56 protein-coding genes (1 of these 56 running past the window's edge) are annotated in these 57671 nt (G+C 47.9%); 39 read left to right on the plus strand and 17 right to left on the minus strand.

The window, feature by feature from the left end; translation table 11 throughout:
* From DW091_RS15965 to DW091_RS15980, 4 genes are all read right to left on the minus strand, one after another.
* A partial coding sequence (locus tag DW091_RS15965; protein WP_147365300.1) for a peptidoglycan-binding protein occupies positions 1-809 on the minus strand: 809 nt, incomplete at its 3' end.
* Between the two features lie 179 nt (positions 810-988).
* On the minus strand, positions 989-1723 hold the full coding sequence (locus DW091_RS15970) for a peptidoglycan-binding protein (protein ID WP_118518653.1): 735 nt from the start codon (positions 1721-1723) through the stop codon (positions 989-991).
* Positions 1686-1973 (minus strand): phage holin, encoded by a 288-nt coding sequence (locus tag DW091_RS15975; protein WP_118518654.1) that lies wholly within the window; start codon positions 1971-1973, stop codon positions 1686-1688. The genes DW091_RS15970 and DW091_RS15975 overlap by 38 nt, the downstream gene beginning before the upstream one ends.
* 180 nt (positions 1974-2153) lie before the next feature.
* Positions 2154-2561, minus strand: a complete 408-nt coding sequence (locus DW091_RS15980; RefSeq protein WP_118518655.1) for a hypothetical protein — start codon at positions 2559-2561, stop codon at positions 2154-2156.
* 440 nt (positions 2562-3001) lie between these two features.
* Between DW091_RS15980 and DW091_RS15985 the strand changes: the two genes are divergently transcribed.
* Entirely contained in the window at positions 3002-4432 is a 1431-nt protein-coding gene (locus DW091_RS15985) for a trimethylamine methyltransferase family protein (RefSeq protein ID WP_118518656.1), read from the plus strand.
* A gap of 10 nt (positions 4433-4442) precedes the next feature.
* Positions 4443-5672, plus strand: a complete 1230-nt coding sequence (locus DW091_RS15990) for an MFS transporter (protein WP_074616353.1) — start codon at positions 4443-4445, stop codon at positions 5670-5672.
* Here the strand turns inward: DW091_RS15990 and DW091_RS15995 are convergent.
* Positions 5669-7120: a sigma 54-interacting transcriptional regulator gene (locus tag DW091_RS15995; RefSeq protein WP_158577918.1), complete on the minus strand. Its 1452-nt coding sequence runs from the start codon at positions 7118-7120 to the stop codon at positions 5669-5671. The two genes, DW091_RS15990 and DW091_RS15995, sit on opposite strands and share 4 nt — an antisense overlap.
* 2 nt (positions 7121-7122) lie before the next feature.
* Positions 7123-8514 carry a sigma 54-interacting transcriptional regulator gene (locus tag DW091_RS16000; protein ID WP_083337014.1) on the minus strand — a complete coding sequence of 464 codons (1392 nt, stop codon included), beginning with the start codon at positions 8512-8514 and terminating at the stop codon, positions 7123-7125.
* A 116-nt stretch (positions 8515-8630) separates the two neighbouring features.
* Between DW091_RS16000 and DW091_RS20735 the strand changes: the two genes are divergently transcribed.
* The 6 genes from DW091_RS20735 to DW091_RS16025 all read left to right on the plus strand — a co-directional run bounded on the left by DW091_RS20735 (position 8631) and on the right by DW091_RS16025 (position 15709).
* Positions 8631-8765, plus strand: a complete 135-nt coding sequence (locus tag DW091_RS20735; RefSeq protein ID WP_263422118.1) for a hypothetical protein — start codon at positions 8631-8633, stop codon at positions 8763-8765.
* A 47-nt stretch (positions 8766-8812) separates the two neighbouring features.
* Entirely contained in the window at positions 8813-10276 is a 1464-nt protein-coding gene (locus DW091_RS16005; protein WP_118518658.1) for a trimethylamine methyltransferase family protein, read from the plus strand.
* Positions 10277-10305: 29 nt separating this feature from the next.
* Entirely contained in the window at positions 10306-11220 is a 915-nt protein-coding gene (locus tag DW091_RS16010) for a TIM barrel protein (RefSeq protein ID WP_118518659.1), read from the plus strand.
* A gap of 20 nt (positions 11221-11240) precedes the next feature.
* Positions 11241-12578, plus strand: coding sequence for an MFS transporter (locus DW091_RS16015; RefSeq protein ID WP_074616349.1), 1338 nt, complete (start codon positions 11241-11243; stop codon positions 12576-12578).
* A 14-nt stretch (positions 12579-12592) separates the two neighbouring features.
* Positions 12593-13996 carry a trimethylamine methyltransferase family protein gene (locus tag DW091_RS16020; protein ID WP_058693009.1) on the plus strand — a complete coding sequence of 468 codons (1404 nt, stop codon included), beginning with the start codon at positions 12593-12595 and terminating at the stop codon, positions 13994-13996.
* A 105-nt stretch (positions 13997-14101) separates the two neighbouring features.
* Complete coding sequence (locus DW091_RS16025) at positions 14102-15709, plus strand: BCCT family transporter (RefSeq protein WP_158577919.1); 1608 nt, start codon at positions 14102-14104, stop codon at positions 15707-15709.
* A gap of 66 nt (positions 15710-15775) precedes the next feature.
* On the opposite strand, the gene DW091_RS16030 is transcribed toward DW091_RS16025, so the two are convergent.
* Positions 15776-16414 (minus strand): TetR/AcrR family transcriptional regulator, encoded by a 639-nt coding sequence (locus DW091_RS16030; RefSeq protein WP_058693011.1) that lies wholly within the window; start codon positions 16412-16414, stop codon positions 15776-15778.
* Between the two features lie 255 nt (positions 16415-16669).
* On the opposite strand from DW091_RS16030, the gene DW091_RS16035 reads away from it, so the two are divergent.
* The 3 genes from DW091_RS16035 to DW091_RS16045 are packed head-to-tail and all read left to right on the plus strand — an operon-like array spanning position 16670 to position 20761.
* Positions 16670-18109 (plus strand): trimethylamine methyltransferase family protein, encoded by a 1440-nt coding sequence (locus DW091_RS16035; protein ID WP_158577920.1) that lies wholly within the window; start codon positions 16670-16672, stop codon positions 18107-18109.
* 12 nt (positions 18110-18121) lie between these two features.
* The gene (locus DW091_RS16040; protein ID WP_118518662.1) at positions 18122-19390 is read left to right on the plus strand and encodes an MFS transporter; all 1269 of its coding nucleotides are present in this window, start codon (positions 18122-18124) and stop codon (positions 19388-19390) included.
* A 39-nt stretch (positions 19391-19429) separates the two neighbouring features.
* The gene (locus DW091_RS16045; RefSeq protein WP_118518663.1) at positions 19430-20761 is read left to right on the plus strand and encodes a sodium/glutamate symporter; all 1332 of its coding nucleotides are present in this window, start codon (positions 19430-19432) and stop codon (positions 20759-20761) included.
* 284 nt (positions 20762-21045) lie between these two features.
* On the opposite strand, the gene DW091_RS16050 is transcribed toward DW091_RS16045, so the two are convergent.
* Positions 21046-22512, minus strand: a complete 1467-nt coding sequence (locus tag DW091_RS16050; RefSeq protein WP_317985605.1) for an L-serine ammonia-lyase, iron-sulfur-dependent, subunit alpha — start codon at positions 22510-22512, stop codon at positions 21046-21048.
* Between the two features lie 302 nt (positions 22513-22814).
* On the opposite strand from DW091_RS16050, the gene DW091_RS16055 reads away from it, so the two are divergent.
* From DW091_RS16055 to DW091_RS16085, 7 genes are all read left to right on the plus strand, one after another.
* Positions 22815-23378: an XRE family transcriptional regulator gene (locus tag DW091_RS16055; RefSeq protein ID WP_118518665.1), complete on the plus strand. Its 564-nt coding sequence runs from the start codon at positions 22815-22817 to the stop codon at positions 23376-23378.
* 322 nt (positions 23379-23700) lie between these two features.
* Entirely contained in the window at positions 23701-25161 is a 1461-nt protein-coding gene (locus DW091_RS16060; protein WP_118518666.1) for a trimethylamine methyltransferase family protein, read from the plus strand.
* Positions 25162-25260: 99 nt separating this feature from the next.
* A complete protein-coding gene (locus DW091_RS16065; RefSeq protein WP_074616337.1) occupies positions 25261-26538 on the plus strand; it encodes an MFS transporter in 1278 nt (425 codons plus the stop codon).
* A 137-nt stretch (positions 26539-26675) separates the two neighbouring features.
* The gene (locus DW091_RS16070) at positions 26676-27986 is read left to right on the plus strand and encodes a sigma 54-interacting transcriptional regulator (protein WP_118518667.1); all 1311 of its coding nucleotides are present in this window, start codon (positions 26676-26678) and stop codon (positions 27984-27986) included.
* On the plus strand, positions 27983-29353 hold the full coding sequence (locus DW091_RS16075) for a sigma 54-interacting transcriptional regulator (protein ID WP_118518668.1): 1371 nt from the start codon (positions 27983-27985) through the stop codon (positions 29351-29353). Before DW091_RS16070 ends, DW091_RS16075 begins: the two co-directional genes overlap by 4 nt.
* 302 nt (positions 29354-29655) lie before the next feature.
* Positions 29656-31092 carry a trimethylamine methyltransferase family protein gene (locus DW091_RS16080; RefSeq protein WP_074616334.1) on the plus strand — a complete coding sequence of 479 codons (1437 nt, stop codon included), beginning with the start codon at positions 29656-29658 and terminating at the stop codon, positions 31090-31092.
* A 27-nt stretch (positions 31093-31119) separates the two neighbouring features.
* Complete coding sequence (locus DW091_RS16085) at positions 31120-31497, plus strand: Rid family detoxifying hydrolase (RefSeq protein WP_058693022.1); 378 nt, start codon at positions 31120-31122, stop codon at positions 31495-31497.
* A gap of 61 nt (positions 31498-31558) precedes the next feature.
* On the opposite strand, the gene DW091_RS16090 is transcribed toward DW091_RS16085, so the two are convergent.
* Positions 31559-32944 carry a sigma 54-interacting transcriptional regulator gene (locus DW091_RS16090; protein WP_118518669.1) on the minus strand — a complete coding sequence of 462 codons (1386 nt, stop codon included), beginning with the start codon at positions 32942-32944 and terminating at the stop codon, positions 31559-31561.
* Between the two features lie 201 nt (positions 32945-33145).
* On the opposite strand from DW091_RS16090, the gene DW091_RS16095 reads away from it, so the two are divergent.
* The 8 genes from DW091_RS16095 to DW091_RS16130 are packed head-to-tail and all read left to right on the plus strand — an operon-like array spanning position 33146 to position 39861.
* The gene (locus DW091_RS16095) at positions 33146-34429 is read left to right on the plus strand and encodes an aconitase X catalytic domain-containing protein (protein ID WP_074616332.1); all 1284 of its coding nucleotides are present in this window, start codon (positions 33146-33148) and stop codon (positions 34427-34429) included.
* A complete protein-coding gene (locus DW091_RS16100) occupies positions 34430-34864 on the plus strand; it encodes a DUF126 domain-containing protein (protein ID WP_058693025.1) in 435 nt (144 codons plus the stop codon).
* Complete coding sequence (locus DW091_RS16105) at positions 34852-35178, plus strand: DUF1904 family protein (RefSeq protein WP_118518670.1); 327 nt, start codon at positions 34852-34854, stop codon at positions 35176-35178. Before DW091_RS16100 ends, DW091_RS16105 begins: the two co-directional genes overlap by 13 nt.
* A gap of 33 nt (positions 35179-35211) precedes the next feature.
* Complete coding sequence (locus tag DW091_RS16110) at positions 35212-36855, plus strand: BCCT family transporter (RefSeq protein ID WP_058693027.1); 1644 nt, start codon at positions 35212-35214, stop codon at positions 36853-36855.
* Positions 36856-36862: 7 nt separating this feature from the next.
* Entirely contained in the window at positions 36863-37435 is a 573-nt protein-coding gene (locus tag DW091_RS16115; RefSeq protein WP_096918850.1) for a 2-oxoacid:acceptor oxidoreductase family protein, read from the plus strand.
* Complete coding sequence (locus DW091_RS16120) at positions 37436-37738, plus strand: 4Fe-4S binding protein (RefSeq protein ID WP_096918851.1); 303 nt, start codon at positions 37436-37438, stop codon at positions 37736-37738. It abuts the gene before it with no gap.
* Between the two features lie 3 nt (positions 37739-37741).
* A complete protein-coding gene (gene porA / locus DW091_RS16125; protein ID WP_118518671.1) occupies positions 37742-38917 on the plus strand; it encodes a pyruvate ferredoxin oxidoreductase in 1176 nt (391 codons plus the stop codon).
* A gap of 11 nt (positions 38918-38928) precedes the next feature.
* Positions 38929-39861, plus strand: coding sequence for a thiamine pyrophosphate-dependent enzyme (locus tag DW091_RS16130; RefSeq protein WP_118518672.1), 933 nt, complete (start codon positions 38929-38931; stop codon positions 39859-39861).
* A gap of 277 nt (positions 39862-40138) precedes the next feature.
* Here the strand turns inward: DW091_RS16130 and DW091_RS16135 are convergent, their stop codons facing one another.
* Positions 40139-40840 (minus strand): TetR/AcrR family transcriptional regulator, encoded by a 702-nt coding sequence (locus DW091_RS16135; protein ID WP_118518673.1) that lies wholly within the window; start codon positions 40838-40840, stop codon positions 40139-40141.
* 149 nt (positions 40841-40989) lie between these two features.
* Here DW091_RS16135 and DW091_RS16140 point away from each other — a divergent pair, with 149 nt between their 5' ends.
* The 3 genes from DW091_RS16140 to DW091_RS16145 are packed head-to-tail and all read left to right on the plus strand — an operon-like array spanning position 40990 to position 42894.
* A complete protein-coding gene (locus DW091_RS16140) occupies positions 40990-42147 on the plus strand; it encodes a uroporphyrinogen decarboxylase family protein (protein WP_224168827.1) in 1158 nt (385 codons plus the stop codon).
* A gap of 9 nt (positions 42148-42156) precedes the next feature.
* Complete coding sequence (locus DW091_RS20740) at positions 42157-42291, plus strand: hypothetical protein (protein ID WP_263422119.1); 135 nt, start codon at positions 42157-42159, stop codon at positions 42289-42291.
* Between the two features lie 12 nt (positions 42292-42303).
* A complete protein-coding gene (locus tag DW091_RS16145) occupies positions 42304-42894 on the plus strand; it encodes a hypothetical protein (protein ID WP_118518674.1) in 591 nt (196 codons plus the stop codon).
* Between the two features lie 42 nt (positions 42895-42936).
* Here DW091_RS16145 and DW091_RS16150 read toward each other — a convergent pair whose 3' ends face one another.
* Positions 42937-43293 (minus strand): helix-turn-helix transcriptional regulator, encoded by a 357-nt coding sequence (locus DW091_RS16150; protein WP_096918856.1) that lies wholly within the window; start codon positions 43291-43293, stop codon positions 42937-42939.
* 228 nt (positions 43294-43521) lie between these two features.
* On the opposite strand from DW091_RS16150, the gene DW091_RS16155 reads away from it, so the two are divergent.
* From DW091_RS16155 to DW091_RS16165, 3 genes are read left to right on the plus strand one after another with little or no spacing between them, the layout of a single operon-like run.
* Entirely contained in the window at positions 43522-43755 is a 234-nt protein-coding gene (locus DW091_RS16155; RefSeq protein WP_118518675.1) for a DUF739 family protein, read from the plus strand.
* Entirely contained in the window at positions 43752-43988 is a 237-nt protein-coding gene (locus DW091_RS16160; RefSeq protein WP_058693039.1) for a hypothetical protein, read from the plus strand. Before DW091_RS16155 ends, DW091_RS16160 begins: the two co-directional genes overlap by 4 nt.
* Before the next feature lie 3 nt (positions 43989-43991).
* On the plus strand, positions 43992-44705 hold the full coding sequence (locus tag DW091_RS16165) for a hypothetical protein (protein ID WP_118518676.1): 714 nt from the start codon (positions 43992-43994) through the stop codon (positions 44703-44705).
* A 69-nt stretch (positions 44706-44774) separates the two neighbouring features.
* Here DW091_RS16165 and DW091_RS16170 read toward each other — a convergent pair whose 3' ends face one another.
* From DW091_RS16170 to DW091_RS16180, 3 genes are read right to left on the minus strand one after another with little or no spacing between them, the layout of a single operon-like run.
* Positions 44775-45296 (minus strand): cyclophilin-like fold protein, encoded by a 522-nt coding sequence (locus DW091_RS16170; protein ID WP_224168828.1) that lies wholly within the window; start codon positions 45294-45296, stop codon positions 44775-44777.
* 24 nt (positions 45297-45320) lie between these two features.
* Positions 45321-45899, minus strand: a complete 579-nt coding sequence (locus tag DW091_RS16175) for a flavodoxin family protein (protein WP_347561024.1) — start codon at positions 45897-45899, stop codon at positions 45321-45323.
* Positions 45896-46465, minus strand: coding sequence for a sugar O-acetyltransferase (locus tag DW091_RS16180; protein WP_118518678.1), 570 nt, complete (start codon positions 46463-46465; stop codon positions 45896-45898). Before DW091_RS16180 ends, DW091_RS16175 begins: the two co-directional genes overlap by 4 nt.
* Positions 46466-46612: 147 nt before the next feature.
* Between DW091_RS16180 and DW091_RS16185 the strand changes: the two genes are divergently transcribed.
* The 3 genes from DW091_RS16185 to DW091_RS16195 all read left to right on the plus strand — a co-directional run bounded on the left by DW091_RS16185 (position 46613) and on the right by DW091_RS16195 (position 48471).
* Positions 46613-47497, plus strand: a complete 885-nt coding sequence (locus tag DW091_RS16185; protein WP_074616316.1) for a LysR family transcriptional regulator — start codon at positions 46613-46615, stop codon at positions 47495-47497.
* Positions 47498-47664: 167 nt separating this feature from the next.
* Positions 47665-48144 (plus strand): flavodoxin, encoded by a 480-nt coding sequence (locus tag DW091_RS16190; RefSeq protein ID WP_118518679.1) that lies wholly within the window; start codon positions 47665-47667, stop codon positions 48142-48144.
* A 57-nt stretch (positions 48145-48201) separates the two neighbouring features.
* Positions 48202-48471 carry a hypothetical protein gene (locus tag DW091_RS16195; RefSeq protein WP_147365301.1) on the plus strand — a complete coding sequence of 90 codons (270 nt, stop codon included), beginning with the start codon at positions 48202-48204 and terminating at the stop codon, positions 48469-48471.
* Here DW091_RS16195 and DW091_RS16200 read toward each other — a convergent pair.
* A complete protein-coding gene (locus DW091_RS16200) occupies positions 48463-49233 on the minus strand; it encodes a sulfite exporter TauE/SafE family protein (RefSeq protein ID WP_118518681.1) in 771 nt (256 codons plus the stop codon). The two genes, DW091_RS16195 and DW091_RS16200, sit on opposite strands and share 9 nt — an antisense overlap.
* Before the next feature lie 182 nt (positions 49234-49415).
* Here DW091_RS16200 and DW091_RS16205 point away from each other — a divergent pair, with 182 nt between their 5' ends.
* The 4 genes from DW091_RS16205 to DW091_RS20610 are packed head-to-tail and all read left to right on the plus strand — an operon-like array spanning position 49416 to position 50815.
* Complete coding sequence (locus DW091_RS16205) at positions 49416-49640, plus strand: DUF1659 domain-containing protein (RefSeq protein WP_058693047.1); 225 nt, start codon at positions 49416-49418, stop codon at positions 49638-49640.
* 20 nt (positions 49641-49660) lie between these two features.
* A complete protein-coding gene (locus tag DW091_RS16210) occupies positions 49661-49891 on the plus strand; it encodes a DUF2922 domain-containing protein (protein ID WP_058693048.1) in 231 nt (76 codons plus the stop codon).
* A gap of 10 nt (positions 49892-49901) precedes the next feature.
* Positions 49902-50297 carry a phage holin family protein gene (locus DW091_RS16215; RefSeq protein WP_118518682.1) on the plus strand — a complete coding sequence of 132 codons (396 nt, stop codon included), beginning with the start codon at positions 49902-49904 and terminating at the stop codon, positions 50295-50297.
* Positions 50294-50815: a D-Ala-D-Ala carboxypeptidase family metallohydrolase gene (locus DW091_RS20610; RefSeq protein WP_118518683.1), complete on the plus strand. Its 522-nt coding sequence runs from the start codon at positions 50294-50296 to the stop codon at positions 50813-50815. The genes DW091_RS16215 and DW091_RS20610 overlap by 4 nt, the downstream gene beginning before the upstream one ends.
* Positions 50816-50876: 61 nt before the next feature.
* Here DW091_RS20610 and DW091_RS16225 read toward each other — a convergent pair whose 3' ends face one another.
* Both DW091_RS16225 and DW091_RS16230 read right to left on the minus strand, forming a co-directional pair.
* Positions 50877-52499, minus strand: a complete 1623-nt coding sequence (locus DW091_RS16225) for a hypothetical protein (RefSeq protein WP_118518684.1) — start codon at positions 52497-52499, stop codon at positions 50877-50879.
* Between the two features lie 13 nt (positions 52500-52512).
* Positions 52513-57671, minus strand: the 3' portion of a protein-coding gene (locus tag DW091_RS16230) for an Ig-like domain-containing protein (RefSeq protein WP_118518685.1). Its footprint extends 2005 nt past the window's final position; the window shows 5159 of its 7164 coding nt (coding positions 2006-7164); its start codon lies off the right edge, out of view; its stop codon occupies positions 52513-52515.

A 57671-nucleotide genomic window follows, 5' to 3' on the forward strand; every position in this document is an offset into this window, starting at 1 on the left:
GCCCAAGTCGACAAGCCAACCCATCCATCGGCCTCCAATGCCATCAGGCTCTGGAAATTGATCACAGCTTTTTCAACGCCGGTATCAAAGATACCATTAAAAGAGCCTGGATTAAATCCATTGACATAGAGCATATACTGAAGCAGGTAAACTAAAGCGGTCTGTTTGCTGTTTAACGCAACATTATGATCATTCGCTCCCTGTGCTGTGCCAGGGCCGAATACACCATTTGGCTCATCAATGCCAACTTCCTTTTGAAAGGCATAAAGCAGCGCGTTACAGGTGTTTCTGCCATAGACCCCGTCACAGGGACAGATATTCAAGTCCATCCAGAAGTAATCACTGTATTTATTGTTAAGTGCCTGCTGAATGGCCCGAATGCGGCTGTCACCGCCTGAAATTAAAACGACAGCATCTGTGGATAATAATCCTTTCATTGTTTTTGCATCCACTTTCCCGTCAGCGGTAAGTCCAGCTGCCATTTTAAATTGGTTTACACCGGAAACGGTTGTATTGTCAAAATCCTGAGTCAGATCCTGGGAAGAGAACCCCTTACACCATAACCCTCCCTGAATAATATTGACAATATGACCTTTCGCGCCACTTTGGACAGTTGGACAAAGCTCTGCGGTCATTGGGCCAAACTCACCAGTTGGTGTGGAAACACCAATTTCAATTTGCAGCGCTGAAATTAAAGATGCCACCGTACCATTCCCGGTTTGGCCGTCTTCTGTACATGAGATATAACCATTAAAATTTTTATAGGTTGCATTTAACCATTTCTGTGTCATTAATACTTTCTGATCCATAATATAAATCCTTCTTTCTTTTTTTATTTATTTTTTTTAGTAAACCGGCAATGTGCACTTGCCGGTTTAAGAAGGACCGGTCCTCTGCTTTAGTTTTTGGCCTTATGCAGTGTCGGGCGCTTTTATAATTCTATTTTAGCTGGGTTTCTCTTCTTTGTCTGTGTGCAGTTTGTGTGTTTTTAAGCATTCCACTGAAAATGCACAAAGCTTTTGTCATAATAGCGGATGGTCTTCAGGCCATACCGCTCACCCGCGTCTGCCACCGCATCGACGGTGTAGCCATTGGCGGCGTAGACGGCAATATCAGCCGCCCGTCCCAGTTTATGGTAGGAATCCGGTACACCGCCGACTTCTGCGTTGAGGATTTCACACCTTACGCCAGAGGTCACAACCAGGGGAATCCCCAGGTCTTTCCGAACCTGCTCCAGCTTTTCGATGAGCGTCCGGTTCATCGGAACCGGAAACCCATCGCAGTATTTGCCGCCGCACTCACATTTAAACTCCTGCATATTAAAATGCTCGGTTACCTGTTCCTGCGGATCAAAAACCGGCACCGGATCGGCTGCGGCATAGCCAAACAGGGCGGCTTCAGTGTTATAGCCGACGATGCCGTCAGCGACGAGTCCAAAATCGGCTTGCAGTGCTTTGACGGCTACATCGGTTAAGGGGCCTGGAAGGCCATCCACCGGGCAGCCGCAGCCTTTTGCGTTTAACTGCGCCTGTATGCCGCATACCTGCCCGGACAGGTGGTCTTTTGTCACCGGACCGGCAATGCCGTCAATCTCAATGCCATAGCCTTCCTGGGCCCGCCTCACCGCCGCCTGGGTTTCGGGACCGTCGAAGCCATCGACCGTCCCCGGCGCGTAGTTGCAGAGCTTAAGGGCTTCCTGAACCTGTGTTAAGGTCATCTCCATTATTTTCACCTCTTTCCTTTTTGTCTTTCTTTTTTAATACCTGTTCGGAATCGCTGATGCTGGGGGTTGTCGGATCGACAATCACGCCCATTGCAACGGCACAGATGACCGCTGCGTTCAAAATCTTTTCGATTAAAGGCACGTTAAAATCTGTTGAGATAAATCCCTGGGCGTACTGCAGGATCAAAACGATCAGGCCGATACAGGCAATCCAGAAGGTTTTGTTCTTTAATCGAATCTTTAAGTTCATTCCGATTATCACCTACTTTCTATCGAAGGCTGATGATGTTGTGGTATCGCGATAACAGCTATGCTTTCGATAAACACATTATAGCACCGCATTCGTGGACCGGCTGTGTTCACTTTGTGCTGTGTTTGCTTAAAAAGAAAAGAGCCTTTCGGCTCTTTGGAGGCAAGTGGGAGAATTTGATTACTTAATCTGATGTTTCATCGCTTGATTTGCTTTTGAGGCGACATGGAGGATATAATCATAGTCATACTCGAGCTCCTCGGCAATCTGTACCAGCGATTTTCCAGTATAGCGCTGCATGTAAAATACTTTTTTCTGAATGTTTTTAAGTTTTGGAATTGCCTCAAGAATAACCTTAAGGCTTTTTTCAAGCAAGTGCTCCTGACGCCGCTGCTCACCCAGCGCCTTTCGGATAAGCGTTAGCTGCTTTAGAATTTGCTTTTTTCTTTCGACCTTTGTGTAGGGTGTTTTTTCAGATAAAAGCATCCATTTTTCTTCAAGCTGAGTAAGATAGATAATCTCCTCCTGGATAATGGCCAGCTCAGCTTTCAGACTGATGACAGAGTCGTCCTTTTCCAATAATTTCATATACTCCCACCTTTCGAATGAATTTTCTTTTTAAAACATATGTTCTTTTTAAATAATCATACGCTCATCAAGAGAAAATGTCAATGAAATCCATTGGAGTGGACAAATATTTACTCTAATTTAAGCAAGTATTTTTTTGATTTTAAAGATGAATATTATTCTTTGTAGCTGTTTTTAAAATAAAGTTTTTTAAAAGTGTCATTATTTTGGACAGATTTTGTTCGCTATACTTGGATTTTCGTTAAAAACAGGCTTTTTAGGTTTGTTGCTTTTTATGACAGTGTCATTATTTTGAACGAAGGAGAGACAAAAACTAAGTAAAAAAACAAAATTACGGTGTTTTAGAACAATAAATGGCTTTATTCGCGGTTTGTTTTTGGCATAAAAATTGCATTTACTAAAGATTAAGATTTAATGCTGCTGCATTTGGGAGGAATAAGATGAAAAAATATGAACAGTTTATTGCAAAAGAAGACATTGAATTAATTCATGAGAATACCATTCGTATTCTGGAAAACGTCGGGGTCAAGTTTGAGCATGGGGAAGCTCTGGAGATTTTCAGGAAGCATGGCATACGGGTCGAGGGCGATGTCGTCTATATGGGTGAAAAGGACGTGCGCACCGCCCTGTCGACGGTTCCGGAGACCTTCACGCTGTACTCGGGCAGAGGAACGGTGGAGGTTGGAGACGGCAGTATGGTCAAGCTGCCGGTGGGCTGTCCAGCCTTTATCGAGGATCATGGCAATATCCGCAAAATTTTGAATAAGGACATTATTGATCTGTTTAAGCTTATTGATACCAGTCCATTGCTCGACTGTAACCATGTTAACTTTTTTACCGAATCGGAAGGCTTTTCCGATGATGTAAAGCGCTATTCCTATCTGGCGCTGCTTATGAAATACTCCAATAAGCCTTTCCCCTTTGCCATTCCCGATACCTCGGCAGAAAAGGGCAGTCTGCGGGAAGCCATGGCCGGCGGTATCCGCCTGATGAAGCGGTTTGAGGGCGTTGAGGATAAATGCCTGGCTTCGGTGGGGATCAATCCCCTTTCACCGCTCTGCTATGACCATGCCCCCATCGAGCGGATCATCGGAACCTGCAGCGAAAACCAGGGTATCTGGCTGGCCTCCTGTGTGATGCCGGTTTTAACGGCTCCGCCGTCTGTCGCTTCGATTCTGACCATGGTGAATGCAGAGATTCTGGCAGGTTTTGTTTTTACACAGCTCTTAAAACCCGGAACACCGATGATTTACGCCAATGTATCCGGCTCGACAGATTTGAGGACCATTCAGCTGAGCATGGGGAATCCAGAGGCTGCGCTGATGATTTACGGAACAGCAGCTCTGGCCGATTATTACCGCGTGCCCTTCCGGGCCGGCGGCGCCATCAGCGACGCCAAGGATCTTGATTTCCAGGCAGGTATGGAATCCATGATGATGGCTGAAGCGACCGTAGAGGCAAAACCAGACATGATCCTCCACAGCACAGGCTGTCTGGGGACATATAATATCGTCAGCTTTGAAAAAATGCTGATGGACGAGGAAATCTTTGCCTATGCCGAACGGATTCACCGGGGTATTGATGTAACGGAGAAGAAAATCTGTTTTAAGGATATTGAAAAGACCGGGCCAAGGGGCAATTTCCTGTCTGGCAGAACGCCGAAGATGTACCGTGAAGAATTTTATCTCACCCAGTACCTGAACAAGGCCGACGCCAACGACTGGCAGAATAAAGGCCGGGTTGGGCTCAAGGAAAATGCCGGACAAAAAGTGCAGGAGAGAATTGAGGCTTACCAGGCGCCGGAAATTACAAAAGAGCAGGAAGAATTGTTAAAGCCGTATTTGCCGGAAGCTTACCGGGACCAGATTTAGGAGGCCTGTCATGAGTAAGGGAAAACGTAATTTTCTTTTGGTGTTGATCAGTGTGATGGTGGGGATTATCTATTTTATCCCCTACCTCCGCTTTTTCTTTTATGACCAGATGCTGGACGGATTTCATCTGACCAATTTGCAGCTGGGCACGCTTGGGTCAATTTATGGCCTGGTTGCCCTGTTCTGTTACCCGGTCAGCGGTTATCTGGCCGACCGTTTCAGCGCGCGCATTCTGCTGACCATCTCTTTTTTAGCCATGGCAGGGCTCACTTTCTGGCAGTCCACTTTTCCAGGCTATAATACACTGGTGGTTATCTATGTCCTGTACGGCTTCTTTACGACCGCCACGCTCTGGTCGCCTTATATCTGTTTTGTGCGCCATCTGGGAACAGAGGAGGAGCAGGGAAAGCTTTTTGGTGTCAGCGAGGCCATGCGCGGTGTGGTCAGCGCGGTAACCGGCTTTGTTTTTCTCTGGATGCTGGGCCTTTTTGTGGACAGCGTGGGAGGAATGCAGGTGCTCCTGTGGATTTCGGTTGGGTTATATGTGCTCTTCGCGGCTTTGAGCATCGTCTTTTTACCCAAAACAGAGACTAAAGCTTCAAAACAGAATAATCCACAGGAAAAAGGGATGAAAAATATTATAAAAGCGCTCAGGCTCCCTGGCACATGGCTGGTTGCATTTTTTCTGTTCAGCTGTTTTTGTGTGATCAATACCGGGACAAACTACCTCGGCACTTATACGACGCAGGTGCTGGGCGTATCGGCCTCTGTCTCCAGCGGACTGGCGATTTTCAGAAGCTATGTCATCGTGATCGCGGCAGGTGTGCTGGGCGGTATCCTGGCGGACAAGGCAAAATCCAGAGCCATTTTTATCAGCGGTCTTCTGGGCGGCATTATCGTGTGCGCGGCGCTTTTAATTTTTAGCAGCAGTCTGGTGACAGTGGCCATTGTCATTACCATGGTTATGTCTTTTCTGTACTTTACGGTTAAATCTGTTTATTATTCCGTCATGGGCGAAGGCGGGATTCCCCTTGAGCTGACCGCGGCCGCCACAGGCATTATTTCCTTTATCGCCTATGCGCCGGAGGCCTTTATGACAACCATCATGGGCTCATGGATTGACGCAGACCCGGTGATGGGCTTTAATAAGATATTTATCTGGATGATCAGTTTTTCGGTGATCAGTATCATACTGGCTGTGATAATTTACAGACGGCACAAAAAAGCTGAGGGCATTTAGCCCTCAGCTTTTTCCATGTTGTACTTCTTGATTTTATTGTGCAGATTTGTCCGGGAAATCTGGAGCTGCTTTGCAGCTCTGCTGACATTATGCCCGGTTTTTTCAAGGGTATCCTGGATAATCTTTGCTTCATAAGCGTTCATCAGCTGGCTGAGCCCTTCTTCCCCGCTGGTTCCGGGCAGGCCGGAGGGCGGCGCAGCTTCGGGAGCTGTATTTGTCCTAAGCAGGTACTCAGGCAGGTGGTGGGGCTTAATAAAGGCTTCATCCTTTCCCGCAAAATAGATGGCCTGAGTGATGATATGCCGCAGCTCCCGGACATTGCCGGGCCAGCTGTGGGATTCAAAAATCTGTTTTACCGCGCTGGATAACCGGGTGACCTTTTTTCCGAGCACTGGCGCCATACTGCCAATAAAATACTCAGCCGTCTCAGCGATATCCTCCCTGCGGCTGGCCAGCGGGGGCAGCTCAATGGAGAAAACGGCCAGGCGGTAATAGAGGTCTGCCCGTAAATGGCTGTTTTCAATGGCGATGAAGGGCTCCTCATTGATGGCGCTGATGATGCGGCATTTGCAGGGTTTTTCCTCCTGACCGCCCACCGCGCGGAAGCGCCCGGTCTCCAGAACGCGCAGCAGCTTTGACTGGAGCCCGACAGCCATGGAGTTGAGCTCATCCAAAAACAGAGTGCCGTTCTCAGCCTCTTCAAACAGTCCCCTGCGGTTGACCGCGCCGGTATATGAGCCTTTACAGGTGCCAAACAGCGTGCTTTCAAGCAGGGCTTCTGGGATAGCGCTGCAATTTACAGCCACGAAGGGATAGGGAGAAAAGGCACTGTAGTTGTGAATGCTCTGGGCAAAAACTTCCTTGCCAGTGCCGGTCTCGCCCCAGATGAGCACAGGGGCATCTGTTTTAGCCGCGATTTTCCCCCGGTAAATTGCCTTTTGCAGCATCGGGCTGCTGCCGATCACATTGTCAAAGGTGTGCTGTGTACCATTTTGCTGGTAATGGGAGGGGATCTGGCGGTCACTCTGTTTTTTATTACCCTCGGCGATCATTTCCAGATAATCCGAGACCTCGCGGTAAATGCACAGGGCATAATCGATTTTACCATTTTTTCCGTATATAGGATAAGTGCTGCACAGAATATTCGCCTCATTGCCGCCGACGGTGGTGTAATAGTCCAGCGTTTCCTGATAGATTTTTCCGGTTTTCAGTGTATCGAGCACCATTGAGCGCTTTGGGCGGATAATGTTTGGAAACTGTTGTGGGTTATAGAGCTCCTCAGGGCTTTTTCCAATAACCTCGTTACGCCGCAGGGCTTCAATCTTTTCACAGCCCTTTGAGTAACAGATAATATGCCCTTCGGCGTCAAGAATCATCACTGCCATGTCTGTGATGCGCTCCAGATCGCCGATACTCAGCGGGCGCAGCGCCTTTAAGTCCTTTTCCATGCTCATTCCTCCTTAGCACAGTATTTTCGTATGAGCCGGCTGGCCTTTGACTGAGTGATGCCCAGCTCCTCGGCCACGCCGACAGATGTTTTTTTCCGGCTGTAGCAGTCCTGGATAATGTAGCTTTTGACCTGATCCAGAAGCTGGTCGTAGGAATGGTAAAACTTATCATCGGTCTGGGGAACGTGCATGCGGATCTCCTCAGGCACCTTGCTTTCGTAGATAATGGAGCCGCTGGTTAAGACGTACATGCGCTCAATGACATTTTTGAGCTCCCGGATATTGCCCGGCCAGTCGTAGTGGACCAGGGCGAGCAGGGTCAGGGAATAAAAAACCTTGTTGGTGCCGTACTTTAAATTTTGTTTTTTCAGATAGTGGAGTGAGAGGGGAATAATGTCTTCCTTGCGTTCTCTGAGAGGCGGGATATAGCTGATAAAGGAGCCGATGCGCCAGTAGAGGTCCTCCCTGAAGGTTTTTTCTGCGATGGCTGTCTTTAAATCCTTGTTGGTGGCGGAAATGATACGCACATCTACATGGACAGGCGTGGTGCCGCCCACGGGCAGGAAGGATTTGCTCTCGATGGCGTGCAGGAGCTTTACCTGGAGGTTTAAGGGAAGATCCCCGATCTCATCGAGGAATACAGTCCCCTTGTCGGCAGATTCCAGCAGGCCCTTTTTTCCGCGGGTATTGGCGCCGGTAAAGGAGCCGGAGGCATAGCCGAAAAGCTCGCTTTCCAGCAGATTGTCGGGGATAGCGCCGCAGTTGATGGACATAAAAGGGCCAAAGCCGCGGTCACTGCACTGATGGATATACTCGGCGATCAGGGTTTTGCCAGTGCCGCTTTCCCCCAGAAGCAGGATGGACATGTCCGACTTCGCGATACGCTCCAGCTCCACAATACGTTTCAGAAAAGCATGGCTTTCCCCTACAATATTGCGCCTCTGGCGCTTTTTTACTTTCTCGGGCTTTTCCATGAGCTTAGCGTCTGCGTCAAAGTCCACATCCGAAAAATTTTCCTGAATCACATAGACCGTAAAGTCGATGTCGTCAGGCGTATCCTCTTTCATGACCGGAGTGTCGATGATTTCCATATAATTGCGCGACAGCATATTTTTCTGTCTGTAGATCAGCGGCCTTTTCATGGCCAGCATATTTTTATAGGCGGGCGGGTAGACAACGCCCTCCCATTTCCCCCAGTCGCTGTCACCCACTAGATCTTCGGGCAGTTTGCCGTAATGCCTTGAGATGGCCGGGTTCACGTAGATGGTTTTTCCGTTCTGGTCGCTGACAAAAACGCCCAGAAAAAGATTTTCAAGAATTTTAATATAGAGCTCCTTTGGAAGAGACATCAGATAGTCCAGGTATTCTTCGCTGTGCTGAAATGGATTGTTCACAAAATCACCGCCTTTCTTCTAGTATACCGGGGTTCTTTATAAAAAACAAGCGATTTCCGAAAAAATAGTCATTTTTGCATAAATTAATAAATATTAAAAAGTATAGGTAGTTAAAAATGATTAACAGGTTGTTCTTTTTGGGGGAGAAATGGCGCAGCTGGGGCTTTTTTAAGATTGGCACGGGTCTTGCGTTATTAAACGGCATGAATCGGAAAGCCGATACTTCCAGAATCTGCAGAATGATGGAATAAAATGGAATTAATGAAAAATGACTGATATGAAAAATTGGAGGAAAAACATGTACCCAAACCGTAATTTATTTGAGAAATATATCACAAAAGACGAAATTGAGCTGATCCACGAATATACTCTGAAAATTTTATCCGAGGTTGGTGTGATCATCGAGAGTGATGCTGCCGCCGAGGTCTTTAAAAAGAACGGCGCCCGCGTCGAAGGCCATAAGATCTTTATTGACGAAGCCCTCTTAAAAAAAGGCCTGTCCACTGTGCCAAAGGAATTTGATATTTACAGCCCGTCCGGCAAGCTGACCCTCGGCGAGAGCGCCCCCACGATCTGCGCGGGTCCGGTGGCGCCCACCACTATCCAGGATTTTGAAAACAATACCTACCGCCCGGCCAATTTAAAGGATGTTGAGCAGTATTACATTCTTCAGGAAACCAGCAAGGTCATCAGCATGCCCACCCATTCCTGCCAGAATACCGACGATTTGGATAAATCCGGCGATGATTTCCACACACCGCAGGCAGCCATGGGCCTGAAATACTGCCAGAAGCCCATTTACCAGGGCAACACCATCACGCCCATCAACTATAAAAAAGGCTCGCTGATCGAAGCCAACCGCAGACTGGTCAAGCTGCACCGCGAATTTTATGACATCTGGGACAAGCCGGTAACCATGTCCAACTGCTGTGTGCTGTCGCCGCTGGCCATTGGCGCAGAAGTAGCAGACACCATCATCGGCGCGGTTCAGGAAAACCAGCCTGTGATCATTATCTCCTGCTCTATGACGAACCTGACCTGTCCTCCGACACTGGCCAGCGCCATTGTTCAGGATAATGCCAATATTCTGGCTGGTATAGTGCTGACACAGCTCATCAGCCCAGGGGTGGGCGCGGTTTACGGCTCAGTGACCTCCCCCACCGACATGCGCACCGTGCAGCTGGCCACCGGCGCCCCGGAAGCTGTTCTCATGCAGATGGGACTGGTCGCCATGGGGCGTTACTATAACCTGCCAGTGCGCTCCGGTGTATCTGCCACCACCGCCGTTGACCTGGATTTCCAGTGCGGCGCGGAATCCATGATGACCCTCATGACCGGCATGCTCGGCAAAACCGACTTTATCCTGAACGCCGCAGGCGCTTACGGCGGTTATAACCTGGGCTCCCTTGAAAACTTTGTGCTGGATGAAGAAAACATCGCTTACCTCAAACGCGTGAACCAGGGCCTTGACATCACCGAGGACAAGCTGTATTTTGATCTCATCGCGAAAACCGGCCCGCGCGGCAATTTCTTAAAAGGCCGCACGCCAAAGGATTACCGGAAGGAAAACTACTTCCCGAGTATTTTCGTAAGAGAAGGCGGCTCGCCGGCGGACGTGATTGAAAAGAACGGCAATCTGGTTGCCCGCGCCCGCAGGATTATAAATGAACGTCTCGAAAGCTACGAGCTGCCCGAGGTCACTGCCACCCAGAAAAAGCTTTTAAACGCGTATCTGCCAGAAGGCTACAAGTACGATTTATAAAATAGAAACAGTAAAAGGAGAAGATGATCATGAAACAAAACGACAGACAGATAAAACTCGGAATGCACACCTATACCCTGCACCTCAGCGGACTTGGCGAAAGCTGGGGCTTTGATTCCGAACATGCCTTTGAAAAGTCCATCAACCTCATGCAGCTCATGGATCTGGCTGTGGAATGGGGACTGGACGGACTCCACATCACCAACGTGGATCTGGAAACCCTTGACACCGCCCATCTGGCAGAGGTGAAGGCCGCGGCTGAGGATCACGGGCTCTATCTGGAATACAACGTATCCTTTGACGCCCCCTGCGACCCGCGTGTCAACTCAAACGTGCACGACGCCCTGGTGAACGCCAAGGCTATGGGCGCGGATCTGGTCAAATTCAGCCTGGACATCGAGCGGCCAAAGCCGCTGTACGGCACCTGCTTTCATCCGGATGTCATGGCACAGCTAGCAGCGCGCTACCATGAATTCAAAGAGAATATTCCGCTCATGGAAGCGCTGGGGCTTCAGGTTTCCATCGAGAACCACTGCGATACCTACGCCGATGAGGTTATCTGGCTGGTAAAACAGCTGAACCATCCGAGTATCGGGGCATGTCTGGACACCATCAATTCTCTGTGCGTACTGGAAGGCCCGGAAGCCTGCGCAGAGAAGATGGCGCCTTACGCAAACTGCTGCCACTTCTGCGACAACAAGCTGGTCATCGACCCGGACGGCACCCACTCCATCGGTGTGGCCATTGGCGATGGCGACATTGACTGTGCGAAAATTTTAAAAATGCTGAAAGAGCAGGCGCCGCTGGACCGCATCACCTTTGAGGTTGAATACGAAATCGGCGGCGACACGCTGGAGGTTGCCAGAGAAAAAGAAATCGAGGCCTGCAAAAAGAGCATCGATTACCTGCGCAACGTGCTGAAGGTTGGCGTTCGCGGCCGTTAAAGAATAAGGAGAGTAATATTATGAAAGTAACCGGGAAAAAAAGATGGGTCGTGCTGGCGCTGGTTTCTCTGCTGGGCGGCATCATGGTCTATGTTCCGTTTTTACGCTACAACTATTATGATCAGATGATCATTGTCTTTACACAGTTTAAGCCCATTGTGTCCGCGTCCTACGCCCATGAGTTTATTGGCGATATTGGGCTGTGGTTTGGAATTTTCTCTGTTTTGATCTACCCGATCGGAGGGATACTGGCCGATAAATTCAGTGAGCGGAATTTGCTGGTTATCGGCGCTGTGATGATGGGGCTGGCCTCATTTTGGTATGGCATTGTCCCTGGAAGCATTGAAATTATGATCATTCATATTTTATACGGCATCGGCACCAGTATTTTCATCTGGTCAGCTTATCTGAAGGTTGTCCGTAAAATGGGGACAGATGCTGAACAGGGAAGAATGTACTCCACGTCTGAATTTGTAAGGGCCATTGTGGGAACACTGATCGGTTTTTTCGGCGCAAGCCTTTTAAACAAAGCGGTTTTTCCGGGAACCGGGATTGACCCGCAGGTGCTGGGGCAGCAGTGGCAGATGATGTTGTTCTTCAACGGCGCCCTGTTCATTATTTTGGCAGTCCTGATCTTTATTCTGGTGCCGGGCAGAATCATCGGCGCAGAGGAGGGCAATGAGGTGGTCCAGGAAGGCTTCAGCATGAAGAATATCGTCACGGTTTTAAAAATGCCGGGTACCTGGCTGCTGGCGCTGCTGATTTTCTTCTGCTTTTCCTTTACCTCAGCAGGCGCGGGCTATCTGGGCACTTACACCACCAACGTTCTGGGCATTTCGGAAACACAGGCCAGCAATTTTGCGGTAATCCGTAATTATATCATCGCGGGCCTCTCCACCCTGGCCATCGGGTTTATTGCGGATAAGATCGGCTCAAAGGTTAAAACGCTGGGAATTTACCTGGTGCTGGCCACCATTATGACTGTGGTGATGATCCTGACCAGGGATGCCACCATGATGTGTATTGTCGTCACCTTTGTCTTTGCCACCGTTTATACCGGGATGCGCGGCATCTACTTTGCAACTCTGGGTGAAGTCGGCATTCCCCTTTCGCTCACTGGCGTATCTACCGGAATCATCTCGCTGATCTGCTATACCCCGGATATCTACTTTGCCAAGCTTGCCGGCTCATGGCTGGACGCCTACGGCAACGCAGGCTATGATTTTATCTGGTACTGGGCCATCGGCTGCGGTATTTTAGGGATTATCACCGCGGGGATTACCATGGCTTACTCAAAAAAATTACAGGCTAAAAACAAACAGGAACCGTCCGCCGATCAGGCGGCGGAAGTCAAATAAACAGGAGATAAAATATGAAACAGACCTATAACTTTGCTCCGCAGGAAGAGCTGGAGCTGATCCATTCACATTCACTGAGACTTTTAAAGGAGACCGGCGTTGTCTTTTACTGTGACGAGGCGCTGGAAATTTTCAAAAAACACGGCGCCCGGGTGGACGGAGAAACCGTATTTATCGAAGAAAAAATGCTGGACGACGCGCTGAAAACCATTCCGAAAACCTACGAGTGGTACGGCAGAAAAGGCTCCCTCACGCTGGGGGACGGAAAGCCTGTTTACGCCTCTAGCTATGGTCCCATGTACGTTTATGAGGACGACGACTACCATTTCCCCACCCCCCTTGATTTCGCTAATTTCGCAAAGCTCGACCAGAGCAGCAAGGTGGTGACTATCGGTAATCCCAACAACATGGATATGCCGAAGATCAAGCCCGAGGACCGGAGCAACTACGCCATGGCGGCCACGCTCATGTATCTGGACAAGCCGCTCATGGGCATGGTTGACGGCAGAAGAAGCGCCGCCGAATGTATCGATATGGTGCGCCGCTTTTATGGCATAGACGATTCGGACAAGCGCTGCGTAGTTTCTGGACTCATCAACGTCGCCTCCCCCTTCCATTATTCACAGGCCATGTGTGAAGGCCTGATCAAGTACGCGTCAGAGGGACAGGCAACCTTTGTCACCTCGGCGGGCATGAGCGGTCTGACCGTTCCGGATACACTGGCCTCACATATTCTGGTAGCCAATACAGAAATTCTGGCCGGCGTTGTGCTGACACAGCTTATTAACCCAGGCGTCCCGGTGGTATACGGCCTCCAGGGGCTTGGCTCAGATCTGCGCTATACTGTAGGCACAATGGGCAGTCCGGAGCAGTCGCTGATCTTCCAGACCGCCAAATCACTGGCAAACTTTTACGGCATGCCAGTTCGCACCGGAGGCTTGATGAATGACGCCAAGGATATGGATATCCAATCCGGCGTCGAATCCTTCAACAGCGGCTACGCGGCCATTATGTCCGGCGTGGACGTCATGCTGCTGTCCTGCGGTATGCTGGACTCTGTCAACACCATCAGCTATGATAAGTATATCTATGATGAAGAGATGATCCAGTCCATCGAACGTTTTGTCCGCGGCTATGAGGTCACAGAGGAAACCCTGCTGTTTGACAAAATTCAGAAGGCCGGCCCTGGCGGAGATTTTCTGGGAAGAACCACCCGCCTTTACCGAAACGACTACTTTATGCCAGATATCTGTAACCGCCTTTCCCACGGCAACTGGGTTGCGGCGGGAAAACCAACCATCAAGAGCAAAACCAGAGCCGCTTACCAGAAGCGTCTGGAGGAATACGTCATGCCCGAAATGGACAGCGGCCAGAAAGCACTGATCGAAAAATATATTCCAAAAGAATTCTGGTATTAAAAGGCTGAGAATAAAAATATATTTCAGGCTGGGCAGAGGTTCCTTTACAGGCGGAACCTCCCCAGTCCTGTCTGTTTGGAGAACATGTATAAAAAGGAGGGTAACATGTCTGGTAAAAAGGAAAAGAAGAACGGAAGTATGTGGAAGGCAGTTGATAAGAGCGTGCTGATTCCAGGAGGAGTCTGTCTGCTCCTGGTAGTGGTCGCTGGCGCAGCTTTCCCCGAACAGTTCGAGTCAATGCTCGGCGCCTGCGTTGATTTTATTATGGCACACTTTAAATGGCTTTACATCATCTGTGTCTGTGCCATTACTATTGTCTGCTTCTGGCTGATCTTTGGCAGGTACGGCAGTATAAGGCTTGGCGGAAAAAAAGCTAAGCCGAGCTTCAGCCTTTTTACCTGGTGCACCCTGTCGCTTACGGGCACCATCGCTGTCGGCATCTGCTTTTACGGTGTGTCCGGCCCGGTCAACGCTTTTATGAACCCTCCGGAATTTATGCACGTGGCGGCCGGAAGCCCTGAGGCGGTCATTCCCAGTCTGAAATATTGTTTTCTGCACTACGGTATTCCCCCGTATTTTTTGATGGTCTTTTTCGCCATGATTCTGGCCCTGGTCTATTACAATGGAAAGCGGGACCTGCGGGGGAGCTCCACGCTATTTCCGCTGATTGGTGAAAAATCCAAAACCTGGATCGGGAATATCGCGAATATCCTCATGGTAGTCTGCCTGATTGTCTGCGGAACCAACATGGGACTCGCCGTTATCCAGCTGAACGCGGGCATTGGTACGGTGGCCGGAATGGACCAGACACCCAGCTTTGAAGTAGTTTTAATCATCATCTATACAGTGGCGACCGTCATTTTTGCCACCTCCGGCGCCCATAAGCTCATGGGATATCTCAGCAATGTCAATGCAGTGTGCTACGCTGTGATTCTGGTTTTTGTCATACTGGCCACGAGCGCTAATGAAACTTTTACCCTGCTTTTTACGGCTCTTGGCGAATTTGTGAGGGATTTTATTCCCATGATCTCCTTTGGTGATCCGGTCTATCAGACCGGCTGGCAGAGCAGCAACTCCATGTTCTACTATGCCTGGAATCTGGTGCCGGCCCTCATGCAGGCCCTGTTTTACGTCAGTATCGCCTATGGACGTACGCTGCGCCAGTTTCTTTTAGTCAACTGCCTGCTGCCCTGTACGGTTGTGTTTACCTGGTACGCCGCCTTTGGCGGTAACGCCATGATGGGTATTTTAAACGGCAGCGATCTCTTTGCCCAGATGCAGCAGTTCGGCGACGGTATCGCAACCTTCGCGTTTTTAGACACCCTCCCCCTGGGTACCGTCATGAAATGGGTCTTTATCATTGTTGCCATGATGACCTTTATCACCTTCTCGGATTCTGTAGCCTACTCTTTCCCCATGCTTTTGATGAAAAAAACGTCGACGGACGTCTCCCTGACCAAAATTCCCAAAAGCCTGAACGCAGCAGTCGCGATTTTTATGGGTGTGCTGACAATGGTACTCCTTTTTGTGGGCGGTTACGACGCCCTCAATCAGGTAATCGTCGCTCTGGGTTTCCCGGCAGTTATTTTTACGCTCCTCGTGCTCATTGCCGGCGTGAAATTTATTCTGCACCGCGATCGGTATGACGCGACTTATATTGAGGAAATGGAGGAAGAAAGGCAGCGGGAGCAGATGGAGAAAGAAAAGGCATAAACTTAAGAATGCCCAGATCTCTTTATTGTAAGAGATCTGGGCATTTTCATTTTTCACCAAAAAACTTTATAGAATCGTATAATGCATAACCGGGATCTGGGCAAGCTGTTTTTCTGCGAGATCAATATATTCCCGTGCTTCCTGATAGGAAAGCCCCATCATCAGCATTCGGGCGGTGTCTGTTTCGTCACGTATTTCTTCGTAGGAAATCTCGATGGTACCGGAGATCTTTGCCTTGTTCAGGGCAGTCCAGATGCCGTTAGACTTAATGCCAAGCTTTTCTGAAAACTGATAATCTTCTGTTCGGTTCATGTCCTGAAAGGCATTATATGTAAATAAAAACAAGGGTGGTGATATATAGTCTGCGTCCATCCAGGTTTCGATATAAAAATCTAAATCATTTTTACTGTCGAGCAATTCGCGCAGAATATAGCGGTAAAAAACAAGTGAGTAGAGCAAGGGGTCCTGATCATCCAGATAATCGTGCATTGTTTTAGCGCATTTCCTCGAAAAATCATCGCACATCATTTTTGCGATGGTATATTTTCCGTCTGGAAAATAATAGTAGGTTAAAGATACATTAACACCTGCAGCCGCAGCGATATCACGCATTGAGGTTCCGTCATAGCCATTTTGCTTAAACAGATTTTTGGTTTCACTTAAGAGTTTATTATAAATTTCATTTTTATCTCTTTTTTTTGCCATTTTTATGCCTCTGTTATCCTGTTTATGTATTTTCATTAATTATACACTTTGAAAAAAACAAAGTCAACAGATTCAATATTTGTTTTAAATTATTTTGAACTGTTTAAAATAATTTAAAACAAATATTGACAAATTTAAAATATATTTATATAATGGGGTCAATAAAGGAGTGAAGTCCTTTACCAAACTGCTGAGTAATACACTGCTATTCTAGACATGCCGGTGTTTACTTGTTTCCGCATAGGGGGGAAAACATTGAAAGCATATGAAAGATTTATTTCAAAAAATGATATTCTGAAAATCCATGAAAATAGTTTGGATATTTTGCAAACAGTGGGGATGGAATTTGATCACAATGAAGCCTGTGAGGTGTTTAAAAAGCATGGGGCGAAGGTTGATGGACATAAGGTTTATATTCCGAGAAAGATGGTTGAGGATGCGCTGAAGCTCGCAAAGCCCAGCTTTGAGTATACGAGCCATAAGTGTACGAAAACAGTCGGTAAGGGGTCAAAGCTTTTTGTTCCGCTGGCCGGATATATTTATAATAATGACCATGGTAAAATTCGTAAATGTACGAACCGGGATTATGTTAATCAGTTTATTCTATCTGAAACAAGCGATGTTATCAATGTGTCTAACTGTAATTTTATGATTGAAACCGACCATTTGACCGATGCTCAGAGGCGTTTTGGCTCCATTGCCATCATGCTCAGATATTCAAAAAAGATGACTTTATTTATCAGGCCAAATCCACTTAAGGATCCGGCTGAAAAAATGCGGGCGATCTGCAGAGAGCTGTTTCAGTTTACGCGCCGCTTCGAAGGAGTGTCAAAAGATAAAATTTGCGGCCTTGGCCTGACAACAACGTTGACACCGCTGAGCATGCACTTTGCTCCGGTTGAGATGATTTTTACCTGTTGCGAAGAAAACCAGGCGCTTCTGATAACCAGCGTGCCAATGCCCAAGATGACAGTGCCGGGTTCCATGGCGGGAGAGCTTGCGGTCAGCAACGCAGAAGTTTTAGGCGGCTATGTGCTGGCAAAGCTTCTGAACCCGGAGGTTGCTGTTGTCTATGGGAATACACCCGCTTCCGCTAATCTGCACACGCTGCAGCTGTCAATCGGTTCTGCCGAGACAGCCCTTGGTGTCTATGCGACCGCTGGGTTGGCCGATCTTTATAATCTGCCTTTCAGGACAGGCGGCAGTCTGGCCGATTCTAAAACATGCGATTTTCAGGCAGGATGTGAAACCACTCTGATTACTCAGGCGACAGTGGATGCAGACACCGATGTGATTCTTCATGGAGCTGGTTGCTTAGGACAGTTTAATGTGGGCAGTGCAGAAAAATTTGTTTTGGATGAAGATGTTATTCGCTATGCGCTTCGGATAAGAGAAGGAATAAACTGCGAGGATAAACGGTTTTGCCGAGATGAAATTGAAAAGATCGGCCCGAAAGGGAGCTTTCTGATGGGAAGAACCCCTAAAATGTTCCGCGAGGAGTTTGTCGTGCCGCACCTGTTCAATAAAGAAGATCCGTTGAGCTGGCAAAACAACGGCAATAAAGACATCCTGGAAGCTGCAAGAGAGCATATTAAGAAACGTATTGAAGCATTTACGCCACCGGATATCACAAAAGAACAGCAGAAGATATTAGAGCCTTATTTGCCATCGGAATTCAAAGAACGCATTAATTAAGGAGACAGTAACATGAACGAGAGGACTAAAAAAAGGACGCTTGCGATTTTTATTCTTGTCAGTTTTGTATGCGCATTTGCCTATTATATGCCATCCTTGCGGTATACATTTTATGATCAGATGAAATCAGCGTTTATGCTGACAGATACGCAGATGGGTCTGGTGGCTTCGGCTAAAGCCCTGGCTAATACAGTATGTTATCCCATTTCCGGGTATTTTGCATCCAAGTTTTCAACCAAGAAGCTTTTTATCGTTTCTTTAATCGGATTTTTGGTGTTGACCGCCTGGTATTGGCTGGCACACACATATGTTGAGGTCATGATTATTTTTGCCCTGCATTCATTCTTTGCCATCGCGACTTTTTGGTCAGCTTATTTAAATGCTGTCCGCGCTCTTGGAACAGAAGAAAATCAGGGAAAAATGTTTGGGAGCAGTGAAGCGACGCGCGGGATTGCGCAGACCATCGCCGGATTCATTTGCCTGTGGATTGTGGGACTGGTTGGAAATTCACTTTTTACAGGATTCCGCGGCGCTCTTTTCTTCTGCATGATTGCCTATGTTTTACTTCTGGTTGCGACGATTTTTATTATGCCAGACGAAGACCCGGTTAAGGCCGAGGCAAAGAAAGAAAAGTCTGGACTCAAGGGATTCATGGAGGCTGTGAAAGATCCGGCGATCTGGGTAGTTACTTTTGTGGTTATGTGCGCATATGTATCGTGGACGGTTGGAAACGGCTATATGACGACCTACACAGTGCGGGTGCTCAATATTTCACAGCAGACGGCCAGCACAATTGGCATTGTCAGAAGCTATATAATTGTTTTGGTAGCTGGATTTTTAGGTGGATATGTTGTCGATAAATTTTCATATAAAGGACAGGCTTTTATTGTGCTTTTTACCTTAGTTGCAGGTTTAACAGCCGGGGTGATATTCACGTCCTTTAACGTCACTTTGTGTGTGATCATCACTCTGGTTTTAGCGCTTATTGTTAACATTATGAAATCAACCTACTGGTCAACAATGGGACAGGCAGGTATTTCGATTGAAAAAACAGCTATGGCAACAGGTGTTATATCCTTTATTGCTTTTATTCCAGACTTCTTTGTAGGGCCGATCTGTGGTTCCTGGCTCGATGCGGCAGAAGCGGCTGGCAATGTTGCGATTGGATTTAATAAAATATTTGTTTTTCTCATTGTGTTTTCAGTTTTGGGAATTGTCTCAGCGGTTATTTTGCTCAAAAGGACCAAGAGCGCAGAAAAAAGCGTCAAAGATACGATTTAAAATGTTCTGCATAAGAAAAGAACAGAATGGAGGGGGAACATGGAGTTTTCGTTTAATACCTTGCTGATTGACTTTGCTCTGGCATCTTTGCTGATGGTATTTGCGCAGTTTTTGCGCTCAAAGGTAAAAATTGTTCAGAGACTTCTGTTGCCCGCTCCATTGATTGCAGGTGTTATTGGCTTAGTCGGTGGACGCTGCTTTTTGAATGTTCTGCCATTCAGTAAAGAAATTATCAATTATCCGGTTTTTCTCATTGTGGTTCTTTTCGGAGGTTTGTTTATTGGAAATAAAGGGACGGGCCTGATGAAAGCCATTAAAAAGACGCAAGACACTTTCTATCTCAATCTTGCCGCTGAGCTGGGACAGTATGGTTTTTCACTGTTGGCAGGCTTCATCTTTATTCCCCTTCTTTTTCCAGCAGTCAATACTTCTATCGCGCTGCTGTTGCCGTCCGGATTTGTCGGTGGACATGGATATGCCGTTGCCATTGGGAGCACGCTTCAGGAGATAACAGGCTGGGAACATGCTGTCGCTATTGGCCAGACGTTTGCCACCATCGGTTTAATCGTAGCTCTTTTAATTGGGATTATCTTAATAAAGTATGGCATATCAAAAGGATACCCTACATATATTAAAAGCATGCAGAAGCTGCCGGAGTCGATGCGAACAGGATTTTATTCACCAAATGAGCAGGATGCCTACGGAAGAAAAACGACATCGGCAATTTCTGTTGAGACTTATACATGGCATATTGGTTTAGTGTTAACCGCGACGGGCGGCGCCTATCTGATTGATTTCTACTATCAAAAACTGGGTCTTCCTTTTGCCCTTCCGCTGGTCTGTCTTGCCCTTTTCTGTGGTATTATGATCAATGCCTTTTTAAAAGCGGTTAAGCTTAATCAATATGTGGACAAAGAGATTATCACTCACATCGGCAGCTCCATTACCGATTATCTTCTGTTCTTCGGTGTGGCGTCACTGGATATTAAAATTGTGTTCGCTTATTGGAAGCCGATACTCTTTCTTTGCCTGTTTGGTATTTTGTACTGTATTATGTTTGTTTTTTTCATTGGAAAGCGTTATTTTGTATCGAACTGGTTTGAGCGTGGCATTTTTATTTTTGGCTGGAACACAGGAATCGCAGCGATGGGGATCATCCTCCTTAGGATTCTTGACCCTGAATTCAAAACAACGGTTTTGACGGACTATTCCCTGGCCTATTCTGTCATCGCTTTGGTGGAGATTTTGATTGTAACGTTTTTGCCGGTTTTTGTGGGATACGGATACGGCTTTGTTTGTTCAGTTGTTTTGATTTTATGCTTTGTTTTATTAGTTTTACGCGCCAGGTTTTATAAGAAATCGACAGAGTAAAAGGGCAAAACAGCCAGAGGAATTGAGATCCTCTGGCTGTTTTTTTCTTGATGGTCGGGCTTCTGTCGGTAATCCAGTTTCCGTGTGATACGCGAATTGGGATGTTTGGCAAATAATAATCATTTTTGTAGGCTTTTGATGTCCGTCTGATAAAGTTTCCGTCTGGACCTGCTTTGACAATTTTATCGTACATCAAAGTTTTTTCTGTAAATTTATAGCCTCTCAGCTACCTTTTAACTGTGACAGTAAGTTATTTGTTAAATTCATTTGCTCTCTCCTATTTTTTATCGCTGTTGGTTTCTCAAATCCTGTTCCTTTGCCAGCTGCTGGCCACAGGGTGTTGTGCATAAACCGCCCTTACAGGTACAGCGCAGCTCGCTTGGCAGCTGCATGCCGACTCTGAACATCGTCTCCGCGGCCTGATCAAGAGGAATCAGCGGATCATACCCCCCCATTACCATGTTTGCGCTGACAAGGGAATTGGCCACAGACATGGCGTTTCGGCTGATACAGGGCAGCTGGACCAATCCGGCTACCGGGTCACAGATTGTACCGAGGATATTCTGAACGGCACAGGAGGCTGCCATCAGGGACTGTCTGGGCGTTCCCCCCATTAAAAACACAAGAGCACCTGCCGCCATGGCCGACGCAGCGCCTGGCTCCACCTGGCATCCGTACAGCTCTGCGGAGTAGTTATGATCTTTGGACATGGCGATGCCGATGACAGCGGTTGTGAGCATGAGTTTTATTTTTTCATCCATGTCCAGCTTTAATTGATTTGCCGCTGCCAGAACAGCGCCGGGAAAAACACCGGCCGAGCCGCCCGTCGGCGCGCAGAGCACCACACCCATGGCGCTGCTGTATTCCATCGTCGCCATAGACCAGGGGACCATGGCGTTTAATAGTCCCATATCCAGAGCGCGCCGGTCATGTTCGATGAAGTTTCCGATTTTTCCGGCGGTTGGTTTTAGCACGCCGTTCATTTCGATATCGCCCTTGAGGGCTTCCCGGACACCAGCTTCCATCGTCTCGATGACAAAACGCATGTAGTTTTTTATGGCCTTATTATTCCAGCCGCTCCGCGCCTTTTCATAGTCAATGGCCAATTCCCAGAGCTCTTTATGGTTTTCTTCCGCCAAACGCTGCAGTTCCTCCGCACTGTGAAAGGGGAGCACCGCATTTTTATTGGAAGTGACCACCAGAATCGGGGTGATAAGGTGAACACTCTCAACGCTTTCAAGCTGCTTAATCCGGTTGATGATTTCTTCAGGGATTTCCGTTCGGCTTTTAATATTAATAAGACAGCCCTTATCTCCGACTGAAAGCGAGGAGCCCTCGTTTTCGGAAAACAGCGAGAGACAAGCCTGCATCAGTTCTTCGGCTGAGTTTCCGCTTGCTTCGCTCTGCAGCACCAGCTCAAAGCAGTCGCCTGTGATGGACACATCAAACCCGTTTATTTTTAACAACCGGACAGTTCCTCCGCCTGTCGAGTCGGTATAGATTTCGGCAGTCTCTCCGCAGTCGTCCCAGAGTGTCATGCGGGATAAATTTGGCTTTATGGGCACAAAGTCACTGATTTCAAACGTGACCTCCACGCCGGCCTCTTTTGCCAGAGTAAAGGCGTCGCGCAGACGCGGATCTTCTGGCCTGTGGCCCAAAAGCCCGTTAATAAATCCCATATCCGAGCGCTGTCCCTGATACATTTCGGTATAAGCGCCATCTCTGGCAAATTCAATTCGGACTTTTTTCAAGTTTCCCCCCACGAGCTGCCTGCACAGATAGCCGATTCTTGAAGGTGCGCATGTGTGTGAACTTGAAGGACCAACCATAATAGGACCTACAATATCATTAAATATACTTGGACTTTGACGTTGCATGATAAACCTCCTGCTCTCCAGTAATCTTTAGCGGTATTATATAGCAGCCTACGGCAAAAAGCAATAAAAATTTCATATATATGAAATTTTGCTATGCGTTTGTGAAAATAACATTGTGTTTTTTTACAAATACAGTATAATAATGATAGAAATTTCTGATTCAGAAAGGATTTGCTATGAAAAACAACGAGCGGCCTTCACCTGTAAAAGTGGGGGAAAAACTCCGAAACCTAAGAAAGAAAAAAGGGCTGACGTTAAAAAAGCTTTCCGAAAAGGCAGAGCTGTCCATTGGATATTTGAGTAACCTGGAGCGTGACGCCTGCAGTCCTACCCTTGAGAATATCCAGAAAATATGCGGTATTCTGGATGTTTCCCTGAGTGAGCTGCTGGAGGAAAATATCGAAAGCCGCACAGTTATAAAAAAAAATGAACGTACGGTTATTTTTGAAAAAGAAGGGGCTGTCTGTTACGAATCCATTGTGTTTGGCGAGGATGAGATGGAGGGACTGTGTATCACACTGGAGCCTCATACAAAATATGACGCCTCGAACTGGGTGCATAACTATGATGAAATAGGCCTGATTATCGAGGGGAGCATGGAAATACGGATCGAGAAGGACTACCATCACCTGAACAAGGGAGACGCATTTTATATCAAGGCTAAAACGAATCACAGTCTGAGCAATGATACGGATGCCCGCTGTATCAGCTACTGGGTAAAAAGCCCACAGTCAGAGTAGGTTTGAAATTTCAAATATATGAAAAATTTATAGGGCTTGCTTTGTTTCTTTCAACTGGAATATACGGCCATGTTTAAATAAAAATTTCATAATATTGCTCTTTAAAGAACTCTTTCCAGGAAAGGGTTCTTATTTTTTTCAAAATTATTGTCGTGTTTGTTTTAAAAACGGTATTATTTTAATAAAATTGAAAAATAATTTTAATTGCTTTATTAAAAAATGTCTGTTTAAAGGGGTTTTGTGCAGATTAGGGTTTTGGCACAAAGCTTGCATTAGATAATTCACAACAAATGCGCATTGTAAATTTACGGAGGTATGGGTTATGTATCAAAACAGAAAATTATATGAGAAATATATCACGCAGGAACAGGTTGAGCTGATTCACGAGTATTCATTGAAAATTTTGGAAGAGGTTGGCATCGCCATTGAAAACGACTATGCGCTGGAAGTGTTTAAGAAGCACGGCGCATCGGTAGAGGGGCAGGTTGTCCGAATTCCAAGAAATGTGGTTATGGAGGCTATTGCCAACGTACCTGGTGAATTCACCGTTCATGGGCTGGAAAAATCTGTCACCATTGGTGAAAAGTATGATCCGGTCAATACAGGGCCGAGCGTTCCGACCATGATCCAGGATTTTAAAAATGGTGGAAGCTACAGGGACTCGATGCTTCCAGATGTGGTTAATTACTATAAGCTGCAGGAGACCAGTCCGGTGGTCAATATCGCCATGAATTCCTGTACAGACACGCCGGATTTGGACAAGTCGGCAGATGATTATTTCACACCACAGCTGGCGCTGTCACTCAAATCAGTTACAAAACCGATTTACCAGGTGCACTGCGTCAATACGGAAAACTATAAAAAGACAGACCTGATTCAGGCAAACCGCAACGTCTTAAATTTTCAGAAGCAGTTTTACGATGAATGGGATAAATATGTGAGTTTGACAAACTGCTGCGTTTTGTCGCCGCTGGCCATCGGGGCAGATGTCGCGGCAGCCTTGATCGGATGTGCCCTGGAGAACCAGCCGGTGATTCCGATCTCCTGCTCCATGACAAATTTAACATCCCCGCCTTCTCTGGCAGGCACCATCACCCACGACAACGCCACACTGTTAAGTGCAATCACTTTGGTACAGTTAATTCAGCCGGGCCTTGGCTGTGTCTATGGAACCGTCACCACGCCGACCGACATGCGCACCATTCAGCTGGCCATTGGTTCGCCGGAATCCTACCTGATGATGATGGGCTCAATTGCCATGGCAAGATTTTATGGTTTCCCGGTACGCTCTGGCGTTGGAGGAAGCAACAGCTTCGATTTGGACTACCAGGCAGGGGTTGACGCGTTTATGATGCTGGAGCCGGGCTTCATGGGCAAAACGGATTTTATGCTTAACTCGGTGGGAAGTTATGGCACCTATAATCTCGGAAGCCCTGAAAAGGTGGTCCTGGACGAGCAGACGATTCTTTATCAGAAACGCATCAACGAAGGGCTGAACGTGACGGCTGAAACCATTATGTTTGATAACATTAAGGAGATTGGGCCAAGAGGTAGCTATCTCCAGGGAAGAACGCCTAAAATTTACCGAAAAGAGCATTTCCTGCCGCTTCTGTTTAACCGCGACGGGGGCAAACCGGGCGCTTTGATGGAAAGCAAAGGAACGCTTATTGAAAGAGCGAGCAAAGAGGTCGAAAAGAGATACGAGGCCTATAAAGCGCCAGATTTGACGAACAGACAAAAAGAACTGCTGAACACGTATCTGCCGGAGGGCTACAAATTTTAATATGCTGAGAATTCCTTATTCAGAAAAGCATAGCTTTCTGAATAAGGATTAACCTTTAAAGGGGTGTAACAAAGGGGATTATTTAAAGAGGAGATTCTCATGAAAAAATTTAATTTTCAGACATTTATGGTGTTTTTTATTCTGAGTGCCACAGTTGCTCTGGCGTATCAGATTCCGTATTTAAGATATACTTTTTATGATCAGTTTGCAGCGGCGTATCAGTTTTCAAACACGCAGATCGGCCTTTTGGCCTCGGCCTTGACCTTTACAAACACAATCTGCTACCCGATTGGCGGCTTTGTCGCGGATAAGTTTTCAACCAAGACCCTGATCTGTATTACGCTTGCGGCCTTTGCCGTTCTTACCGCCATTTTCGCTCTTACAACAAACTTTATTGTTTTAATCATCGTTCATATTTTATACGGATTTTTTGGAATTGCCACCCTGTGGTCGGCTTATCTCAATGGTATCCGCAACCTGGCGGACAAGGATAACCAGAGTAAAATCTTCGGCAGCAGTGAAGCGACCCGCGGGATTATTCAGACCATTATGGGCTTCGCCTTTTTGGGAATTCTGGGGGTGATGGCCAGTGACGCAGCCGGGATTAAAGCAGTGTTACTCTTTGGGAGCGGGGCCTGCGCTGTATTCTTTGTTCTGGCGCTTATCTTTCTGCCAAAAACGGAGATCAAAGCAGAAACACTGGACAGCGCGGAGGACAGTGGCAAAAAATATTCGTTGATGGAGGTTTTGAAAAACAAGGGTGTCTGGGTCACCATTTTTGTCATCATGTTTGCCTACATTTCCTGGACGGTGAGCAACGGCTACCTGACCACCTACACGGTTCAGGTTTTAAACATTTCCCCGGCAACAGCCAGCGCCCTCGGTATTGTCAGAAGCTACATCATCGTGCTGCTGGCAGGTTTTATCGGCGGCTTTGTGCTGGACAAGTTTACGTATAAGGGAAAGGGCTTTCTGGTATTCTTTATTGCCATTATCGCTGCGATCATCGGCGTTATGTTTACCTCCACGGCTGTGCCGCTGTGTATCGCCCTGACACTGGTCATCGCGTTTTTAGCCAATATTATGAAATCCACCTACTGGTCCATCATGGATCAGGCGGGCGTTCCGCTGGGCATGACGGCGATCGCGACAGGCATTATCTCCTTTATCGCCTTTATTCCTGACTTTTTAGTCGGACCTGTCTGTGGTAAATGGCTGGACGACGCGGCAGCAGCAGGAAACGTGGCCGCTGGCTTTGACAAAATTTTCATTCTGCTGATTATCTCCTCCGCCATCGGTATTGTATCCGCTATCTTATTGACGAAAAGAACCAAAAAACTGGAATCCCAGCAGAAAAAATCAGAAGCGGCTGATTAACAGGACAGCCTGTCTCAAGCTCCGTTATCCTATTGCCGGATAATGGAGTTTGTTTTTTAAGAAATGCAGACGGCTGAGACTTTTTTGCCAAAATCCTTTATAATTAAAAAAACGAAAACAGAAGGGAGGGCGCTTTTATGAGCCCATGTGCGCTGGATAAAAAAATGATGCTGGAAATATTAAACAACCTCTTTCCTGGTATTTTTATCACAGACAAAAGAGGAAAGGTGCTCTATGTCAACCCCGCCATTATCAGGCAGTATGGCAACAAGCCGGAAGATCTGGTGAATGTGATCGACTGGGGAAAATGGGAGGGCATTGTTTTTCCAATACTTTACAGGCATCAGCTCAGAGAGCAGAGACTGCTGTTTTACAAACAGTACTTTCGGTTATCGAATGCCTATCACACCTCAGCAACTGTGCCTGTTTTTCATGGGAGGGGCCCGTATGACTATACCGTCCATGTGATTCAGGAAGACAGTCTGAGGCCAGATGCGCCAGAGTCGGAGCACCCCTTCCCCACCTTCTCCCAAAATGCGGCCATGCAGTCTAAGCTTGAACAGCTGATGACCATGGCAGGATCAGATTTGCCCATACTGCTCCAGGGTGAAAGCGGAACAGGAAAAACCTACTATGCCCGTCTGATTCACGCGAACAGCCCGAGAAGGGACGCGCCCTTCATTATGCTTAACTGCGGTGCGATTCCGGAATCCCTTATCGAAAGTGAGCTCTTTGGGTATGCCGGAGGTGCGTTTACCGGGGCAGAAAAAAATGGCAGGAAAGGCTTTTTTGAAATGGCCGATCAAGGGACGCTTTTCCTCGATGAAATTGGAGATATGCCCCTGCATTTACAGGCAAAGCTGCTGCATGTTCTCGAAAGCCAGACCATACGCCCTGTTGGCTCAACGGAATCCATTCCCATTGATGTGCGTATTATTACCGCGACAAACAGAGACATTCACAGTCTCATTTCAGACAAAAAGTTTCGTCAGGATCTCTATTGGAGGATCAGCGCTTATACCAGCATTATTACCCCGCTGCGGGAACACAGGGAAGATATTATCCCTTTAGCCCTTGAGTTTTTAGAGGATTTGAACCATGAATACCAGACTCATAAGCATTTCTACCCATTAATTTTTATCTACCTGCTCTCCTATCCGTGGCCCGGGAATATCCGGGAGCTTAAAAATGCTGTCGAGCGGGCCTTTATCTTGACGAGCAGCAACGAAATTAATGAGGAACGCCTGCCCAGGGATATTCTGGGTGTTTTTAAAGACCGGATGTACAAATACAGTCATGATTACAACGGTATTATCCGCCAGGCCGAGGCAGTGCTTTTGAATATTGCCATCACAGCCCAGGGGTCAGATTCAACTCAAAAAATTGCCGAATTTTTAAACATTACCTATACTCAGGCTCTATACCTAAAGGAAAAGCACCAGCCATGAACAAGCATAAAAATCATTTAAATTTTTCAGAGGATTACTGGGAATACTTATACGCCATGCCAGACCAGATATTTTCAGACGCCTTAGATAAGCTGTATCTGGGAATAATTGTATGGGATGCCTGCGGAACAGTCCTGTTCGCAAACCCGGCTGTAAGAAAATGCTATCAAACCGAGCCAGCGTGGCTGAAAGCGTACTATGAGAATAAACCAGCGCAGGCTGAAAAGCCGCCTTTTTCCCCGGAAATCCGGGAGCCTCTTGTCCTTAAGCCCTCTGAGGATATGACATCAGCCGTTCAGGTAAGAATCGTAAGGCCGGTGTTTTCGGATGAGGAAAAAACACAGCTTAAGTTTGTCATTGAGCTGTTTCAGGAAAATCTGCCCTATCTGGATGTGGATGGCTCAAAGGAAAATCTGCGCACAGACAAAGACGGAGAAATGCAGCGTATTGTTGGACGAAGCCTGGCTTTTTTGCGTCCTCTGATCGAATTGAAAAAAATTGCCGACTCCAATATGCCCATTCTGCTTTTGGGTGAAAGCGGTGTCGGAAAAACACTGATCGCACAGTATGTGCATGATTGCAGTCCCAGAAAGGACCGGCGTTTTTTCGCAGTAAACTGCGGAGCGATCCCCGGCAATCTGCTGGAGGCCGAGCTTTTTGGCTATGCGCCGGGCGCCTTTACCGATGCCAGTAAAGCTGGACGGCAGGGGATTTTTGAGATTGCAGACCGCGGCACGGTCTTTTTGGATGAAATCGGTGATATGCCCCTGCCCCTTCAGGTCAAAATTCTCCATGTTATTGAAAACAAAAGCCTGGTGCCTGTTGGTGGCCGGGAAGCCATCCATGTAGATGTCCGGATCATCACCGCTACAAATAAGAATCTGAAAGAAATGATCAGGAAAAACCTGTTCCGCTCAGATCTGTACTGGAGGATCAGCACCTTTTACCAGACCATTCCGCCTCTTCGGGAGCGAAAAGAGGATATTATTCCCCTGGCTCATTTTTACCTAAACCAGCTGAATGAAAAGTATGGTACCCATAAGGTTTTTGATTACGCCACCCTGTACACCCTGCTGGATTATGACTGGCCTGGAAACGTCCGGGAGTTCCAGCACGTTGTGGAGAGAATGTATTTTTTGAGCAGAAAGTCCATTATCTATTTCCCGGATTTTGAGATGGTTCAGAAACTGGAGGAGGAAGAAGAAAAAGCACCGGAGTATGATTTCGAATTTATTCTTGACGCCATCAGGAAGCATTTAGTCCGGAAGTCCTACGCTGAAAATAAAACCTCACACCGGGTGGCAGAAGATTTAAGCATTTCACCGTCCAAAGCTTATCGGCTGATTAGAAAGTACTGTAAAGATTAAGAGAGCTTTAAAGCTCTGCCGAATGCTGGATAAGCTTTATCAGCCCTGGAGGCGGTAAGACATTATCTGCAGTATGTATTTCAAAAGAACAGATAAATAAACAACAAACAGAAAAAAGTATAAAAGACAGATGAGATTATCTATTTTTAAAACCCAAAAAGAAAATTTATCTAAAAATAAATATTATTCTCTAAAATAATGGTCATTTATGGGGAAAATTGAGTGAATCGGGTATGGCACGCTTCTTGCATTATATTAAAATCATAAAAACTATCCGAATGATATAATAAGGAGCCAGGAAAATGAAAAAATATGAGCAGTATGTCTCAAAAGAAGATGTCTTAAAGATTCACGCGTATTCGGTCAGAATTTTGGAAGAAGTCGGTGTGCGGTTCGAGCACGAAAAGGCTTTGGAGGTATTTAAAAAGCACGGCGCCCGGGTGGAGGGCGAGACGGTTTTTATTCCGGAAAAGATGATTGACGAAGTGCTTAAATATGCGAAAAAAGAATTTACCATCCGGTCCTGCAAAGGAGATATTACCATCGGCGCTGGCGAGCAGCACAGTATCGGTATTTATGGGAACATCTACAGACACCATCACAATGGCAGAATCGAGAAGATGACCAACCAGGACGTTCTGGACCAGTTTAAGCTTGCGGATACCAGCAAGATCGTTACCGCGGCGTCCATGAACTTTTTTCTGAATTATGACAACAGCTTTACAGAAGATCAGAAAATATTCGGCAATATTGCCATGATTCTGAAATATGGACACAAGCCCATGATCATGGCAAGCCCCAACACCTTTGGCATGGATGATGAGAAGGTTTCGGTCGCTTTCAGAAGAAATATTGAGCTCATTAACCAGTTTGAGGGGAATGACGATGTCCACAACGCTTATGTGGTCAATACGCTGTCTCCCCTTACCCTGGATCACGACCCCATTGAACGGACCTTTATTCTGGCGGAAACCAAGCAGGCCATCATCGTGACGCCATGCGCCATGCCGCTCATGACAGCGCCGCCGTCAATGGCGTCTATGCTGGCCATGACAAACGCCGAGGTGCTGGCGGGTTACACGCTGGCCAAGCTTCTCAATCCTGAGGTGCCTGTGGTTTACGGCAATACCTCAGCCGCGACAGATATGCGTACCGTACAGCTCTCCATTGGTTCGCCGGAGTCCGTGCTCGTGAGCTACGCGACTGCCGGGCTGGCAGATTACTATGGCCTTCCCTACCGCACTGGCGGCGGCCTGAGCGACGCCAAGCAGCCGGATATACAGGCAGGGGTTGAGACCATGATGAACATCGAGGCTACCAGAAACTGTGAGGCGGATATCGTCCTGCACACCTGCGGATGCATGGGGTCCTTTAATGTGACGGACTTCGGGAAATTCCTGATCGATGAAGAAATGCACAACATGGCGCTTCATATTAACCGGGGCATTAACTGCGAGGATGATCGTTTCTGCTTTGATACCCTTAAAAAGGTTGGGCCAAGGGGTGTCTTCCTAAAAGGGAGAACGCCAAAAATGTACCGGGAAGAGGTTTATCTGCCAAAATACTTTAATAAGGATGATCCAAACCAGTGGCAGAACAAGGGCAGCGTGACTGTCATGGATGTTGCGGAGGAGGACGTCAGAAAACGGCTGGACAGCTTTATCCCCAGTGAGATCACAAAGGAACAGAACGAGCTGCTTCTGCCCTACATTCACGAAAACTACCGTGAAAGCATCTAAAGAACCGGGCAGGATCTGAGGTGAGTCATGGAAAAGGTGATCATTAACACAAAAGCGGCTCCTGAAGCGACGGGCCACTATTCACAGGCGATTATGGCCGGTGATTTTATCTTTACCTCCGGCCAGCTGGGACTGGTGCCTGAAACAGGTGAAATGCTTATGGGCATCGAGGAACAGACCAGACAGGCCCTGGTCAACACTGAAAATGTCTTAAAGGCGGCGGGAATGGACCGGCGTAATATTGTCAAAGTCAACATTTTTGTCGAAGACCTCGATGCGTTTCCGGTTGTCGACGCATTGTACGCGGATTTTTTTGGAAAGCACCGGCCAGCCCGCTGCAGCGTGCAGGCGGCAAAGCTGTACCCCGGCAGCCTGATCGAAATCGAGGTGGTCGGCGCGCGGTAAAAAAGAATTCCATAATTAACACACTCTAACTTAAAAAGCGGCACTGCACGTGCCGCTTTTTTTATGGCTCTAAATCGGCACAGTATTTTTTCACGAGGCGGTAGGCCTTATTCTGGGAGAGTCCCAGCTTTTTCTGCACTTTTGTGATATTCTTCTCTTTTTTGTAGCAGTCTCTTATAATATCCCGTTCATAGGCTGTCATCATCTCGTCGAAGGTGCCCTGGGGCTCATAGGGAGTATCCACGTTAAGCTCCTTGATTTTTCGAGGGAATTTATCGGGCGAGATGTTGTAGCCTGGCGAAAGAATGTAGCACCGCTCAATAATGTTTTTGAGCTCGCGCACGTTTCCGGGCCAGTCATACTGCATCAGATAGCTGATAAAGAGCGGGTCCATCTTTTTGTTCGTGCCGTTCTCGAGGTTGTTTTGCTTTAAAAAATGAAAGGCCATAGGTACAATATCGTCCTTGCGCTCTCTGAGCGGCGGAATGATTGAGGTGATGGCATTGATACGCCAGTAAAGGTCATCCCTGAATTTTTTCTCCTCAATCAGCTTTTCCAGGTCCTGGTTGGTAGCGCTGATGACGCGGACGTCGACTTCAATATACTTTTCAGAGCCGATGGGTAAAAATTTTCCAGTCTCCAGAACAAACAGAATTTTCGCCTGAAGGGACAGCGGCAGATCCCCGATCTCGTCGAGGAACAGGGTGCCGTGGTCTGCCAGTTGAAACAGGCCCTTCTTCCCTTTTGGGTTTGCCCCGGTGAAGGCGTGGGGCACATAGCCGAAAAGCTCGGATTCCAGTAAATTTTCCGGAATAGCGGCGCAGTTTATCTCCAGAAAGGGCTGGTCCTTCCGCTTGCTGCAGTTATGGACATAATGCGCGGCCAGGGATTTACCGGTTCCCGATTCTCCCAGAATCAGGATGGAGGTTTTTGATTTGGCGGCGCGGCGCAGTGTCAGAAGCTCTTGCAGATAGACCTTGCTCTCACCAATGATATCTTTAAAGCTGCTCTTGGCATCATCGGTTTTCTGGTAGTAAATTTCATCATAGCTGCGGTCAAATTTCACGATGTTATCCTGGGTGACACCGATGAGAAGGTCGATATCCTGGTGCTTATCCAGAACGGGAATCGCGATGGTGGTGAGAATTTCCTTGGAAAAAAAGTGCATCTGCCGGTAAAAAAGCGTCCGTTTTTTTTCAAAGACTTCCTTGTAAGCCGGCGGCGACACAATGCCCTGCCAGATGCCCCAGTTTGAATAGGTCACAAGCTCCTCCGGCCGTTTTCCGTAGTGGCGCGTAATGGCGGGGTTTGCATAGACGGTGTTGCCATCGCGGTCGCTGACATAAACGCCAAGGTAAAGGTGTTCCAGAATTCTTAAAAAAAATTCCTTTGGCAGACTGTTTAAATATTCAAGATACTCAGCGCTGTGGTTAAAAGGGTTTTCCATGAAATGATCGGCCTCCTGCTGTCTAAAAATAAATAGTATCTGTGTTGCTTTTTTATTTTTAGATAAATTTTCCATGATTATATCACAAATTTGGGCAAAAATGTGGGAATTTTACCATTCTTAAATTGGCACGATACTTGCATTTAATAAATAGCATAAGAAAGCTTACCGGTAAGGACAATTACGAACAAGGAGAGAGAAATGGTAAAACTAACGGAATATGAACAGCGTATGCGTGACGGGGAGTTTGGGGAATTCAAGCAGGTTGCAATTCAGAAGATCATTGAGTATGCTGAATCACTGGGCGCGGAGGAGCTCTGCGAGGTGTCCAAGGCAACCCTCTATTTCGGCGCACACCCTTATCTGGAATCCTTAGGTTCAGAGGATTACAATGAGATTTTTTCAAAAATGTACCTGTGCGCGGACAAAACCATCCCCATGGGTGAGATGGAAAAGGGCTGCTTCTGCCAGACCTGTGTGGCGCCCTGCGACCAGTATGTTTACGAGCCTCTGCATCTGGACAGAGAGCTCTTTGAAAAAAACAGAGAATATCTGGAAATCACTAAAAAAGCCGGCGTCTCGATTACGGGCAGCTGTACCCCTTATCTGATCGGATGGATTCCCTTAAAGGGAGAACACTTTGTCACCACCGAGTCCAGCAATGTGGTCATGTGCAACTCCGTCTTTGGCGCCTGCGGCAACTCCGACGGTATCGAGGCAGCTGCATGGAGCGCTGTCTGCGGGAGAACCCCGCTTTGGGGAAATCACACCAGGGAGGCAAGGCTCGGCACGGTCGTTTTTGAAATTGAATGTCCGTCGGAGACGGAGATCGACTGGGATATTATCGGCTATACGGTTGGTCGAAAGCTGCCGCCGCACGGCGTTCCCGTCATTGACGGCGCGTTTAAAAAACCGAATCTCATCAAGCTGAAGCAGTGCTTTGCGGCCATGGCGACCACCAGCGGCGCGGAAATGTGCCACATTGTCGACTTTACGCCCGAAGCGCCAACCCGTGAGGCGGCCCTTGGCGGTAAAAAGGACGCGCAGGTCATTAAAATTACCCAGAAGGATTACGATGAATCGCTGGCAATGCTGTGTGATAAGGGTGAAAACACTGTGGACTTTATTGCGCTGGGGTGTCCCCACTATACCCTTGAAGAAATTCGGGACGCGGCGCTTTACATTGAAGGAAAAAAATTCGCGGAAAACGTGGAGTTTGCCATCTGGACCGATTACGCTACCAGAGAGATGGCTGTGCAGAACGGCTACTGCAAGATGGTTGAGGATGCCGGCGGCTATATTTTAACCAGCGGCTGTCCGCTGGTCATTGGCAGTAAGTATTTTGGCCACGCCAAGGGGATGGCCACAGACGGTGCCAAGCAGGCGCATTATATCCGTTCTGAATTTACCAATCCTGTCTATTACGGAGATAAATACGCGTGTATTGATGCGGCAGTTGCCGGAAAATGGTTGGAGGGAAAATAAATGGAAATTTTAACAATGTACGGACGCGGCGCTTTTCAGGGAGTTGCCGAGGGTGAAGCACTGGTGTGCAGGGAAAGTATTCAGGGCTGGGCCGGCGTCAGTGATACTACCGGCGAAATTATTGAGAAGGGGCACGCCGAGGAAGGCCAGAATATCCATGGAAGAATCCTGGTGCTCCCGTGCAGCAAGGGTTCAAACGGCTGGTCCTGCCATTTTCATTCAGCCATGATCTCAGGTTTCAAGCCAGCCGGCTGGATTTTCAGCAAGATGGATTCCCGCGCCGGGGTGGCCACTGTTGTCATCGGATCACCGGCGGTAACAGATATTGTTTCAGCCGACCCCTGCGAGGTGATCGAGACTGGCGATTGGGTTAAGATTAACGGCTACGAGGGAATCATTGAAGTCTACAAAAAGGAGAAGCCATGCCAAGGGTAACCATACACGGGATACCCCGTGAGGCAGCGGCAGCGGTTGCGGATTCTGTTAAAAGAATTATTGTGGAGGTCGCTGAGACCAGTCCGGAACATATCCATATTTTGTACCAGCAGTCCATCCATCTGGACCAGCCAGGAAAAGAGGAGGAAATGCCCATTGCCGATATCTTATGGCTGGGGCGGTCCCGGGAAATCCAGGATAAGACCGCCAAAGCGCTGACCGCGTTGTTTGAGGATAACGGATTCGGGGAGTCGCAGGTGACCTTTACCGATATACCGGCCAGCTGTTTTTATGATAATGGGGAGCATTATTAAGTCTCGGTAAAAATCGAGCAGAAGGGGGAAGTTATGAATAGTAAAGCGCGTAAGTACGATTATATTGTTATTGGAATATCAGCAGTCATTTTCGCCATCATTTTTGTGCTGAGCCAGATTGATCAGGAGGGCTTTGTCGCTGCGCTCAATGGGGTCGTCAACTTTTTGTGCGGCAATCTGGGATGGTTTTTGAATCTCGCGACACTGATGTGTATTGTTTTCGCACTCTATTTTATGTTTTCAAAATACGGGAAGATCAAGCTGGGGGGCAAGGACGCCAAGCCGGAATTTAAAACCTTTACCTGGTGGGCCATGTCTCTGTGCGCCGGCATGGGGATGGGGATTGTTTTCTTCCCACCCGCGGAGGTCATTGAGTATACCTTCAGGCCGGCCGTGGGTATTGGCCTCGAGGCAGGCAGCTACGGCGCCCTGAGCTGGGCCATGGAAAACACCATGATGCACTGGTCGCTGACCCTGTACGGGGTATATGTTATCGCCGGGCTCATCGCGGGCTATGTCTACCATAACATGAAGCAGCCCTTCAGTGTGTCGGCCACCCTGTATCCGCTGTTTGGGGATAAGGTATACCGCTACAGAAGCTGGATCGACGGTATTGTAACCTTTGCCATTGTCGGCGGGGTCGCCGGCTCCTTCGGCTATGGGATTCTGCAGGTCGCCAACGGTCTCAGCCAGGTGTTTGGCATCGGCGCAAATTATCTTTCCTACATTATCATCGGCATTGTCATTACCCTGATTTACACGCTCTCGAGCGTCTCTGGACTTAAGAAAGGGATTCAGTGGCTCGGAGATAACAACGCCAAGCTCTTTATCCTGATGCTCGTCTATGTGGTCATCTTTGGACCGACGATTTTCTCGCTTGCACTGGGAACAGAAACCACTGGCAGCATGATCACGCATTTTTTCTCAAACATGACCTTTAATGAACCGATGGTGGGCGCAGATAAATGGTCGGTTTGGTGGAACTGGCTCTGGTATATTGATTTCTTTATCTTTGCGCCGACAACAGGGTTTTTCCTGGCGCGTCTCGGCAGAGGCAGAACCTTTAAGGAATTCATCGGCGTTAACATGATCGCGCCGGGCCTGTTCGGTATGGTGTGGTGCTGGCTCTTCGGCGGACTGGCAGCGCATGAACAGTTCTTTGGTGGGTTGGATTTAAACGCCATTATGTTAAAGGACGGCACCGAAGCCGTCATGCTCACCCTGTTTGACAGCATGCCCCTTTCAAACGTTATGAAGGTTTTAATGATGGTCATCATTGTCATCTCCTTTGTAACTCTGGCCAACGCGGTCACCTCTACAGTTTCCAAGATGAGCCTTAAGGGACAGGATGATGAAGCAGAGGACAAGGATGCGCCAAAGGGCATCCAGATTTTCTGGGGCGTGCTCATGGGCGGTATCGCACTGCTGTTCCTGCTTTTAGGCGGTTTGGACGGCGCGAAAGCCGTTAAGCTGCTGGTTGGCTTCCCCATCGTGTTTTTACAGGTGGTGGTGGTCTTTGGCTTTGTAAAGATGTTCTGGTCCAAGCAGTATCTGGAAGTGGAAGAAATCGAAGGGAAAGAAGTTGCCCAGGCGGCTGCCCTCAAACGTGAAAAACGGGCAGAGGAAAAAAGGCAGAAGAAAGAAATGAAAAAAAATAAAGCGAACAAAGGAGAATAAAGAAAAAATGAAGGATACTTTAGAGATAAGATGGCATGGCCGGGGCGGTCAGGGCGCTAAAACAGCGGCCCTGCTGCTCGCCGATGTTGCCTTTTCAACAGGAATGTATGTGCAGGGCTTTCCCGAGTACGGCCCTGAGCGAATGGGCGCGCCGATTACAGCGTATAACCGGCTGAGCAGAGACAGGATTCGTGTGCATTCAAATATTTATGAACCGGACTATGTGGTGGTCGTAGACGAGACTCTGCTGGAATCCGTGGACGTCACAAAGGGGCTGAGCCCCGAGGGCGCTGTCATTATCAATACCAGCAGAGACAAAGCCGAGCTCGCCCAGCACCTGAAGGGCTATACCGGCGGCGTTTATACCATTGACGCCCGCAGGGTTTCCATCCAGGCTCTCGGAAAATACTTTCCAAACACGCCCATGCTTGCCTCCATTGTAAAGGTGAGCGGCGTCATGGAAAAAGAAGCGTTTCTCAATGAAATGCGGCATTCCTTTGAACATAAATTCGCGTCAAAGCCAGAGGTCATCGAGGGTAATATGAAAGCCCTGTCTCTGGCGCTCGAGGAGGTAAAATAAATGGCAACAGATATCTCTAAATTAACGGAAAGCGTCAAATGGCAGGACCTTACAACCGGCTGCAGCGTTGCGGGAAGCAAAACCTCAGAAGCTTTTAACACCGGAGAGTGGCGTGTAGATTCGCCGGAATATATTAAGGATAACTGCAAGCAGTGCCTGCTTTGCGTGCCGGTCTGTCCAGACAGCTCCATTCCGGTAAAGGATGAAAAGCGCCTGGATTTTGATATGGCTCATTGTAAAGGCTGTGGAATCTGCGCCAGGGTATGCCCCTTTGAGGCAATTATCATGAAGGAGGGAGAATAGAAGATGAGAGAACGTTTATCAGGAAACGAAGCCATCGCCATTGCGATGCGGCAGATCAACCCGGATGTTATGCCGGCCTTCCCCATCACGCCGTCCACTGAGGTTCCCCAGTATTTTTCAAGCTTTGCCGCAGACGGCAAGGTTGACACCATTTTTGTGCCGGTTGAGAGTGAACACAGCGCCATGAGCGCAGCCATCGGCGCAGAAGCCGCCGGCGCCAGAACGCTGACGGCCACCTCCTCCTGCGGGATGGCGCTTATGTGGGAAATGCTCTATGTGGCAGCCTCCAACCGCCTCCCCATTGCCATGGCGCTGGTCAACCGCGCCCTGTCCGGCCCGATCAACATAAACTGTGACCATTCCGACGCCATGGGCGCAAGGGACTCCGGCTGGATTCAAATTTTTGCCGAAAACAATCAGGAGGCCTATGACAATTTTGTTCAGGCCTACAGGATTGCCGAGCACCCCGATGTGCGCCTGCCGATCATGATCTGCCAGGACGGTTTTATCACAAGCCATGCGGTTGAAAATATCGATTTGCTCGAGGACGATGCCGTCCGGGATTTTGTCGGAGAATACACGCCGGACGAGTATCTCTTAAAAGCCGGAGATCCCCTGGCGGTTGGGCCGTACGCGGTGAGCTCATATTACATGGAAGCCAAGAGAGCGCAGCTTGAAGGCCTTAAAAACGCCAAAAAAGTCATCCAGTCTGTTGCGGATGATTTTGAGAGCATCTCCGGAAGAGCCTACGGACTGTTTGAGGCTTATCAGCTGGAGGACGCAGAGTATGTCATGATCATTATGGGCTCGGCGGCAGGTACGGCCAAGGATACCGTCGACGGGCTTCGGTCTGCGGGAATCAAGGCCGGTATGCTCAAAATCCGGGTATTCCGCCCATTCCCCTCAGAGGAAATTGCAGAGGCCGTCAGACACGCCAAAATCATCGCCTGTATGGACCGTACCGAAAGCTATAACGGCTACGCAGGTCCCATCGCAGAGGATGTGAAGAACGCCCTGTATAACATAAATGTCAATATTCCGATGATCAATTACGTTTACGGCCTTGGCGGCAGAGATGTTACCACAGGAAGCCTCGCATCTGTCTTTGACGATATGCAGAAAGCGGACAAAGCAGGCGATGTCGGCGAAAACTACCGTTATTTATCGGTTAGAGAATAGGAGGAGTAATAATGTCGTATAATTTTAAAGAAACGATGAATAAAGAGGAACGGCTGGCGCCAGGCCACAGAATGTGTGCGGGCTGCGGCGGAACCATCGCGGTTCGGAATGTCCTGCGTGGCCTGCACGAAGGCGACGAGGCTGTTATTACCTGCGCCACGGGATGTCTGGAGGTATCCTCTTTTATGTATCCCTTCACAGCGTGGAAGGACTCCTTTATACACAACGCCTTCGAAAACGCCGCGGCCACCTGCAGCGGTGTGGAATCGGCGTACCGCGCTTTAAAGAAAAAGGGAAAGGTGCAGGAAAACTATAAGTTTATCACCTTTGGCGGCGACGGCGGTACTTATGATATCGGCTTTCAGTCACTGTCTGGAGCCATGGAAAGAAACCACGACATGGTTTATGTCTGTTACGATAACGAAGCCTACATGAATACAGGAATCCAGCGCTCCTCTGCGACGCCCATGTACGCAGACACCACCACAAGCCCCGTCGGCAGAGAATCAGACGGAAAGGAGCAGAATCGAAAAGATTTGACCGAGGTGCTTGCCGCCCACGATATCCCCTACGCGGCACAGACCACCTTTATCCGGAATTTTAAGGATCTTCATACAAAGGCAGAAAAAGCGATCTATACAAAAGGCGCGGCCTTTTTAAACGTCCTCGCGCCCTGCCCGAGGGGCTGGCGCTACAACACGCCAGAGATCATGGATATCTGCAGGCTGGCGGTTGAGACCTGTTACTGGCCCCTGTATGAGGTGGTTGAAGGCAAATGGATTCTCAACTATGCGCCGAAGAAAAAGCTGCCCATCGAAGATTTCCTGAAAGTCCAGGGCCGTTTCAAGCATCTCTTTAAAAAAGAAAACCAAGGACTCATTGAAAAAATGCAGGAAGAAGTCGACCGCAAATGGGAGGCGCTTCAGAAAAAATGCAACGCTTAGGCAGCGCTTCAGGAAAAGGGAACGCCTGAAGGCTGGATTAAAAAGAAATTGGAAATGTGAGAAAAAGAACGAACGGTTCCCGTGACTTTATTAAATTAAAAACACCATTCATTTTAAGTGAAGCTACCAGCTTTTAAAGGGTTATTACAAACCCTGTTCTACCAAATTGCCCCTCTTTTAATTAAATAAATAAAAGCGCTCCGTGGGATTTCTGTTAATTTCGCGGAGCGTTTTTACTTTATTGAGCGTCAAAGCAGAAGGAGCAATCATGGATTATTCAGATGATCTCCAGCTCAATTGAAAAATCATCAGACACAGAGAAATGGAAATGCTGAATAATCTCCCGTGACTGCTGTATTGTTTTTTTTATGTTTTCAGCATCCTTAAACAAGCTGTTATAGTAGTCTTCAAAATAAAAATCAACAGCGTCCTCAAGCAGAAGGCTGTTTTTTCCTTCAAAGATAGTTTTTAACAAATAGCATTCCATCCCGGCAGTGGCAGATTTTAAATAAGTGTAATAAGCACTGTTCCTGAGCTTTGGATTTTGACTGCTATGAGGCTCTTTAGAGAGAATATCATCGAAAAAATATTCCCGGGTGTTTACCAGAGTCTCTGAAAAAAGGGAAAGTTTTGTAATTTCAACATAAAACCGGGTGAGGTGTTCATTGCACCTCAAAGCCTCAATATAGCCCCTGTAGCCAATCATGTCGACCAGAAGGGGATTTTTTTCCGGATATTCCGGTATATTTTCTTTCTGGTTCTCAATGCAGAGGACAACGTCGTTGGCAAAATCCCTGAAAATTTCCATGGCCAGATTTTCCTTGGATATAAAATAATAATTTAACATTCCGAGCTTTGTTTTTGCCGCGGTTACAATCTCCTGTATAGTGGTTTTATCGTACCCTTTATTGTAAAATACCTTTTTAGCGTTGTAGTATAAGCTACTTTTGTTTTCCAGCCCGTTTTTATAATTTTTCATCGTTTTCACCTCGTGTTTATTATAGCATTTTTCTTAAAAAATTGAAAGTATTCAAAATTAAATATTGACAACGTTCAAAAATGGGTGTATATTGAAAACATTCAAAGTTGTGCGCGCCTTTGTATTTCCAGATAAAGGAGTATTAGAAATTGAAAAAATATCAAGAACGATTAGACAATTTTATGCGAGGACTCCGTGGAGAAAAAATGGATTATGTCCCGATTATGATTGACTTTGAACCAAAATATATTTGCCAGTATACAGGTGGGGACAACCTTGAGGTATCCTGGAATTATGATGATTTAATCCCAAGATATGATCAGGTTCTCCAGGATTTTGATATGGATATTACAACCGGTATTTTCTTTTTGCCGCCGCAGCGCAGTGCCTCTTTGGGTTCGCGCCTCTGGGTACAGAACCGGCATAACGGATACATGCAGCATCCGGAGATCAGTGCAATGGAAGCGGACGAATATGAGATGCTGATCGAGGATCCCATGTACTGCATCGTATCAAAAATTTTGCCAAGAATGTATACAGAGCTTGGGCGTGAGGCTCCATACAACAGCCTGGCCTTTGCCCGGGCGCTTCTGTATACGAAAAAACAGTTTGAGGATTTTTACAGCAAAATTTATGAAACAACAATGGAGCATGAGCTTTTGCTTTATTACAACACCATGTTCTATTGTCCTTTTGATCTGCTGGCCGATCATTTGAGGGGAATCACTCAGATTTCACTGGATATTCACCGTAAAGGATTCCTCATTGAAAAAGCCTGCGATGTGCTGCTCGATTTAATGACAGAATATGTTGAAAGTACAAATCTGGCGGGAACCGACGGCTTTCCAGTGGCCTGTACCTGGTCTCACCTGCCGCCAATGCTTCGGCCAAAGCAGTTTGAACGCTATTATTGGCCAACGTTTAAAAAAATTTGTGAACGGCTGACCCAAAAGGGGATTACGCTTTATATTAATTTTCAGGGTGATTACTCCAAAGGGCTTTATTATGATTATTACAGGGAGCTGCCTGAGAACAGCCTTTTGATCGCAGTGGAACAGCAGGATTTTAAACAGACAGTCAAAACGCTTGGGGAGCACAATATGGTAAGCTGCAGCTATCCCCTTCATTACCTTTCTGACCTCACGACCCGGGAGTGTATTGAAAAGGCAAAAGAGCTGATGGATATTGGAATGGAAAAAGGGCGGTTTTATTTTGGGCTTGACCGTTCGGCACAGGATTTCCGCGATGCAGATCCGGATAAGCTTAAAGAAGTACTGGCCTTTGTGCGGGCGTATGGCCATTATTAAGGAGAAATCATGAAAAATAAAATGGAAGAAATTAATCAGGAAATTGTGGAGAGCTACCCTGAAAGCTATCAGGAAATGATAAAGGAAAATTTAGAGATTACGGAAAAAGAGCTGAGAGCTTTTATTATCAGCTTGATCATGTAAAGGAGAAAAATTATGGATACAGACAGAATAAATATTCCGGCGGATCCCGGAGGTGCCCTGCTGTTTATTTTTTCAATGGAAGTCATATCTTTTTGGGCGACATATCTTGGGAGCTTTAGTGAAGGAACATATCTGATTCTCGGCTGCCTGATGCTGGCCGTCTATCCGGTCTATCTCATTGGCGCGGTGCTCTATTATAAACGCGACGACGCCTATATGGGCAACTGTTATCTTATTTTTGGCTCGCTGTTTGGAGGCATCTTCGGACTGGTTTATATTGCGCTGCATTTTGGTATGCTCTTTAACTGGAATATGAATATTTCCATTTTAGCCCTTCCCATGTTCTGGGGAAGTCTGGCAGTTTTTGCCATGCTTAAGCCAATGCTTGGAGGCCCGGCGCTCCCGCTTTTTATTTATACGGTTGCGGCTGTCTGGCTTATGACCTATGGCCTGGAGCTGCTTGCGGTGGGAATGCCTTTCATCTATACGATTGATCAATGGCTGTCGTTGATCGTTGGCATTGGCACTGCTTACCTTTTCATTAATGACCTGCTTGTTTCGGGGGGCAGTAAGGGACTGCCCATGGGGCCGACAGTGGGATAACAAACTTAAAAACGGATTCTGCCGATAGGCGGAATCCGTTTTTTATTTTGGAAGATACCGGGATAGCGCTGAGAGCTCCTCCACCCGCTTCAGTGCCTCCTCCCGCCCTGTCTCGCTGAGTTTCCGAAAAAGCTTCAGGAGCGCGACCTCCTGCTCGGTAATGAGCGGGAGACTGTTGTCACTGCGCTCAATGCTGACATCATAGCCCATGAGCCAGGCTTCATTGACGTTCAGGGCTTTTGCAAGCAGATAAATATTATTCTGCTTGGGCTCAAAATTGCCGGAAATATATTGGTTGATGGCAGAGGGGCTGATCCCGGTTTTTTTGGACAGGTCGCTCTGCCGCATATGGTTTATTTCTAAAGCCAGCCGGATGCGCTGGCCAATGGTTTGCTTCATAAGGTCTTCTCCCGATTGTCGATGTTTTTAGATGAAAGGTAAACACTTTTGCTTACAAAGTAAACTTTTTCGTTTACTTTATCCTGTGCATTTATTATATGCTATTTTCTAAAAAAAAACATCAAATAAAATAAAATTAGAAAAAAAATGAAATTATTATTGCATTTCTAAATAAAGTATGTTACTATATAATAAAATTTATTAAAACTAAAGAATCTGGGGAGTATCATGTGTTTTAATTATGACAGGTTATTGGAGAGAGTGTTTGAAGTCTTTCAGGATAAACGTGTTTTTGCCGTTAAGATGCAGATGGCTGAATCTGCCTTGATCAGCCGGATTGAGAATAAGACCCAGTTCAGAAAGGAGGAAATTGACCGTGCGGTTATACTATTAGGCATTGAGCATAAAAATATATCCGAGTATTTTTTTGCGATTGAAAACGATAAAAAGAGGTCCAATTGAAAAAATGTGATTACAAGCTCTGCGGAAATTTTGACGAGCGCTTCGGCAATAACTGCCGGGCCTTGGCCAGGATTATCCCACAGAAGGAATGTTTTGCCAGAATGAGCCGGCAGATGGCCAGACAGGTAGACGAAGAAATCCGGGACGCGCGGGAAACAGAGACCACGCGGACGAACCGGCGGTATTATGAAAAGAAAAATAAAAATACGAATGATAAGAAAAAGGGGAAATGACCAATGTATTCAGAAAAAACAAAGTTTTACACCCATCCGGAGCTCGGGATTCAGACGGTTGCCTTAAAGGATGGACAGGTCTACTTTATTCCAAAGGATTTTACAGGCCGTTTTGGCTATAAATGTAACGACGCGCTGGTCCGCCGCCTCTGCAAAGGGCAGCGGATGCTCATGGTGCCTGTGGGGCCGGATACCAGAAAGATGCGTAAGGTGCTGGGGGTTCCCTGCCACGAGGCCCTGGCCATCGTCAACGATATTGCCCGCTATATTACAGAAAAGGAAGCCTACCGCCTCTGGTTTGACGAGATTCTTGCAGACTTTATGAAGCCGGAATTTGATTTAAAGGAGGAGCTGCTCAAGTGTATCCACCGCTATCACAGCAATGGAGGGGCAACCTTTACAGATATAGAGCGCAATTTTGACCGCTACGGGTATGATTATCAGGGCGATTGCAGCCTGGTGTTTGAAGCCATTGGCGGCGGCCAGCCAGTGTACTTCTGGACAGGCTGGAATAAAGAAGCCTTTGAGGCGCTGGCTCAACTGGTTGAGGAGGGGCGTATCCAGAGGCGGTATACGGGTCCCCTGCCCTATTATTATGAGGGGCGCGGCCTGAGCCTGCCAGTCATTCATGATATTGACGGCATTGCCGAAGGCGGCTGGCTGCCCGTTGGCTTTAGCATCACGCCTGCGGGTGAGGCGGAGCTGGAAGCGGCGTAAAACGGGATAAATGCAGACAGAGGCCCTGCTTGGAATGACGAAGCAGGGCCTCTGTTTTTTAGTGTCTTTTTACTGGGCCAGACTAAAGGACACCTCCACGCTTCCGCTCCCAAGGGCGTCGGCCAGGCCGGCAGCGTCTGTGATAGACCCCAGGTGGGTATAGCTGTAAGCGCTCTGAAACCCCTTGTAAAACAGGACGAGACAGTTATCCCCATAGAGCATCAGGTCACCAGGGGCAATACTGTCTGGCCGCCCGGCGTTTGTTGGCAGTGTATCTGAAAGAAAAAAATATTTTTCGTTTCCGTTCATTTCATCCATGTTTAAGGTCATAGGCATGGCGTTGGCCAGGGCTTTTGCGGCCGGGGTATCCTCGAGCTGTGCGGTGTAAATCCTGCCCCCAACCTGGACGCGCAGCTCTGTGCCGGCAGTGCGTTCAGCCTCGGTTTCGGGCTGCGCAGAAATCTGAGCCGTCGGGCTGGGCGGCGTTGGTTCAGGTGTGCCTGAGCCCGGCGTACCCTGGGAACAGCCTGCGAGAGCAGCAGCCAGAAGCAGAGAGCAGCACAGGAAAGCGGCTTTCAGGCGAATTATCACTTTTAGTACCTCCGATACGCTTGTTTAGAGCGCTCTACCCATATCATAGGCCGCCTTTAAGATAGGCGGTGCGTTTTTAGCCGCGCCCATACCGTCCAGGCCAGTACCCCGAAGCACGCCAGTCAGCTTTGCGCGTTCAAAGCAGTCGATCCAGCCCTGAAGGCCTTTGATCGCGCCGTCCATTGAGTCCCCGTTTTCATCTGCCGAGGTGGCAAGCAAATAGATGTCTCTGAAGGCATAATCGGCTGGAAATAGCGGATTGCTGCGGTCGAGCAGTGTTTTCATCTGACCGGACATTTCATAAAAGTAGATGGGCGTTGCGAACACCAATACATCGGCGCGCAGCATTTTATCCACAATGGCGTTGGCGTCGTCCTGAAGGACACAGCGCTTGGTTTTCTGGCAGGCCAGGCAGCCCCGGCAGAATCCAATGCTTTTGCCGGCCAGGCTGATCTTCTCGGCGTCATGGCCCGCGTCTCTGGCGCCTCGTGTGAACGCATCGGCCAGTGTGTCAGAATTGCCCCCTTTGCGGGGACTGGTTGAAAGGATTAGAATATTTTTTTCATGGCGGATTACCTCTTTCTCTGAAAATTTGTATTTTATGCGTCAAGCTCGCGGATGACCTTCGCGGGAACGCCGGCAGCGATGGTGTTTGCCGGAACATCCTTTGTCACCACCGCGCCGGCGGCGATGACCGCGTTATCCCCGATGGTCACGCCAGGCACCACCGTGACGCTTGCGCCCAGCCAGACATTTTTGCCGATGACCACAGGAGCCGGGTGCATGGAGCTCCGCCTTTGGGAGGAAAAATCGTGATTGAGGGTGGTCAGCACTGCGTTATGGCCGATGAGCGCGCCGTCGCCGATAGTAATGCCGCCTTGATCCTGGAAACGGCAGCCACTGTTGATAAAGACGTTTTTCCCTACCGTAATATTTTTTCCGCAGTCGGTATAAAAAGGCGGAAACAGGCCAAAGGAGGCGTCCACCGGTTTACCGGTGAGCCTGGAGAACAGAGCCCGAACCTCCTCCGGCTCATGATAGGCGCTGTTGAGCTCGCAGGTTATCTTCAGGGCCTCCTGGCTTACTTTGTGCATATATTTGTGGACCGGTGAATCTCCATCGACGGTTTCGCCGCGGTTCAGATGGTCTAAAAATTCATTGAGATTCATTTGCATGGTTTCCTTTCGTGTTCATTTTCTGCAGGCTTATTATATAATCGGCAGAACTGAAATAGCAAATACTTATGGCCTATATTTATCCATACTTGACAAGCATATCTAAGCCAACTATACTGAACCTATGAGGAGGTGTTTTGTATGGAGGTACGGGTTTTACGTTATTTTCTGGCCGTCGCCCGGGCGGAGACCATATCCGGCGCAGCAGAGTCGGTCCACGTAACCCAGCCTACCCTTTCACGGCAGATGATGGAGCTGGAAGAGGAGCTGGGAAAAAAACTGTTTATACGCGGAAACCGGAGGATCACTTTAACGGATGAAGGAGTCTTTTTAAGAAAACGCGCCCAGGAGATTGTCGATCTTGTGGACCGTACAGAGTCGGATTTCAGCGCGCCTGACGACATTATCAGCGGGGATGTCTATATCGGGGGCGGCGAGACAGACGCCATGCGCCTGATCGCCCGTGTTGTAAGGCGGATGCAGAAGGATTATCCGAATATCCGGTACCATCTTTTCAGTGGAAACGCCGATGATGTCACCGAGCGGCTGGATAAGGGACTGTTGGATTTTGGCATACTCATCGAGCCGGCAGACATCAAAAAATACGATTATATGCGCCTTCCGGCAACGGATACCTGGGGGCTGCTCATGCGAAAGGACAGCCCGCTGGCGGCACTGCCCAGTATCCGTGCGGAGCATTTGTGGGGGCTTCCCCTCCTGTGCTCAAGACAGTCCCTCACCGAGAATGAGCTGTCTGGATGGCTTGGCAGCAATGCCGGGCGTCTGGAGGTTATCACCACCTATAATCTGATTTACAACGCAGCCCTCATGGTGGAGGAGGGTGTGGGCTATGCCCTGGGGCTGGACAAGCTGGTGAATACCACAGGCAACAGCGCGCTCTGCTTCCGGCCGCTGGAGCCGCGCATGGAGGCCCATCTGGATATTGTATGGAAAAAATACCAGGTTTTTTCAAAGGCCGCCGAAAAATTTTTAAAAGTGCTCCAGGAAACCCTGGCGTCAGAGTAGTTCAGAAGGCCAAGGTTGTTTATGAATCAGTTTAAAATACGAAAAACGAATGGCTGATCATTGGATATAGGCATTTTACATTTTTGAGATGCGCGTTATAATATAGGTGTACCCAATAAAAGGTACACCTTTTTCAGTTTTAGAAAGTTAAAAGGAGAAAACAGAGTATGAGTAAAATTTTAGTCGCATATTTTTCAGCAAGCGGTGTCACCGCAGGATTGGCAGAGAGGCTGGCAGCCGCGACAGGCGGAGACCTGCATGAGATCCAGCCAGAAACCCCCTACACACAGGCGGATCTGGATTGGATGGATAAAAAAAGCCGCAGCAGCATTGAGATGAATGACAAGACCTTCCGTCCAGGCATTGCAAACCGCGTGGCAGATATGGAAAGCTATGATGTGGTTTTTGTGGGCTTCCCGATCTGGTGGTATGTCGCCCCGACCATTATCAACACATTTTTAGAACAGTATAACCTTGAAGGCAAGACCATTATCCCCTTCGCGACCTCCGGAAGCAGCCAGATGGGCAAGACCAACGCCGAATTAGAGGCTTCCTGCAAAGGGGCAGAACTGAGAACAGGCAAGCGCTTTAACGCAAACGCGAGCGAAAAAGAGCTCAAAGCCTGGCTTGACAGTCTGGGACTGTAAGGATAAAGCGGAAAACAACATGCCCGCCGGGCCTGGCTTTCCATATCCATGTGCCCTATGGTGATCACCATTTTAAAATCTGTACACGAAGAACAGATTAGAGAAAACTTTTCAATCCATGACTTCAGCCTGTCTCATGAAGATATGAAGCGCATTGAAGATATAGATATGGAAAAAAGCCTCATACTGGACATTCAAAGCCAGGACGAGGTATACCGTCTGCACGACATACGCTTTGAGCAGCAGGCTCCCGGCGCTCGAGTCAGAATATCTGTCATTAAAAAAGGCCAGCAGAAGCTGGCCTTTTTTGTGTACCGTTTATTTTAAGAAGTTTACCAGAATAATGGAAACCCCCAGTACCGAGAGCACTACTCCGGTGGCTCGGTTCAGGACAAGCGGGCTGGTCCGGTTGGCGAATTTCGCCGCAATTCTGGCCCACAGCAGGGTGGATAAAACGCAGAAAACGAGACTCCATATATCCGGAGCTCCGCCGATGGCAAAGTGGCTGACCGCGCCCGTAAAGGCAGTGAAGGTCATGACAAACACACTGGTGCCCACCGCTGTTTTCAGTTCATAGCCCAGCACACTGGTGAGAATCAACAGCATCATCATGCCGCCCCCAGCACCCACAAAGCCGCAGATAAAGCCAATGGCGACGCCGCAGACCACCGACTGCAGGAACCGTTTTTTAGGGTCTTTGTCCTTCATGGATTCTTTGGTAGTCATGACTGGCCGGACGATAAATTTAATGCCCAGCAGCAGCGTCATAAAGACCGAGAAACCGCCCATGGCACTGTTAGGAATCAGACTGGAGATCCAGCTGCCCACCAACGTAAAGCACAGAACCGCTGCCATCATAACCAGACCGTTTTTAATGTCCAGATTTTTGTTTTTGCCATAGGTGTAAGCGCTCACCGCGCTGGCGAGCACGTCACTGGCCAGAGCAATGCCTACTGCCTCGTAGGCTGGCATTCCCAGAAAGGTGATGAGCATGGGGCTGATAACCGCCGCTGCGCTCATGCCCGCAAAGCCTGTCCCCAGTCCGGCGCCGATGCCCGCAATAAAACAGATAATAAATTTAAAGAGCATGGTCTGTCCCCCTTTGTCTGTCGAAATATGCCCTCTTTATAAATATACCTTGTATTGTAGTCTTTTATCTTGAGGGTGTCAATGCAAAACTGCGCTCTTAATTCCTTTGCAAAAAAGGTTGACAGGCCTTAAACTAAGGTTACAGGCAGCGCGCAGACCTGAAAAACTTTTGGAGGTTAACAATGGCAGTAACAGCAAATATAAAAAGTGTTGGGTTGAAAATCGTTTCAAATTATGGTGAGCAAAATGGGAAAATCGTTAAAAAATCTAAAACCTACAGCGATGTAAAAAGCGACGCGTCCAATGAGAGCATCTACAATACCTATAAGTGGATCAAGGGCATGCAGGAACCCATCGGTGAGTCCTGCACCAAGGCCATCACCGAAGAGCTCATGGATGTCGCGTAAGGATAAGGAGGAAAAGAAAAATGGCAGATTTAGTATCAAAGGATTTACAGCTGGGTTATGAACTGGCCAATGGAAAAACTTATAATATGGTTATTCCAGATTATAAGGACGGTATTACCGATGCCGAGATCGCTGAGGGAGCGAATGGTATTCTAACCGAAGGGATTTTTTCGCCCGACGGGCAGCCCCTGGCAGCGCTGGTGTCCGCGGTGCGTATCGACACCACCAAAACCGAAGTGGCTTTAGGTTAGGCGCCGGACAATGAAGGAAATCATCCGGGGAGCCGCCGCAGTGGCGGGCGGCCTCCTCTCCTTCCTGTTCGGAGGGCTCGATGATTTGCTGGCAGTATTGACGGTTTTAATCTGCCTGGACTATGTGTCCGGCGTTATCAAGGGAATTTACAGGCATGAGCTTTCCAGTGCGGTGGGCTTTTATGGAATATTAAAAAAATTGATGATTTTTCTGGTGGTCAGCGCCGCTTTCATGATCCAGCGGATCATAACAGCCGAGCTGCCCATCCGGGACATCACGGTGCTTTTTTATATTTCCAACGAAGGCATCTCACTGGTCGAAAACGCCGCGGAATTTATTCCCATTCCCGATAAGCTAAAAGCCGTTTTACAGGAATTTAAGAAGGATGAAAAGGAAAAAGAATGACCATTTTAGAAGTACAGAGAATTTTGTCCCATCTGGGCTATGACCCCGGTGAGCACGACGGCCTGGACGGCCCGAACACCCAGGCGGCCGTCAGGGCCTTTCAGCGAAAAACAGGCATTGAGACTGATGGTATTGTGGGCCCGGTCACCCGGGGACATCTGGCAGAAGCCTATAAAGACAGCCGCGCCAGCGAGCATTTTGCCATGTGTGAATATCAGTGTGACTGCGGCGGTATGTACTGCGCCGGCTTTCCCGAGCTCATGGAGGAGGCCCTGCTGGCTCAGGTGGAAAACCTGAGAAACCGTCTGGGCCGTCCAGTCATCATCACCTCCGGTGTGCGCTGCACACAGCGCAACCGCGAGGTGGGCGGCATCGAGCACTCCAAGCATAAGATCGGCTGCGCCGCAGACCTGTACTGCCCCGGCGTCCACTACTCAGAGGTAGCAGCCATCGCCAGAGACCTGGGGCTGGGTGTGATCGAGTACCCCGAGCAGTTGTTTGTGCATGTAGAGGTATAGAAAAGAAACCCCAGGCATTGGAAGACGTTCTGATGCCTGGGGTTAAAAAACAGATAATCAGTTAATCAGCAGTGCTTGTGATTATCGGGGAAAATTTAGCGGGCTGTGTTTCGGTATAATAAGTATTGAATGCATCGGCATTGTTTGCTTTGCTGGCGCCGATATAGTGGAAGGCCACGTCGAAGCCGTAAGATTTGCCATACGACTGAAAAGTCGATACGATTTGATCCTGATACAAATCCCCTGCCATGGACACTGCTTCTAAACCGGGATACTGCTGAGTAACGGACCATGTTGTGGAAGTAATGTTTGTATAACGAAGCGCCCAATTTTTTGAAAGTCCATTGCCTTTTGCTGTGGCAAGAGACTGCTGAATATTATCGAAAGGAATGGCCGTCCCGGAAAAAAGAGGAGATACTCCGATAAATTTTTTATCAAACCAGATTGCCCCGGCGTTGATTGTTTTGTCCGAGTCATGGCGAAAATCATCCGACAGCTTAAACGGATTGCCACCATCGCCCCGTATCATGGCCTGCAGCTGAGGCGTACCCATTCCAGCGCTTCCACCAACGCTCTCGAGTGTGGCGATTTCTTTACTGCCGGCGGCGGCTTTTAGGCTGTTCACAAACTCATCCTCACTGGCCCAGGAATAGGATTTGTAGTTGCTGATCGTCATTTTTACATTTTTGACATAGTCCTGATATTCTTTGTGCTGTGTGTAGTTGTTTCCCTTGAACGTCTGATGGCTGTATTCTGTTTTGGGTTCGATATAAATACCAAGGCCGTAGGTGTAATCTGCACCGTCTACCCCGATCTCTGTTTTTACATGAACATTTGTCAGGGATGGCGTAATCGCGGGTGTGTCTCCTGTTATCGGCGAATCGGCGTATACATAGAAGGCGGCCTGGCCTGCCTGCTGCACCCATACATTTGACACATGAGCATTTCCAGATAAGCGGACGCCATATTTACCGTATTTAACGCTTGACTGTTCGAGTGCGCCGCCAGCCTTAACATGAACCGCGGCGATGTGGTCATAACGGTAGTTGTCTGGTTTCACGGTGCTTTGGGGTTCATAGTAAGGTGTGCCCATTCCAATGGAACGTGGCGCGATAACCTCGGTGTTTTTCAGGGTGCCCTCCACAGCGATCATTTCGCAGAGGCCGTGGTCTGTGGGCATTACAAAGTTTTCGGTGGTTTCACCGGCGTCTGTAAAAGCGCTGATTGTTTTACCGTTGCCGTCGAGAACATGTCCTGCGGGAATGGTGATGGTATTGGTGACGCCATAGATATTGTCCGTCAGTTTTACATCGCCGTTTGCGATACCAGCGATCAGGGCATCAAGTGTGCTGACTTCGGTGACACCATTGGCCGCCGGGGATGCCTCAGACACTGCGGTATTTTCGGCCGGGGCTTCTTCCATCGGCAGGGGTTCCTCAGCAGGCAGAAGGGTTTCCGCCGCTTTTGGAACTTCCTCCACCGCGGCCGGGACATCCGCGTCGTTGACAGAGTCTGTTTCCAGGCTCTCTTGTTCCGGAGTATCCACAGCTGTGGTCTCCTCTGCGGCCGGCACATTGTCCGGAGTGTCCTCAGCCTTTACGGGATGGCCGCAAAGAACTGAGAACAGCATCAAACAAATCAACAGGACAGCTTCTGTTCGGATAAAATGCTTTTTAGAAATCATTTGTTTTTCCTCCTTATTTTATATAATTTTCAAGCATTTCTTTGATGTACGGGGTGTGGTCGGATGGACAAGGACTGGTTAGGTCATAGTTGCATGTTTTCTCTTCATTTTGATAGGCTGGTAAGTACAGAGCGTGACCACAGTAGTTTAAGTAAATGATGTTTTTGTCAATGAGATAACATTCTGGTACGCGTCTGAGACTGTTGTAGAAACCTTCTGCTTCAGGTTTTTTCTGTATAAAAGAATCAATTTGTTTATTCATTCTTTGAAAAATTCCGTCTTTTAAAGCTTTCATTTTGTCTGGATCGCTTGTATCGAACTGAATAGCAATAACCTGATTGCTGATTTGATTTTCGGGATCCTTGGGCATTATACAATTATTTACATGACAGCCTAATGTATCATAGATATTTTCATTTTCTAAAAATATGAAAGACCTAATGTCGCCCTCATCGTTTGATATAGCCATCGTTTCGCTGTCTTTAAAAACAGAGGCTAAATCATATCCATCAATCCAATTTGCCGCCGGGCCGCCGACGAAATCGCCGTTGCATCCATCCTTGTAAGACGCAACTGAATTGCCGGAAGCTGTGTAGTTGGTCAGTGTTACCGTCGGAGCTGTGGCTTTACCGACAATGCCGCCCGCGTAGGGATATTCCTGAGACGTCCCGTTTTGAACCGCTGAGACAGTGCTGTTGGTTACACTACAGGTTACAAAGACCGTGCCCGCGCCGGCGCGGCCAGCCAGTCCGCCGACATCAAGACTTCCCTGGATTTTGCCGTCTGCCGCGTCGCATTTTTTGATCGTCGTATTGCCGGCAACCGATCCAACCAGGGAGCCCGCTCCTTCGCTGGCGGTAATGTCCGCATTTTGAATGCTGAGATTTTGGATTGCACTGTCACTGACTGCGCCAAAGAGCCCTGCGTCCTTTAAGGACGCTGAGGCTATCTTCAAATTTGAAACCTTGTGGGTCTGCCCGTCAAAGGTTCCCTTGAAAGGCTTGTCCGATTTTCCAATGGGTGTCCACTCCCGATTGTCCAGGTCAATGTCCTGACTCAGCTGAATGGTCTTTCCGGAAAAATCATTTCCGTCATTTACCAAGGCTGCCAGTCCTGCCAGCTGCTCGCCGGTGGAGAGAGAAAAGCTGGTGTCCGTGTTGTTGTACCAACGGATGTCCGCAGAATCGGACCAGCTTGTCTTCTGCAAAATATCCTTGATATACAATTCGGTTTTTCCTAAAACAGAAGCCTGGCCGTGTGCATTGACATAGCCAGTCATTTTAACATGGTTAGTGATATCTGCATCTGCAGCAGGATTGACTGAGTCACCCAGATAGAAGTCATCATCAATATGAACGATGGCATCGTTCACCTGTGCGATTGCTGTGCCATCATAGCTGCAGCCGCCAGCATAGAATCTTCCGATTTTATCACTGCTGTTATTATCCTGTAATCGGACATTTCGAGCGTTTATTACGACATTTTCAACATTAGCAGTCTTGCTGCTAAGAGCCATGGCACCTCCAAATATTTCAGGGACTGTGCTGTCCGTTATATCTATTGCCGCTGTACCTGTCACATTAACGTTCGTGCCGGAATTGAATACCATGCCACCACCGATGATGGAGCCTGTTGTTGTGATCTTATCAATGATGATGTTCGTATTTTCACATGATGCGTCGCTATCGGCGCTGTCTGAATGGCCGCCGCCCAAAATAGACGCGTTAAAGTTCACAAGATTTTTAAGCGTAAGGTTTGTAGTTTTTACTGTTGCGCTGGCGTTTTTGCTTAAAGCCCATCCGCCCGCGTAAATATTTCCTTCGTCCATGCTGTTGTCACTGCAATAATAGCCCATATTGAACGTGCTGCTGTCGATTGAGATATGGGTGTTATTCACATCTGCTTTGGAGTTCGCTCCGTTGGCATAGCCGCCGCCCACAAAACAATCATCCACATATCCACCAGTGATGGTGATGCTGGTATTCCCGGTTACGCTGGCGTCTGCGTTGGCTTCTGTAGTCTTACCGCCGCCAAAGAGGTAGCTGATGCGTCCGCTTTTCATGGTAAAGTTTGTTGATGCAACGGTTTTATTAAGACTACCGGCAACAAAGTATAAGGATAAATTGTTATTATACTTTTCATTCAGTGGAATCATCTCCATGCCATCGCCAAACTCAAAATGATGGCCGTTGGCATACATATACCGGATGCCGTTGACATTTATTTTGATGTGGTCGAAAAGAGTGTCGGCGTCAAAGATCAAATCAGACTGCATCACCAGTCTTCCGTTATCCTTTCCCGTAAAGTGTACGGGCTTTGTAACGGTATATAAAGTTCCATTGCCAATATCCACGTCCCCGCTTACATAGACTGTTGTCTGTTTATCATCGGGCGCCTTTTCAAGGGCCGCTTCCATTGTTTTCAGCGGTTTACTCTCTTCAAAGCCAGGATAGCTGTCACTTCCGTTTGTAGAATCGACATAGAGCTTATCGGCAGCTGCAATTTCGAAAGTCAGTGTCAGCTCGGCTTTCGTCTGATTTTTTCCGGTAACCTCAATGATCGAGGTTGTATTTCCCTTAGTCGCTGGTGTTCCTGTGATTTTACCATTTTCCAGTTTTAGACCTTCCGGTAAAGGCTTGTCCTCTTTGACGGTGTAAGTGACGTTGCCGATGGCGGCGTCGTTTTGAATGGTAATTTTTGCTGACAGATCGTAAGCTTCAATGGCCATACCTACACTGCCTGCAACAGTGACGCTTTTCGGATTTAAAGTAATTTGTCTTAATTCGGGTTGGTTTCCTTCAAGTTTTCCATTTCCGGAGATAATCCCATTACAGACGATCCTGCCATTGTTGACAATGGTTCCGTTATTAATAAGCTCTTTATCTTCAGGAATGGTAAGTGTCTGCCCTTCAGGGATGGTCAGTGTGACGCCCTGTGGTATTGTCGCACTACCCGTTAAATCCATTGATCCTGCCAGTTCCACAGCCGGTGTCTGTACAAATTTGTCAAGCTTGGCGCTTGAAAGAACAGATGACAGGTAGCCCGCTGTCTTAACGATGGTTCCATCGACTACATTATTTGAATACTGAATTTTTCCTGGGCTGTTGTCGATATGGATAATTCCTGCCGCCCCTGTACTGCCTGAGTTTATTGAATCCGGGGACTTTTGAGTAAGGATTCCTGTCGACTGACAGTTTTCGACTTTTGACCCATCAGCTCCTTTAATCCAAGAACCGATTCCCGCAAGCTCGGTCCCGATTATATTACCATAATTGGTACAGCTTGAAATTTCTACTGTTAAATCGGTCTCAATGGTTCCAAAAATCCCACCAAAATGCCAGCCTCTTGTCTGAGTAAAGTAAGGCTGTGTATTGTCTGAAAGATTGTTGAAATTGTCGGCCGCCCAAAGGATATCGGCGGCGTTGCTGCAGCCGCTTACCTTGACTGCGCCGTTTTGGAGATCTTTTCGCTCAAGAGCGCCGATGATGCCCGCAGCGCCTGTGTCCATAGCGGTGATCTGACCAGAGACAATATGGCAGTTTTCAATTGTTACTGCGTCATAGCCAAAGCCGACAACTCCGCCAACACCGTAGTATCCCGTGATATTAATGTCTTCAAGCTTAATATTTTTAAAGGTGGCGCTGTTTGCGTTGCCAAAGAGGCCCACGGAGCACATTTTTTGAACGGACTGGGATAAATTTGATATTACATGTTCCCCGCCATCAAAAGTTCCGTTGAAATAGCAGATGGTTACCTTATCAGGTGTTTTGCCGTAATAATCAGCTTTTGAAATATCGTCGCTCATAGCGGTCTTGCCAATGGCGGTCCAGGGTTTGCCTGATAAATCAATGTCGTTCATCAGTGTAAAAGTTTTGCCTGCCATATTTTTGGCGGCCAGAGCAGTGTTGTTCTGGTCTTTTGCGTCGCCGTTAACCAGGGCTGCAAGGCCAGCCAGCTGGGCTGGGGTTTTGATTTCAAAGTTTTTTTCTTTATCGTTAAACCATGCGGTATCTACTCTGCTGCCATCCCAGGCGCCCACAGCTACGGCGGAGGTGGTGACAGCCTTTGAAATCCCGACAATGTTGGGATCGGTACTGCTTACCTCTGCCTGAATGAACTTGCCGATATCATTGGCGGTTACCGCATAGCTCGCTTTGTCAGCCCCGTCAATTTTTGTAAAGGGACCGTCTTTTGTATCGCTGGTAAACCACTGGTATTGAGTATCGCTGCCTGTGGCGTTTTCCACGCTGATGGTATCATAAACCTCTGGCGCTGTTTTATCCAATTCAATCTGAGCAATGTCTTCCTTGACGGTTACAACACAGGTATCGGTTTTTTGACCGTCTTTCGTGGTGACGGTAATATTGGCGGTTCCTCTGCCAACAGCCTTTACCATGCCCTCTGCGTCTACGGCTGCCACGGCTTCGTCGCTGCTGCTCCAGGCAATGGTTTTATCCGCGGCGTAATCCGGCGTGACAGTGGCCGTTAAGGTCTGCGTTTCACCAGTCTTCATTTCCAGCGTGTTCTTATCCAGGCTTACGCCGGTCACCTTATTATCTAAAATTCCGCTTAGTCTTGCGCTGGGACTGTCCTTATAATCGCCGGTTCCGGTAACGGTCAGCTGAAGAACCTTGCCGACATCGGCGGCGCTTAAGGTGTAAACCGCGCTGGTTTCGCCGGGGATCGGCTCAAAGGTGGTGCCGTCGCCTCTCAGCCATAAGTATGTTACTGTGGCGTTTTCGGGAACGGTGGTGGCTGTGACCTTATGCCCGACAACGGCTTGATTGTTTTCAAGAGTCAGATTAACGGCAATGACGGAGGTTTTTGCTGCTAATAGGCTCAGTGCATCGCTGATGGCTTTTGTCTTTTCGGCGATTTCTGTCTGTGTGGTTTCAGGCAGGGTCTTTGCCGCTTCATAGGCGTCTTGGAAGGCCTTCCAGCTGGCTGCGGTGTGATCGCTTTCCTGCTTGCCATCGGCGGTTTTTTTCATTTCATCGAGCTTATCGGCTCCGGCAAAGATCAATTGGGCTTTTGCGGCGGCCATTTCCTCAAGGGCGGTGTTTACCTGATCGGTTGAGGCCAGGGCGTCTGCTTCTATACGGACGGCATTGCTGACGGCTGTCTGATAGCTGTCCCAGGTGCTTTCTTTATAGTCGTCTGCCTTTAGCGTAT

The sequence above is a fragment of the Eubacterium sp. AM05-23 genome (genome assembly GCF_003477535.1).
Lineage (GTDB): Bacteria > Bacillota > Clostridia > Eubacteriales > Eubacteriaceae > Eubacterium > Eubacterium maltosivorans.

Coding starts and splice junctions, on each gene's coding strand:
- DW091_RS15970 (WP_118518653.1), bottom strand. CDS start 1,723: ATGGAGATGACCTTAACACAGGTTCAGGAAGCCCTTAAGCTCTGCAAC.
- DW091_RS15975 (WP_118518654.1), bottom strand. CDS start 1,973: ATGAACTTAAAGATTCGATTAAAGAACAAAACCTTCTGGATTGCCTGT.
- DW091_RS15980 (WP_118518655.1), bottom strand. CDS start 2,561: ATGAAATTATTGGAAAAGGACGACTCTGTCATCAGTCTGAAAGCTGAG.
- DW091_RS15985 (WP_118518656.1), top strand. CDS start 3,002: ATGAAAAAATATGAACAGTTTATTGCAAAAGAAGACATTGAATTAATT.
- DW091_RS15990 (WP_074616353.1), top strand. CDS start 4,443: ATGAGTAAGGGAAAACGTAATTTTCTTTTGGTGTTGATCAGTGTGATG.
- DW091_RS15995 (WP_158577918.1), bottom strand. CDS start 7,120: ATGGAAAAGGACTTAAAGGCGCTGCGCCCGCTGAGTATCGGCGATCTG.
- DW091_RS20735 (WP_263422118.1), top strand. CDS start 8,631: ATGATTAACAGGTTGTTCTTTTTGGGGGAGAAATGGCGCAGCTGGGGC.
- DW091_RS16005 (WP_118518658.1), top strand. CDS start 8,813: ATGTACCCAAACCGTAATTTATTTGAGAAATATATCACAAAAGACGAA.
- DW091_RS16010 (WP_118518659.1), top strand. CDS start 10,306: ATGAAACAAAACGACAGACAGATAAAACTCGGAATGCACACCTATACC.
- DW091_RS16015 (WP_074616349.1), top strand. CDS start 11,241: ATGAAAGTAACCGGGAAAAAAAGATGGGTCGTGCTGGCGCTGGTTTCT.
- DW091_RS16020 (WP_058693009.1), top strand. CDS start 12,593: ATGAAACAGACCTATAACTTTGCTCCGCAGGAAGAGCTGGAGCTGATC.
- DW091_RS16025 (WP_158577919.1), top strand. CDS start 14,102: ATGTCTGGTAAAAAGGAAAAGAAGAACGGAAGTATGTGGAAGGCAGTT.
- DW091_RS16030 (WP_058693011.1), bottom strand. CDS start 16,414: ATGGCAAAAAAAAGAGATAAAAATGAAATTTATAATAAACTCTTAAGT.
- DW091_RS16040 (WP_118518662.1), top strand. CDS start 18,122: ATGAACGAGAGGACTAAAAAAAGGACGCTTGCGATTTTTATTCTTGTC.
- DW091_RS16045 (WP_118518663.1), top strand. CDS start 19,430: ATGGAGTTTTCGTTTAATACCTTGCTGATTGACTTTGCTCTGGCATCT.
- DW091_RS16055 (WP_118518665.1), top strand. CDS start 22,815: ATGAAAAACAACGAGCGGCCTTCACCTGTAAAAGTGGGGGAAAAACTC.
- DW091_RS16060 (WP_118518666.1), top strand. CDS start 23,701: ATGTATCAAAACAGAAAATTATATGAGAAATATATCACGCAGGAACAG.
- DW091_RS16065 (WP_074616337.1), top strand. CDS start 25,261: ATGAAAAAATTTAATTTTCAGACATTTATGGTGTTTTTTATTCTGAGT.
- DW091_RS16070 (WP_118518667.1), top strand. CDS start 26,676: ATGAGCCCATGTGCGCTGGATAAAAAAATGATGCTGGAAATATTAAAC.
- DW091_RS16075 (WP_118518668.1), top strand. CDS start 27,983: ATGAACAAGCATAAAAATCATTTAAATTTTTCAGAGGATTACTGGGAA.
- DW091_RS16080 (WP_074616334.1), top strand. CDS start 29,656: ATGAAAAAATATGAGCAGTATGTCTCAAAAGAAGATGTCTTAAAGATT.
- DW091_RS16085 (WP_058693022.1), top strand. CDS start 31,120: ATGGAAAAGGTGATCATTAACACAAAAGCGGCTCCTGAAGCGACGGGC.
- DW091_RS16090 (WP_118518669.1), bottom strand. CDS start 32,944: ATGGAAAACCCTTTTAACCACAGCGCTGAGTATCTTGAATATTTAAAC.
- DW091_RS16095 (WP_074616332.1), top strand. CDS start 33,146: ATGGTAAAACTAACGGAATATGAACAGCGTATGCGTGACGGGGAGTTT.
- DW091_RS16100 (WP_058693025.1), top strand. CDS start 34,430: ATGGAAATTTTAACAATGTACGGACGCGGCGCTTTTCAGGGAGTTGCC.
- DW091_RS16105 (WP_118518670.1), top strand. CDS start 34,852: ATGCCAAGGGTAACCATACACGGGATACCCCGTGAGGCAGCGGCAGCG.
- DW091_RS16110 (WP_058693027.1), top strand. CDS start 35,212: ATGAATAGTAAAGCGCGTAAGTACGATTATATTGTTATTGGAATATCA.
- DW091_RS16115 (WP_096918850.1), top strand. CDS start 36,863: ATGAAGGATACTTTAGAGATAAGATGGCATGGCCGGGGCGGTCAGGGC.
- DW091_RS16120 (WP_096918851.1), top strand. CDS start 37,436: ATGGCAACAGATATCTCTAAATTAACGGAAAGCGTCAAATGGCAGGAC.
- porA (WP_118518671.1), top strand. CDS start 37,742: ATGAGAGAACGTTTATCAGGAAACGAAGCCATCGCCATTGCGATGCGG.
- DW091_RS16130 (WP_118518672.1), top strand. CDS start 38,929: ATGTCGTATAATTTTAAAGAAACGATGAATAAAGAGGAACGGCTGGCG.
- DW091_RS16135 (WP_118518673.1), bottom strand. CDS start 40,840: ATGAAAAATTATAAAAACGGGCTGGAAAACAAAAGTAGCTTATACTAC.
- DW091_RS20740 (WP_263422119.1), top strand. CDS start 42,157: ATGAAAAATAAAATGGAAGAAATTAATCAGGAAATTGTGGAGAGCTAC.
- DW091_RS16145 (WP_118518674.1), top strand. CDS start 42,304: ATGGATACAGACAGAATAAATATTCCGGCGGATCCCGGAGGTGCCCTG.
- DW091_RS16150 (WP_096918856.1), bottom strand. CDS start 43,293: ATGAAGCAAACCATTGGCCAGCGCATCCGGCTGGCTTTAGAAATAAAC.
- DW091_RS16155 (WP_118518675.1), top strand. CDS start 43,522: ATGTGTTTTAATTATGACAGGTTATTGGAGAGAGTGTTTGAAGTCTTT.
- DW091_RS16165 (WP_118518676.1), top strand. CDS start 43,992: ATGTATTCAGAAAAAACAAAGTTTTACACCCATCCGGAGCTCGGGATT.
- DW091_RS16180 (WP_118518678.1), bottom strand. CDS start 46,465: ATGAATCTCAATGAATTTTTAGACCATCTGAACCGCGGCGAAACCGTC.
- DW091_RS16185 (WP_074616316.1), top strand. CDS start 46,613: ATGGAGGTACGGGTTTTACGTTATTTTCTGGCCGTCGCCCGGGCGGAG.
- DW091_RS16190 (WP_118518679.1), top strand. CDS start 47,665: ATGAGTAAAATTTTAGTCGCATATTTTTCAGCAAGCGGTGTCACCGCA.
- DW091_RS16195 (WP_147365301.1), top strand. CDS start 48,202: ATGGTGATCACCATTTTAAAATCTGTACACGAAGAACAGATTAGAGAA.
- DW091_RS16200 (WP_118518681.1), bottom strand. CDS start 49,233: ATGCTCTTTAAATTTATTATCTGTTTTATTGCGGGCATCGGCGCCGGA.
- DW091_RS16205 (WP_058693047.1), top strand. CDS start 49,416: ATGGCAGTAACAGCAAATATAAAAAGTGTTGGGTTGAAAATCGTTTCA.
- DW091_RS16210 (WP_058693048.1), top strand. CDS start 49,661: ATGGCAGATTTAGTATCAAAGGATTTACAGCTGGGTTATGAACTGGCC.
- DW091_RS16215 (WP_118518682.1), top strand. CDS start 49,902: ATGAAGGAAATCATCCGGGGAGCCGCCGCAGTGGCGGGCGGCCTCCTC.
- DW091_RS20610 (WP_118518683.1), top strand. CDS start 50,294: ATGACCATTTTAGAAGTACAGAGAATTTTGTCCCATCTGGGCTATGAC.
- DW091_RS16225 (WP_118518684.1), bottom strand. CDS start 52,499: ATGATTTCTAAAAAGCATTTTATCCGAACAGAAGCTGTCCTGTTGATT.